This window comes from Listeria grandensis FSL F6-0971, from assembly GCF_000525835.1.
GTDB classification, from domain to species: Bacteria; Bacillota; Bacilli; order Lactobacillales; family Listeriaceae; genus Listeria_A; species Listeria_A grandensis.
Genome location: NZ_AODD01000002.1, coordinates 576,715 through 634,385 on the forward strand (window position 1 = coordinate 576,715; position 57,671 = coordinate 634,385).

Sequence of the window (57,671 nt, forward strand, 5' to 3'; positions counted from 1 at the left end):
ACTTTGTCCATGCGCTCGTTCGTCGTCACATCAACTAGAAATGCATCATAAAAGATATTCGCACCGGAAAAGCCAATAAGTGAGAGCATATAAAACAGCAATAGCAGCATCCATTGATCGTTTGGTACGAATACAAAAGCAACCGTAAAGGCGATACCCAACCATGTAAATAAACTAAAAAATCGTTTCTTAAAAAACTGATAATCCGCAATCGTTCCGAGTATTGGTGCTAACAATGAAATAAATAGTGTCCCTAGCGAGTTAGCATAACCCCAGTACGCCGTCGAAACATGATCAGCAATTCCCGCGTTACTCGCCACCCCTTTAAAATAAATCGGTAAAATCGCTGTCGTGATCATAATCGAGTAAACGGAATTACCCCAATCTTGGAAAACCCAACTCTTCTCTTGCTTTGTTAGTTTCATCTAGACGTATCTCCTTTTCCTATTCAAAAATGCCTTTGATTACGGAACCTGCAGTGTTGCGCAATTCCAAATCTAAAATAGTTGCAAATGTTGGCGCTTCATCGATAAGTCGTGCTTGTGGAACAACGGCACCCTTCTTTATCCCCTTACCGAATGCGATCATCGTAGTTGCATAATCTGGCTTTCGTGGGGAATAACCGTGCACGGCACGATAGAAATCAGGATTTCCAATGTCTTGTGCGGCGACTTCTTGAACGGTCATTCCAACACCTTCATCTTTGAAATAATAACCGGATTTTGCTTCAATCATCAACAAGCATGTGGGGTCTGCTCCGAAGGCTTCGGCTTCCTCTTGCGTATAGATTTTTTCAATCCCTTCTACACCCTCGATCGCTTTTCGAATCACTAGCGCTTGCTCTGTATTTTTTGCATAGATGTAGCAAGAACCATCACAACTTTTAGCGTAGACATCCCATTCTGTAATCTCACCATGCTGTATATTTAACCAGCCCTGCGTAGCGAACAATACGTTGAGTCGAATAACGGAATGGACATCGATCTGATAATGATCGCCTAGTACGATGAACGTTGTATCATCATATGTACCTGCTTGTTTCGTCGCCTCCATAATCCGTCCCATTCTAGCATCATGGCGAACAAGTGCATCTCTCGCCTCTTGTGACCTTACACCGTGCGCGTGCCGCATACTATCCATATCGACAAAATGCGCCAACGTTAAATTTGGCTTTTTTCGCAAAAGGGTATCTTCCACTGCAGCAATCAAAAAATCATCTAATTCCGGCTGTGCAATACCGCGTCGCAGTTTTCCAAACCGATGATTCATGTCCATCAAAAATGCTGTAGAACTGCCCCAGAGAGAGACCATCACTTGATTCAGCCAAAAGCGGTTCGGAAAAATTTCTGCAATATTATAATCGATCTGACTTCGCGCAGCCACTGGCCAAAGAAAAGCCGCTGTCGTAAGTCCAGCTTCTTTTGCCACATCATAAAGCGTCGGCACCTTAATTGCCTGACGATACCAAAACCAATCTGGTGATCCTTTTTCAGGCTGGATTTTCGTATTATTTATAATACCGTGTGTTTTCGGGTAATGCCCCGTTACGATCGTTGTGTGCGCTGGATAAGTTAGCGATGGATAGATTGTTTCCATGCGCTGCACATGCGCCCCATTTGACTTCAAGAAAGCAAGCGTTGGCAAATTAGCGAAATCAGTCACATCCGCCGCCCCCAACGCATCTAATGAAATAACTACTAAATAGCGACTCATACTCCGTTTCCTCCCATTAAAAAAACTGAGAAAATTGCTTAACAACCCTCTCAGCTTCGACTTACTTCTGCTCTGTTTTTTTGTCTGGATGAACCATTACTTCATCTTTGTTAATGACGCCCAACACGTCCAAGAAGAACATGAAGACTGGTATTCCTACGATCAGTCCCCAGATTCCGAAGAAATGTTCAGAGAAAATAAGGACGATAAATGTGTAGAAAACTGGTAAATCTGTTTTGGCGGACATTAGTTTTGGATTCAAGACATACGATTCCAATGCATGAATGATCACGACCAAAACAAGAATAATTAAGACATAGTTTACGCCGCCGATAGTGTAGGCAATAATCGTCAATGGAATCATCGAGATAATAACCCCAGCGACTGGGATTAGCCCGAGTAAAAATACCATAATAGCTAGCGAAAATAGTTGCGGAAAGCCCATAATCCATAGCGCGATTGTCGTTAAAACACCGTTGACAAGAGCGATCATGAATTGTGCCTCAATCACTTTCCCGAATGTTTCATTGAACTTAGAACCGAAGTATTTCACTTCATCATAAATGAAGGCAATTTTACTTTGACCAAATTTACTCGTAAACAAGATGAGTTGTTCTTTTCCAAGGGAGAAGAAGAGACTTAGAATCAGTGCGATAAAAATGTTCATCGCCACCACACCGATGTTTGCTAAATAAGCGAATAGGAATTGAATACCGTCGTTGGCATATTTCGTAATTTCGAACTCTTTGGCGAGCGACATGATATAATTAACCGTTTCGTTGTTTCCTGGTTTTGCGTAAAATTTATTGATCGACTGAATGAGTTGATCTAGTTGCTCAATTAACATCGGGATATATTTAACAATAAGCAACGTAATACCCAGTGCAATAAATGCATACAGGATAATGACGATAATTTTTCGATAAATAGAAATGCGTTTTAAAATAAAATTCTCCAACCTGTTGATTAGGAAAGAAAAAATGAATGTTAGCAAGATAATGTCTATCATGCTTCTAAGTAAGTACAGCACAAACGCGATTAAAATAAAGACGAGTACGCGCCTGAAGCTACGATTTTGAAATAGTTTTATAAAAGCATCCAAGTGAAATCCTCCTAGTATCTGTGACTCCTTCCATTGTAACAAAAAAAAACGCGCGTGTGCATGCCTAAACTTACAAAGAAAACAACTCTTTAAAAAGCACTAAACGCTTTCTAAAGAGTTGTTTCGTTACTTATCTTCACCAATAATCTTGACTTCAGTTTCTAGCATGATACCAGACGCTTCGAAAACCGTTTTTTGGACGTGTTCAATAAGCGTCATGTAGTCGGTTGCCGTGGCCTTGTCAATATTTACAATGAAACCGGCATGCTTCCTAGAGACCTGCGCCCCACCTATTTGATAACCTTGCAAACCAGCTTCTTGAATGAGCTTTCCTGCAAAATGACCTGGTGGACGTTTGAAAACACTGCCGCACGATGGATATTCAAGTGGTTGCTTGGATTCACGCGCTTCGGTCAATTCGTCCATTTTCAGACGGATGACTTGTTTATCACCGAGCGCTAGTTCAAACACCGCTTCCAGTACAATATAGTGTTTATCTGCGATGGAGCTTCTGCGATATCTGGCTTCTAATTGATCTTTTTGCAAGTGCTTTAGCTCACCAGTGCTAGTGAGGACAGTTGCTTCTGTAAGGACGTCTGAGATTTCGCCACCGTACGCACCTGCGTTCATATAAAGCGCTCCACCGACTGAACCAGGAATACCGCAAGCAAACTCAAGCCCGCTCAGCGAAGCATCCAAAGCAAAGCGTGACACATCGATAATTTTTGCACCACAACCGGCAATTATCTTTGCACCTTCTCGCTTGATTACGTTTAGTGCATCCAAATACATGACAATGCCTCGGATACCTCCGTCTTTAATAATTAAATTCGAGCCATTTCCAAGTACCGTGAGTGGAATTTGATTGGTATTCGCAAAAGTAATCGTCTTTGCAGCTAAATCATGACTCGTTGGCATCGCAAATATATCAGCCTGCCCACCTGTTTTTGTGAATGTATAAGTCGCTAAATCTTCCTTCTGCTTCACAATAAGTGCGGGAATCTCTTGTTTTAATTGTTCTATAATTTGAGTTGTATACATACGCCTAACCTTTCTTATTTCGAATTAAAGGAAGAATTTTGTCCATCGGTGGCTCGTAAACGCGACAATAAGCTTCATATAATTTGCCGTATTCTTTCACACGCGCGTGGATTTCCTGATGACGATTCAAATGCAAGCCATTTTCAAGCATCGGAATCAGTGAAATAATCTGATCGAAAATATGGCCTGCTTGGGCTTCACTCAGAGCAAAAGCCAACTTAGACAAGGTACGTCTTGGCTCTGGAGCTAGCATTTTGCCATGTAGTTGCGTCCATTTTAGCATTTTTTTACGCGTCTCACGTGTTTTTTCTAAATACAGACTCTGTCCATAAGCCGCAATAGCATAGGCAAGTGATAAATCTTCCGCATGATTCCAATCTTCCTCAAGGATTTCCTGTTGCGATTCAATCTTTTCATTAAGAAGCGTGATATCCTCCTGATAAATATCTAGTTTACGTTGCTGTTGTTTGTAAACTTCAAGCGCCAAATTCAGCTGATCAATCTCAGGTTGCATCTTCTCACCAAATAAGCCCTTCTCATTCAAAATTCGCTGCACACCTTCAATACGTTCTGCAGTGATGCTGTCGCGCTCTTTCACAATTTGGGCACGCTTTTTCAAGTAATCAAAGTAAAAACTATATTTCTGTACTTCGATAATGACTTTCTTCGCTGTTTCAAGATCTACGGTGAGCCCATTTGGATCCGCCACAATAACGCCTGCAATTTTTCCAAGCATGGAATAGACAATCACCTCGAAAAGCTGGCCGTCAACGCGAACTTTATATGGCAATGTATGATTACTCTCTAACATTTTTTTATATACTTTGGGATTCTTATTTACCATCCATATCACCTTCACTCAGCATTTCTGTTTCTATCTTCTATTATAAATGAAAATGGTGAAAATGTCAGGGGAAAGTTTTCACGAATCTCATTTAGTTTACATAATTATATTATCGTATATTTAAATGCAATAGTGGCGGCTTGCATAACTGCCCCCTTTTAGCTATACTTGCTCTTGTAAGGAGTTGGGACAGAACATGCCTAAAAATGAAAAATGGAAAGCGTTCGTCGATGTTAATATTTTATTTATCTTGTTTGGTTACATATGTTTATACGTGATGTACAACGGCAACTGGCCGGAAAGTTTGCTGTTTATCGTAGCGATTTTAATGGCAGCTTCAGGGTGTCTCGGGTTTTACTTAAGCATTAAGGGCATGCAGATGAAACGCAAGCCGATGTATCAAATTTTCCTGATGATGGCTTCTATTATTCCTGCTGTGATCGGCGCTATATATGTGATTGTTTATTTTATTACGCTGTTTTAGAATGACGTACTAAAAGCTATGCCTCTTCTTTATGGTTATGGCTTTTTTATGTTGTTCGGATATGTATCTTTATTACTTTGGAACGGATATCAAAGCTTGTCTAATATAAGCATTATAATCTCTTCTTCCGACTGCTTTTCGGTGAGTATGATTTCATTTTCCACGCCTAATTTGTCATTTATAAGCCACCAAGCTTTCAATTTCTCTATGCCAAATTCGTGTGCCTTATCTTTTGTTTGATGTCTTTTTACAGTTTCAGCAAATGGTAAGTCGAAATAATAGACATCCGCTTGGTTATCGAAAAATTGAATCAGATCCTGAAGCATGCCCTGATAAATTTCTCTACCAAGTATGCCCTCTACAATGACGTAAGGACATATATTTTTCCCGTAAGAGGCGATGTTTTGAATAAGATTGATGCTTAGATTTCCACGACGGTCTCTCACATGAAGCATGTCACGGCGCACGATATCTTGTGACACGAGCAATGTCCCATCACCGAGCGTTTCTTGTAATTTTTTCGCGATGGTTGTTTTGCCACTTCCTGAATTTCCACGGAGGATGATTAGTTTTGATTTCATTCGGAAGCCTCCCTCTATTCCCGAACCCATTTATATTTCCACTAATAAAATACATGATTTACGATGTAAAAACGAACTATCTAGCCCAAAATGACATGATAGTTCGTTTTTTAAGTTATAGTACTTCTACAAATTTTTTCTTTTTGTTTTTCACTGGATTAAGTTTTCGTTCCACCCAGCCAAGTAATACGTCCGCCATGACAGCCATGAGCGCTGTTGGAATTGCGCCTGCTAATATAATTGCGGTTCCGTTTGTGGCGTTCGTTCCACGTACGATGATGTCCCCAAGTCCACCAGCACCAACGAATGTTCCGATTGCTGCAACACCGATTGCGATAACAAGAGCATTTCTAATTCCCGCCATAATAACCGATAGCGCTAATGGAATTTCAATCATGCGCAGTACTTGCCATTTCGTCATTCCCATCGCTTTTCCTGATTCGAGTAACGCTCCATCGACATTTTGAATGCCGGTATACGTATTTTTTAGAATCGGTAAGATCGAATAGAGGAATAAAGAGAGAACTACTGTGTTTGTTCCAAGCCCCATCACAAGCATAAGCATTGCAAGTAAGGCTAAGGCTGGAATCGTTTGGATAACGTTTGCGGTTTGAATGACCCAGCCTGCTAATCTTTTCTTGCGTGCAATATAAATGCCTAGCGGAATCGCCACAATTGCCGCGAAAATAACGCCGTAAGCACTCATCAAGAAATGCCGCCAGAATGCTTCCATAACATATGTTGCGTTGGTTTGATAATAGTCAATGAGTTGTGAAAATGTATCCATTTTGTCGGGCACCTCCTTATTTGTCTTCAAAGTAATTATTGTTTTTTCAAGAAGTCTTCTGCAACGATAGACGGTTCTTTTAATTCCCCATCTGCTTGGTAGTTCAGCTTTTGCATTTCTTCCGTTGAAATCGTGCCTACCAATTTGTTTATCGTCGTTTTTAGTTCAGGATGTTCTTTTAGAATAGCATCTGTAGCCATCGGTGAAGCGTCATACGGTGGGAAAAAGTGCTTATCGTCTTCTAGTACGGCCAGGTTATATGTCGGAATACGGCCGTCTGTCGAGTAACCTAGCGCAACATCCATTTGATTATTTTTTAGGGCCGTATAGATCAAACCTATCTGCATCGGGAAAATTTTCTTGAATGTGATGTCATAGTCTTTGGAAAATGCTTTGTAACCGTCGCCGGCACGCTCCATCCATGAGTTATCGACACCTGCAACAAGTTGATCTTCCACGGCACGCATATCGCTAATCGTCTTCAAATTGTATTTCTTCGCGGTATCTTGACGTACCATGAAGGCATACGTATTCGCAAAACCATAAGAATCGAACCAATATTGGTCAAAACGCTCAGAAAAACCTTTTTGCACAGCTTTTAGTGCTTTTTCAGGGTCTTTTAAGGGCTCTTCGCCGAGTGGTCCAACTAAATCCGTCCCTGTATAGCGTGTCGCCGAAATATCAATATCACCGTTCACCATCGCTTGATGTTGCACAACGGAAGAACCGAGATTGTTTACCATCTCTACTTTTAAATCTGTATCATGTTCAATCATTTGTTTCACAATATTGCCGACTATTTGTGACTCTGTCGTGGACATTGTCCCAATTTTAATCGTGCCATCCGTGCTACCGCCAAGCCCTGGCAATGCACACGCCGATAAAAGAGATACGCCAAGCAGGATGACAGCGGCAAGTGTTATTTTTTTCTTCATTTTACTGTCCCTCCTTACATATTCTCTTTCGCAGCCCGGATTGCTTTTGGTGTGATTTTCACTTCTAATTTGCCTAGGAAAAATTCAACCAATAGCGCCAAAATCGTAACAGGAATCGCACCGCCGAGTATTAAATCTGGTCGATAGAGGTTCAGCCCATTAAAGATAAAGTCTCCGAGTCCTCCGGCGCCAATGTATGAGGCAAGTGTTGCCCAAGCGATGATGTATACGGCAGATAAGCGAATTCCAGCCATGATGACCGAAATGGAATTCGGGAGCTCGATGTTTTTGACCAATTGCCAAGACGTCATTCCCATACCGCGTCCCGACTCAATTAGATTTTTGTCGACACCGCGCACCCCGATAAACGTATTTCGCATAATCGGTAGTACGGAGTAAATAAATAGAGCTACAATCGCCGGTATTTTACCAACGCCTAGAATTGGAATAATAAAAGCCAAGATTGCAAGTGACGGCACTGTTTGCAGTACACTAACAATCCCAATCACAAAATTTGCGATTTTTGGCGAGCGTGTCAAAAGAATTCCCACAGGCACAGCCACAACGATCCCTAAAATTACCGCCGAAAGCGAAATATAGAGATGTTCCCACGTTTTTACTAGCAGGTCATGGCCGTTGTCTTGAAAAAATTGCGTAATCGCGTCCATTAAAAATAACCCCCTATTTTATTCGTGCACTTCTTCTTTTTCGAGTTCTTTTGTGGCTTCGGCTTGCTCTGCGGCAACCTCTTCTAAATCACCCCAAATAGAGTCATAAACAATATCAACAAGGCTGGCACGCGTGACAATCCCAACCAGGCGATTCTTCTCGTCCACAACCGGCACATATTTAAAGCCACGTTTTAAAATCCGTTGCATCGTGTCGCGCAACAACGCATCTTTGCGCACATAGAATACATTCTTATCCAAAATATCAACAACTGATGTCGCAGTTCGGCGATTATGCTCGATCGCTTCCACATCGATGATCCCTTTCAACACATTCTGATCATCTGTCACAAGTAGCGTATCCACCCGACGTTCCTTCATCAATTGAATCGCCGCTTGCAGTGATTTATCCGCCGTAATCGAAACAGGTGTATTATTCATGATTTGCTCCACATTCGTCACATTTGGACGCGCCTCAATTAAGCGGTCTTTCCCAATAAAGTCCTCAACGAATTTATCGGCAGGATTGCGTAAAATTTCGTCTGGTGTATCAAATTGGACAACCTCGCCACCTCGCATAATCACGATCCGATCCGCAAGCTTGATAGCCTCATCCATGTCATGCGTTACAAAAATAATCGTCTTCCCAAGTTCCCGTTGTAAATTCTTGAATTCCTCTTGCAAAGAGTCACGCGTAATTGGATCAAGCGCACCAAACGGTTCATCCATCAAAATCAAATTCTGTTCCGCAGCTAGTGCACGAAGCACACCAATCCGCTGTTGTTGTCCACCACTTAGTTCATATGGATAGCGATCCAAGTACTCCTCTGGCAAATCCACGAGCTTAATTAGTTCCAGTGCCCGCTCATTCTTCTTTTCTTCTGACCATTTCAAAAGCTTCGGAACAAGCACGATATTTTCACGAATCGTCATATGCGGCATCAACCCAATTTGTTGAATAACATACCCAATCGAACGGCGCAATTTCACCGGATCTTCCTTCATAATATCTTTGTCGTTAATAAAAATTTGGCCACTGCTTGGCTCAATTAAGCGGTTAATCATTTTCATCGTTGTTGTCTTCCCGCAACCACTTGGCCCGATAAAACAAATAAATTCGCCACGATCAATATCCAAGTTCAGATCATTGACCGCCGTTTTACCGCCCTTGTAAATTTTTGAAACATGCTCAAATCTTAGCAATCTAGACACCTCCGAGTTATTTTAGAGTACAGAGCATCCTGCATTATTTTCAGGTCTGCCCATCACTCACCCTAGCTTTGAATCAAATACCCCTTTGACCCACGACGTATGTATTCCCACCTTTATTCATAATAAAACACAATAAAACACAAAAATAAGATGGAAAAACTTATCAGTAAAAAGAAATAAAAGTTGGGAAATTGGTGCTTCTCAACTTTTAACTGGTTGTATGATTGAAAACGCAGTTATAGATGAGTAGGAAATCAAACAGTCGATTCTATTCCAACAACACAGCCCTTTCTTAATAAGCATTATAACGTAACTAAAATTAAAAAGCGAACCAATCCACCTTATATATGCCTATTTAAGCAAAAAAAAGCTCCACCAAATGCACTACTCATAGGCACTTAGGGAACTTTTGAAATTTCTTCATTTATTTATTTGACTAGCCACTGTTTTAGGCTGAAAGACAATTGTATCTATAAATTTTTTCTAATAAACTCGGTCTTTAAGGGTTAATCTTGTACGCATTTTTCGCAAAATAATGTAGCCAAGGATTGCCGTATAAAGCCATTTTTTTAAATACATGATTATTTAGGCAAAAATAGTTTTGGCGTTGTCTTCATCAATATGGTTACAACAATTCCTGCCACAACAACGGTCGCGATACAACTAGCCCCATTCATCACAATCGAGAAAATTTGTGCGGACCAGCCTTTAAAAGCATAAGCGCCCCAGAATAGCACGCCAGCAAGATAATGCCAGAAATACCTCGCAACACCACCAATAATCATCGTTCCCCATGCCCAGCCAATCGCCTTACCAAGCTGTCCCTCTTTTAAATACCCACGCACTTGTAGCGCAAAAACACCTGCAAACGCGATGAATAGGAAAGCAACAATATACTCGATAAAACCTTGTAGCGGACTCAAAATATAGGCTTTTCCAGTTACAAAATGAAGCAACCCCCACAGTAAACCTGAAAAACCAGCAGCCCAAAAGCCGCGTCTAATTGCAACGATATACATTGGAATCATGCCAAGCGAAATCGAAAAAGAACTTCCAACATCGAGCGGAATAAAACTGAGCACCATTGCCAATGCTGCAAAAATAGCACATTCTAACAACGTCAATAATCGCGTATTACGCATAAAAAATACCCCTCTCTTTTTTTGGTAAAAAACGTACCGCAGAAGAAAGGAGTCATATCATCTAACTATGTATCAGATACCACTTCATTCGCCACAATCCCTACGCTCGTATTAACGAACAGGTTCAAAGGGTCAGATCTAAAAAAAAGATCAATCTCAGCTAAAAGCCCCCCCTGTGGTAACGTCTTATTCATGAATAGATTATACTCTAGGTAAATTGGCCACAAACGCTCGCATTTCACTAGTTTTGCGGTCTATCGTTCAAAGAATACTTTCTAATCATGGACATCCAAATAAACGAGCCTAAATTTGTAGTCTAGGCGACTTATTTGTTTATCTGATTTTTATTATAACAGCATTTTTTAGAAAGTCCAGTTCCCTGCTCTTTCCATACATGCTCATTCGTGATAGAATAGGAGTAATTGCGTTTTTAGCATTCAATATGAAAATTTCAGCTGAATACGCGCGAATTTGGGAGGACGAAAATGTTAACTGTAAATAATGTATCTTTACGTTTTGGCGATAAAAAATTATTTGAAGATGTTTCAATTAAATTCACACCGGGGAACTGCTACGGCTTAATCGGTGCGAATGGTGCTGGTAAATCTACGTTCCTAAAAGTACTATCTGGTGAGCTCGATTCACAGAGCGGAAATGTCCATATTCCAGCTGGCGAACGCCTAACTGTTTTGAAACAAGATCATTTCCAATATGATGAGGAAGTTGTTCTAAAAACCGTTATTCGTGGCCACGATCAGTTGTTCAAAATCATGGAAGAGAAAGATGCCATTTACTCTAAAGAAGATTTCAGTGATGCGGACGGTATTCGTGCTGCGGAACTTGAGGGTGAATTCGCAGAGCTCGACGGTTGGGACGCTGAACCAGAAGCTGCTGTTTTACTTAGCGGCCTTGGTATTACGACAGATCTACACGATAAATTAATGAAAGACCTTACAGGTGGCGACAAAGTGAAAGTTTTGCTAGCACAAGCGCTGTTTGGTAAACCTGATATCTTGCTTCTCGATGAGCCTACCAACCATCTGGACATCAAAGCGATTCACTGGTTAGAAGAGTTCTTGATCAACTTTGAAAATACAGTTATCGTTGTTTCCCATGATCGTCACTTCCTGAATAAAGTATGTACGCATATTGCCGATCTTGATTTCAGCAAAATTAAGCTATACGTCGGTAACTATGATTTCTGGTATGAGTCTAGTCAATTGGCACAAACAATGATGGGCGATCGCAATAAGAAGAAAGAAGAGAAAATCAAGGAATTAGAAGCCTTTATCGCACGTTTCTCGGCCAACGCTTCGAAATCAAAACAAGCGACCAGCCGTAAAAAAATGCTCGATAAAATCACGCTTGAGGATATCCAACCTTCTAGCCGTCGTTATCCATTCGTACAGTTCAACCCTGACCGCGAAGTTGGGAACGATCTACTCACGGTTACAAACCTATCAAAAACTATTGATGGCGTGAAAGTTCTGGATAACGTGAGCTTCATTATCAATCGTAATGACAAAGTTGCCCTTGTTGGTGACGATGAAGTTGCAAAAACGGTATTCTTCCAAATCCTTGCTGGCGAAATGGAACCAGATGAAGGTGAATATAAATGGGGCGTAACAACAACACAAAGCTACTTCCCGAAAGATAACTCGGAATTCTTCGAGGAAAACGATTTGAACCTTGTAGAATGGTTGCGTCAATATTCCCCACAAGACGATAGTGAAGCATTCTTACGCGGTTTCTTAGGCCGCATGCTTTTCAGTGGCGACGAAGTATTGAAGAAAGTTCGCGTGCTTTCCGGTGGTGAGAAAGTTCGTTGTATGCTATCGAAAAACATGCTTTCCGGTGCGAACGTACTGTTGATGGACGAACCTACCAATCACTTAGACCTAGAATCCATTACGGCTTTAAATAACGGTATGATTCAGTTCAAAGGCGCGATGATTTTCGCATCACACGATCACCAATTCCTACAAAGTGTGGCGACTCGCATTATCAACCTTTCGAAAGAGCAATTCTATAATAAAGAAGTTACGTATGATGAATATCTTGCAGAAGCATTGCATGTAACAGAATAAATAATTGAAGCCGTGGAACAGTCCCGATGAATGGGTATTCCACGGCTTTTTATGTCTTTCTGCTCATATGCTATACATAATCTGCTCCCTTCTTCTATCAAACAAAAAGCACTTTCCATTCGATGTACCGAATAAGAAAGCGCTATTTGTCATTTCTTTAAATCAAGCCGTCCTGTGTCACTCTTGATTAACTTATCTTTATTATACGTCGACCATGAAAATTGGAACCATTTGATATCCGTTACTTTATCGAGTTTATCGAGCGGGAACACGATGGTACCCTTGATCGTTGCTCCAGGTTTCATTTTACCATCGACAAGGTCCGATAAAATAATGTCTGCTGCTAGTTGTTGTCCATTTTCCGTGACTAATTCGCCTTGTAGTGGATAAGATAACAGTTCGTTTTTTGTATTATTTTTGATCTCAATTGCGATTTTCAGCGTGCCAGGCATGTCTTTATCTTCCATCGTGGAGTGGACCACTTTTTTCTCGACGGTAACGGTAGAAATTTTCTTATCCATTCCGTCTGCGTTATTATGCCAATTCACGTTATACGTCTCTTTTCCTTCTGATACCGTTTTTCCTGTTTTGCTATCAGTGGAATAGCTTGCGACACGTTCTTGCAACTTGTTATAGTTGTGAAATGAGACAAATACACCGATGATGGAAGCGATAATTAGAATACTAGCGCTACTTACGATATAAATACCGATTTTTCGTTTGGATTGGGCGAATAGCATGATAATACCTACGATAAATCCTAGGAAAGCTATACCCATTAGTGTGAACCAGATAGCCATATTTCAAACTCCTTTTGTTGTGGATCTTCAACAGCTTAGTGTGCTGATTTAAATCCTCAATATGCGTAGGAACGAAATGAAGTATGTAATCCTTCCGCGTTTAATCCACGAAAAATCACAAAGTAAAACTTACAATTCCTAGCTATTTGATTTTAAATGTTACTATGTTTTATGATAACACATGTTTGGGTTCTAAGGAAGTGGAAAAATTAACGCAAAAAACATCACTAGATCCGCCTTGTTGAAAGGAAGCTTAGTGATGTTTTTTGTTGTGGCATTACTTTTCGATTTAGAAGCTCGATATGCATAAAAATACAGCCTTCGTATCCAGAACTTCACGCTCTTTTCCACAAATTTTGCGGCGGCTAGTTCAACATTTCTTTATACTTCCATTATTATCGGTAGTATCATTGGTCTGCGTTTTGTTTGTTCAAACAGGTACCTGTTCAGTTGGTCGCGGACGTCTTGTTTTAGTTTAGCCCACTCGAATTCTTTTTCTTGTAGGTTTTTCTCTACAATCTTCGTCACTACTTCGGATGACTTCTCAATTAGATGCTCGGATTCGCGGACGTAGACAAAACCGCGGGAAATGATTTCTGGTCCGGATATGATCGCCTTTGTTTTGCGGTTTAGCGTGATAACAACGATGAAGATACCATCTTCGGATAGCAATTTGCGATCGCGCAATACGATGTTTCCTACGTCGCCAACGCCTAGACCATCAATTAAGGTATTACCCGCAAACACACGATTACCAGCACTCATACGGCCATTTTTATATTCGATTACTTCGCCTTTTCCAGCTACAAATACGTTGGATTTCGGCATACCAACTTGATAAGCGAGCTTGGCATGGGCAATCAACATCCGGTATTCACCGTGAACTGGGATGAAGTATTTTGGTTTCATCAGGTTTAACATTAATTTTAAATCGTCTTGACTACCATGACCAGACACGAACAGATCACGATTCATCGTTAGGACTGTCGCATCAGCTTTGTACAACATGTCAATCGTTTTCGCCAAAATTGTTTCGGACGATGGTGATGGTGTCGATGTAATATAGATCGTATCGCCTTTTTGAACGTTTACTTTTGGATGTTTGCCCTGTGTCATCAGTTGTAGTGATTGGATTGGTTCTCCAAGATTCCCTGTTTCGATAATCACTAGCTGGTCATCGTTCAATTTCTTCGCTTCTTTTAGCGGGATAACGAGGTCCTCGGTTTGTAATTGAATTTTGTTTAATTTCACGGAGATATCAAATACGCGCTCCAATTCTTTACCAACGATAGCTACTTTACGATTTGTGGCAGAAGAAGCGTCAAGAACTTGTTGTAAGCGAACGAGATTGGACGCCACGCAGGCAACAATAACGCGGCCTGGGGAGGAGCGAAACGCGTGACGGATTTCTTCATCGATTAAACTATCGCTCGATGTTGTCCCTGGATGTTCTGCCTCAGAACTATCGGAAAGCAAGGCAAGAACGCCTTTTTCGCCGATTTCAGCAATGTGGCCAAGGCTCGTTTCATACCCTACTTTTGCAGATTGGTCGAATTTAAAATCACCGGTGTAAACGATCGCGCCTTCGCTTGTATTGATTACAATCCCCACGGAATCAGGAATAGAATGCGTTGTACGGAAAAATTCTACATCCACATTCGGGAATGATAGGCCGGTTGCTTCATCGATGACATGGAAATCATTAAAACGTACTTTTTTATGCTCCTTGAGTGCCGCTTTTGCAAGGGCGATTGTGAGTTCAGTTCCATAAACTGGGGCTTTAAGTTTGGCAAGGACGTATGGCAAAGCTCCGATTGCGTCTTCATGACCGTGCGTTAGAAAAATAGCCTCGATCCGTTCTTTATTGTCTTCTAAGTATTTAATATCGGGAATAACAACGTCAATGCCCAGCAATTCATCTTCTGGGAACTTTAGACCAGCATCCATAATATAAATAGACTCATCTACCTCTACTACGTATAAATTCTTTCCACTTTCGTCTACTCCGCCAAGTGGGATAATCTTGATTTGTTTTGCTTTTTTAACTGTCAAAGGTTATTCCTCCTTCCTCTTATTTTAAATAATTTTTGTATGCTGCTTCGATTGTTGCTTCTTCTTCTTTTGTTAGCGGCGCGAGTGGCAAACGTAGATGCCCAACATCAACGCCGAGTTTGTTTAACATATGCTTCACAGGAGCTGGGTTTGGTGCGATGAATAACGTATTCATAAGTGGTACAAGTTTACCATGAATTTCTGCCGCTTGCTTCGTATCACCTTCGTCAAAAGCCTGCAGCATCGTTTGCATTTCTGCTCCAATCACGTGACTCGCAACAGAGATTACACCATTTCCACCAAGCGCATAAATCGGCAAAGTAAAACTGTCATCTCCACTATAAACCGCGAAATCATCACTCGTTTCAGCAATAATTTTCGTGATATTATCAAAATTACCACTGGATTCTTTGACCCCAACGATGTTATCTATTTTGGAAAGTTCAATGATCGTCTCTGGTTCAATATTCACAACCGAACGACTCGGAATGTTATAAATGACAATTGGTAACGTGATCGCCTCTGCAATCGCCGCAAAATGAGCATAAAGCCCAGCTTGATTTGGTTTGTTGTAATATGGCGCTACGATTAAAACAGCGTCGATTCCACCGATTTCTTCTATTTCTTTCGTGAAGCTAATCGTTTCAGCAGTATTATTCGACCCAGTTCCCGCAATGATTTTCACGCGGCCTTGGTTGGTTTCCACGACTTGTTTAAAGAGTTTGATTTTCTCTTCATGCGAAATGGTTGGTGACTCTCCGGTGGTTCCCGCCACAACAAGGCCATCCGAGCCGTTTTCAATGAGGTAATTGACTAGGCGATGAATCCTTTTTTTACAAACTTTATCTTTCTCGGGATTATATGGCGTTACCATTGCTGTAACTACTTTTCCAAAATCCATAGTGCTATTCCTCCTCGAACTCATTTTCAATGCAAAATTCGTCATGAAGCGCGTTGACCGCTGCGATTAGATCCGCTTCTTCGACTAAAATCCACACGGTTGTATGGCTATCTGCTGATTGCAAGATAGCGATATTTTTCGCGGATAAGGCGGACACAATTTTGGCGGTAACACCTGGCACGCCTGCGATTCCAGCTCCGACAATAGAAACTTTTGCGCAATCTTCGGTCGTATGTGCATCATATGAGGCTTCTTTCAAAAGTGTCAACACGTGTTCGCGCTTTCGTTCCGGCACAGTAAACACGATCTCGTCCGTCGAAATATTGATAAAATCAAGACTGATAGCCGCTTCGGCAAGAATCGCGAATGCTTGCTGCTGCGTATGAACACTCGTTGTTTTGACGCGAATCTGCGTTAAATTGGTGACATGCGCGATTCCCGTTACGAGGCGTTCTTTCACATCAAAACGGCCGCTAACCTCCGTTTGCGAAGTCACGAGCGTGCCTTCTCCTTCTAAGTATGTCGAGCGAATCCGAAGCGGAATCTTGGCCTGCATCGCAATCTCAACGGCACGCGGATGGATAACCTTAGCGCCTTGATAAGCCATATTGCTTACTTCATTATAGCTCACCGTTGGCAACGAGCGCGCGTTTTTAACAATACGCGGATCAGCGGTAAACATCCCATCCACATCGGTAAAAATATCCACACGTTCAGCAGCAAGTGCAACACCAAGTGCTGCGGCAGAGGTATCGCTACCACCCCGGCCAAGCGTTGTGATATCGCCATTTGGAGCACTACCTTGGAAACCAGCAACAACGACAATGTCCACCGTCTCTAATGTCTCACGTAAACGCGTCACATCGACTTCTAAAATTTTGCCAGCGGTGTATTCATCGTTCGTTCGGATACCGGCTTGTGCGCCTGAAAATGCGGCTGCTTTAATACCCGCTTCGAGAAGCATATTCGTAAACACCGCTGTCGAAATCGTTTCACCGACAGAAAGCAACATATCTTGCTCGCGTAACGATAACCGGGTTTCTTTCGCGCCAATGAGTTCCAGCAATGTATCCGTTGCATACGGATCACCTATTCGCCCGATCGCCGACACAACAACGACAACTTTATATCCCTTATGGATCGAATTTCGTAAATGATTAAATGCAAGCTGGCGGGATTCAGCGTTTTGCACGGAAGTCCCACCAAATTTTTGCACGATAATTTTCATTGTAACACCTCAATTATTTCGCGTTTTTTCAGATGATTTCCTGTTCAATCAGCGACTCAGCAATTTGGATCGAATTCCAAGCAGCGCCTTTTAGCAAATTATCCGAGACGATCCACATGTGGAATCCTTTCGTATCATCCAAGTCGTGGCGAACGCGCCCAACGAAGACTTCCTTTTTGCCAGCAGAACTTGCCGCGTGCGGATATACTTGGTTTGCCGTGTCATCTTCTAAGACAACACCTGGCGCTGTCCGGAGCGCTTCTTGAATCTCAGAAACCTTCACATTATCCTGCTCGACCTCGATGTACACCGACTCCGAGTGACCCGTAATAACTGGAATGCGCACACACGTCGCCGCAACCTTGATCGACTCGTCTCCCATGATCTTCTTCGTTTCATTGACCATCTTCATCTCTTCGTATGTATAGTCATTATCCGTGAAAACATCGATCTGAGGCAAGGCATTAAACGCGATTTGGAAATGCTTCTTATCACCTTTCACAGGCATCACAGCAGGCGTAAAATCTTCCCCATTCAAAATAGCTTGAGACTGCGTTTGGAGTTCACCAATCGCTTGAATTCCAGAACCAGAAACGGCTTGGTATGTCGAAACAATAATCCGGTTTAAGCCGTAAGCCGCACGAATCGGTTGAAGTGCTGCCACCATTTGGATGGTCGAACAGTTCGGATTTGCGATAATGCCCTTATGATCACGCAAAGCCTCAGGATTCACCTCAGGAACAACAAGCGGCACATCTGGATGCATTCGGAATGCACTCGTATTATCGATGACAATCGCGCCATGCGCCACAGCATCTTTGGCAAAACGCTCAGAAATAGAACCGCCAGCACTAAATAAAGCAATATCTACACCCGCGAAACTTTCAGGTGTTGCCTCTTTAATCACAACTTCTTCCCCGCGGAACGTCAATTTCTTACCGGCCGAACGCGCCGAAGATAAAAATGAAACTTCCTTTATTGGAAACGTCACATCTTCCAGTAATTGAATCATTTGAGTCCCAACCGCGCCAGTCGCACCAACAACGGCTACATGATAACTTTTTGTCATTCTATTTCCCCCTTGGATTAGCTATATTTTGTCGAAAAAGGAAAACAGAGCTCCTTCCTCGGACTTCGTTTTTTCATATTTAACTTATCATACCATAATATCCGCCATTTATCAGGTTTTTGCATGGGATTTTGAGGAGAAATTGAAATTTTTTCATTTGTGAGGGATCGTACTAAAAGCATGATGTAATTTTGGTAGCCATTTCATTGTGAATTTCCAAGATTAAAATAAGCTTATTTTACATGGACCGATAAAAACATCCCGAAATTAGAAAATTGCTCTAACTTCGAGATGTTCATCCTTTTATTAATCATTTAATTTAGATTGTGCCGCCGCAGCTGCTGCTTTGTTGTTGATCGGTTGATCTACCTTGGATGTGTCTTTACCTGCTTTTGCTCGCTCTTCTTTCAAATCATAATAAGCTTTAAATACTTCCTCAGAAATCTTCAAATTAATTTTTGAGTCACTACCGCCATATTTACGATAGCCCCAAGGAACTACTACGGCAATTGAAATTTCAGGTTTTTCCGCTGGAGCGTATCCAACAAAAGTTGTATTCCAAACTTCTGTCATGGCTTCACCTTTCTTAGGACCATCGTAGAAAGCTTCCGCAGTTCCGGTCTTACCTGCAACTTCTACACCTAAGTCATTAAAATAGGCCCGACCTGTACCACTACTGCCGTGAGTTACCTCATAAAATCCTTTTTGGACTTCTTTAATCGCAGAACTTGGTGCACCGATACGATTCAGAATTTTAGGTTCAATTTCAGTTGCTACTTTACCAACCGTATCACCTGTTGTACTTGGATCACGTATTTCTTTTAGCATGGTTGGTTCGATCCGATAACCACCATTCGCAATAGTTCCACCATACTGAGCTAATTGTAAAGGCGTATAAGAGTCATATTGTCCAATTGCGAAATCCAGTATTTTACCAACCGTGTCATCGGGACCTTTATAACCGATTTGTTCTCCAGGTAAATCTATTCCTGTTCTCACGCCTAAACCAAATTGATTGTAGTAATAGCGCATAGTATCAAAGGTTTCGGGTGAAGCTCGGAATGGACCATCATAAACATACTTTGCTCCAGCCATTTTCATGGAAACTTGATACATGAATGAGTTGGAAGATATCTCTAAAGCTCCGACTGGATCTAGAGTACGTCCACCCTCACCGCTTCTATTAAACCACGAGCTTTTTGCTTTTGTGCCTTTAAATTTAATTGGTTGATCAAAGAAAGTTTGGTTTTCTGAGATAGCACCATCCATGATTCCACCTAATACCGTCGCACCTTTAACCGCTGATCCCATGTTATAAGCTGTTGTGAAGTTACCTAGCGAGTAATCTTCAAATCCACCTTTATCATCGAATTTTTGCCCGGCAAGTGCAAGAACTTGGCCTGAATAAGGATCTGTTGCGACTACAAATGCACGGTCAAACAAATCTGTACCACTGTAGCCTTTATTAATCTGCATGTTTTTCCTTATTATCTCTTCAATTCGCTTCTGCAATTCAACATCCACAGACAAGACTAAATCCTTACCTTTAGAACCTTCATATTTCTCAACCGTCTCAATAATATTCCCATTACTATCTAGAACACTATTCGACTTCGATTTTTGGCCGGCCAGCACAGATTCATACTGCGCCTCCAAATAACTACGACCAACACGGTCATTCCGGCTATATCCTTGTGCTAAGTAATAATCCACTTTATCACTTGGTATACCTTGTTTTTCCGTCGATACGCTGCCTAAAATCGAACGCAATGTTTCATCATACGTATAAAAACGATTCCAGTCTGTCGTCGTATCCACACCCGGCAGGCTTTCCAAGTTTTCGCTTACTTTTGCGATTTCTTCGTCCGTCACGCCTTTACTCTTAACCGCAACTTGTGATAACGCATAGCCTGTCGTCATTTTCTTGTAAATTGTCGCGATACGTTTATCGTCCTCGGTCAAACTGTCCAAATCATCTTTTGTCACGCCTGCAATTTGCTTCTTATATACTTTACCGCCATCTAAATTTTTGTCAGCTTTGCTAAGTCGTGCCATTGATTCTTTCTCGTTTGTCAAAATCCAATAATCTTGTAAATCGCGTTCTGTCAGCTTCTCTGGTGTAATTGCGATCAGTTTATCCAACTTCTTCGCAACAGAAATCATCTCGGATGGTGGTGTCTTCTCGCTACGAGCATACGTGATTGATTTTACTGCCGAATTCCCTACCAAGAGGTTGTAATTTCGGTCGTAAATAACACCACGCGGCACGTTCTTCGTTACACTGACATCGTCTGTTTCCTCTAATTGTCGTTTATATGTTTCTCCTTGAACGATCTGTACCACTCCTAAGCGCAAAATCAAGGCGGAGAATAATATAAATATCACGAAAAATAGGATGTTCAAACGCAACGGAATGACTTGCCTTTTCTTCTTTGGTTTGTCTGTTTTCTTAATAAATCTATTTTTCACTCGTCACAATCCTTCCTTTTTCAGCACTCATCTACTTCTATTGTAGCTGAATTTTGGTAAGATTACCACTAGAGTTTGATGAGAAATTTATTAAGAAAAGTTAAAGGCCTCTTTAAAAATGCTGAATTTCAATTCCAAGCAAAATAAAACCGCATGCACACATGGCATACGGCTCGATTTTTTTTTAAATTATTTCGCTGCGTCGAAGTATTCGCCAGCTTTGTTCCAGTCTACTACGTTCCAGAAAGTTTTGATATAGTCTGGACGAACGTTTTGGAATTTCAAGTAGTACGCGTGCTCCCAAACGTCAAGACCGATAACTGGTGTGTAACCATCTGTAATCGGTGAATCTTGGTTTGGTGTAGAAATAATCGACAATTTGCCGTCTTTCAATACAAGCCACGCCCAACCAGAACCGAAACGTGCCACGCCTGAATCAGCGAATTTCGTTTTGAACTCTTCGAAGCTACCAAATGTAGCATTGATTGCATCTGCTAAAGCACCGGATGGTTCGCCGCCACCTTGAGGACTAAGAATGGTCCAGAAGAATGAATGGTTCGCATGTCCGCCACCGTTGTTACGAACAGCAGTGCGAATGTTTTCAGGGACACTATTTAAATCAGCAACCAAGTCCTCGATAGATTTAGCAGCTAAATCGTCATGTCCTTTAAGTGCATCATTTAATTTCGTTACATAAGTATTGTGGTGCTTCGAGTAGTGAATCTCCATTGTTTCTTTATCGAAATTCGGCTCCAAAGCATCGTATGTGTAAGCTAATTTTGGTAATTCGTATGTCATAATAAAAACTCCTCCTTGATATATATTTGAAAAAGCAAACACTCCTAAATAGCTACCCGATCCAAGTCGAGCAATCCATTTAGAAAATCTAACTTCTTCCTACAACTATAAGATTATCACTAGGCGGCAGGGTAATGCAATTTAAATGCTTACATGGAAAGCAGAAATAGGCCATTCCCGCAGAGAATCTAGGACATTGCTACTATTGGATTTTAATTGCATCCCATCTTCTCCTATCCTTGCAATCCTCCCAATTTCAAGCTATTATATAGAAAGAAAACCAATCTTATACAGAAACGGAAGATTTGCGTTTCCTCTCTGTATAAATAAACCAAGAATGAGGTGCATCACAATCAAATGAATATTTTCAAACGCTTTGCAAAAAGTATTTACTCTCCAGAAGATATCGCGACATTCCGTGCGGACAAAATATGGAAATCGATCCTTTACATAATTTTAATTTCGATTCTAATCTTTTTACCAATCGGCTATCACACTGCCACTGCCGCGAACGATGCGATGAAAGTTGGCGCGGACACAATTAAAAATGACATCCCTGATTTCACTGTGGAAGATGGGAAGCTCGTCTCGAAAGCGGATAAACCTATCACGATCGATCAAGGAAGCGTCTTTTTCTACTTTGACTCGACCGACAGTCTAACTACGGACAAAATCGACAATCAACTTGGTTCAGCAGATAGCGCTATCGCCTTTTTATCTGATAAAATTTACATCAAAGCTCCCGGCGTAGATCAATCTGTGAGCTATGCGACAGCGGGAATTGAATCAAAAGCTGATCTCGTGAGCTTTTACCAGTCGATGGAGGACATGTCGAAATACTTTATTCCGATATTGCTCGGCATCATTTTAGTCGCGATGATCCTTATCACCTTCTTCAAAGTAGCGCTATATGCCCTATTTGGTTACATTATGAGCGGTTTTGGCCGTATGGGTATTAGTTATTTCAATAACTGGAACATTGCGGCGTACAGTATGACACTTGCTGCGGTCTTCACCATGATTATGTATTGGTTCCAAATTACGGTGCCATATCTTTCAACAATCAACATGGCCGTTAGCTTCATCATCATTTTCCTAGTTATTCGACAAATTCCACCTACGGATCAAAAACAGCCTGTAAAATAGTTCAATCGGAAAAGACTGTATCTTGCGCAATGCTAAGCGACTGGATATAGTCTTTCCATTTGATATAGCTATACAATAAGTTGGTGCTAAAAATTCCTTTTTTAGCCTTTTCAAATTCTTATAATGGTGACACAATGCCATTTTCTCACCAATTTCTAATAAACAAGATGGATGATTTTTCACACGAATAGTGGTATCATTAGTAATGCATTAATAATAACAAATCCTACACGTTAGGATTATAAGGAGCGAATCGCTTTGACAGAAAGAACACATCGATCAAATACACGACCTGTAAAGGTTGGTAATTTGACTATAGGCGGTAGTAATGAATTATTTATCCAGAGTATGGCTACAACGAAAACGCATGACGTGGAAGCGACTGTTGCTGAAATTCATCGTCTTGAAGAAGCTGGGTGCCAGATCGTTCGTGTTGCCGTCCCTGATGAGCGCGCGGCGGATGCCCTTGCAGAAATAAAAAGTAGAATCTCTATTCCTCTTGTTGCTGACATTCATTTCGATTATCGTTTGGCATTAAAAGCAATCGATGCGGGTGTTGATAAAATCCGGATTAATCCAGGTAATATCGGTCGTCGTGATCGTGTTGTGAAAGTAGTGAACGCAGCCAAAGCAAAAGGTATTCCGATTCGTATCGGTGTTAACGCCGGTAGTCTTGAGAAGAAATTTATCGAGAAATACGGGTATCCGACGGCGGAAGGTATGGTGGAAAGCGCACTTGACCATATCAAAATTCTTGAGGATCTTGATTTCCATGACATCATCGTGTCGCTTAAGGCTTCTGATGTTAACTTAGCAATCGAAGCATACGATCTAGCATCTAAAGCATTCGATTACCCACTTCATTTAGGTATTACAGAATCAGGTACCCAATTTGCCGGTGGTATCAAAAGTGCTGTCGGGCTTGGTGCGATTCTAAGTAAAGGTATCGGGAATACGCTTCGTGTCTCCCTATCTGCTGATCCTGTGGAAGAAATCAAGGTAGCGCGTGAAGTGCTGAAATCATTCGGTTTATCATCGAACGCAGCGACACTTATTTCGTGTCCAACATGTGGTCGTATCGAAATTGATTTGATCAGCATCGCAAATGAAGTAGAAGAATACATTTCCACAATCAAAGCTCCGATCAAAGTAGCTGTGCTTGGCTGTGCCGTAAATGGACCAGGAGAAGCGCGTGAAGCGGACATCGGTATCGCTGGAGCCCGCGGAGAAGGACTTCTTTTCCGTCACGGTAAAATCGTTCGTAAAGTACCAGAAGAAACCATGGTTGAGGAATTGAAGAAAGAAATCGATATCCTTGCCGAAGAACATTTCGCGAAAAAAGCTGCCGAGGAAGCCGAAGCTGCAAAATAATTCAAATAAACGTCGATGCTGATTGTTGCGCATCGACGTTTTTCTGACGTTTTATTCCTTACCAGATTTCAACTTTTTGAAAATGAAGTATTTCAATGTCCACGATGCTGCAACCAATAAAACAAGACATAGAAATTGTAATTCAAAAGTGAATTTTATCCAAATTTTAAAGGAAATTAAAATAACGACAATAATAAATCCTACCATAAAACCATTTTCCTTCTTCATGTCATTTCCCTCCGTGTATTTCCTAGTTAGACGCGCGATACGTCGTTACGTAACTTTATCCCAGATTCCATCATTGAAACATCTTTTCAATATATAATAGATCTGACAGCACTCCAAGTTGTAGCTCATTTGCTTTCACCGCCAATCTTTGTTACCATAGTTAAGGTCAACTATTATACAAACCTGAAAGGAACGGATTCGCCGTTTCCTTCTTGTTTGCTTGCTAGACGCTACACAGAAACTTATCTAGCAATGAAAGTGAGGAATTATGGGAACAAAAAAGGAAACTTCGCACAAAATTACAAATGTCTTTTGGATCACGCTTGCCATCACATTGGTCTTCGTGACAATTGGAATTTTAACACCGAAAGGCCTTGCTAGCGTCACAGCAAACATTCAAAATTTTATTACGACAACATTCGGCTGGTATTATTTGATATTCGTATCAGTCCTCGTTATTTTCTGCTTCTATTTGATTTTTAGTCCGATCGGTTCGATTAAACTTGGGAAGGCTGGGGAAAAACCGAAATATTCAACTATTTCCTGGTTTGGCATGTTATTCAGCGCCGGAATGGGCGTAGGGCTCGTCTTTTGGGGTGCAACAGAACCACTATCACATTATGCGATTTCAAGCCCGGAAGCATCACCTGGATCGAATCAAGCATTGATGGACGCATTTCGCTTCTCCTTTTTTCATTGGGGCATTCATGCGTGGGCCATCTATGCATTTGTTGGCTTAACACTAGCCTACTTCCAGTTTCGCCATGACAAGCCGGGACTAATTAGCGCAACACTTGATCCGCTTCTTGGAAAATGGATGAAGCCTTCTGTCCGCGTTACCATTGATGTTATCGCTGTTTTTGCAACGATTGTCGGTGTCGCAACAACGCTTGGCTTCGGCGCCACACAAATCAACGGCGGGCTTTCGTTCTTATTCGATATTCCAGTCGATTTTAAAGTACAAATCATCATTATTGCCATCGTAACTGTACTCTTTCTAACATCAGCAATGAGTGGTTTGGGACGCGGCATGAAGTGGCTTAGTAACACAAATATGGTTTTAGCAGTACTGCTGATGATCATCGTGATTGTCGTTGGTCCAACCTTACTTACGCTCAACATGCTCACCGACGCAACCGGCGCTTACATGCAAAATTTTATCGGCATGAGCTTCCGTACGGATCCTGTGAATGCAGCTGGTCGTGAATGGATTAATAGCTGGACGATTTTCTATTGGGCCTGGTTCATCTCTTGGTCCCCATTTGTCGGTATTTTTATCGCGCGGGTTTCCAAAGGCCGTCGGATTCGTGAGTTTCTAGCTGGTGTTATCCTGTTACCAACGCTACTGAGTGTTATCTGGTTCGCTGTTTTTGGAACGGCTTCTACATCTGTTCAGCGCGCTGGTTTTGATTTAACACAATTGAAAACAGAAGAGGTCCTATTCGGGACATTCAATCATATGCCACTTGGTTCTATTCTCTCTGTTATCGCGATTTTCCTAATCGGTGTCTTCTTCATCACTTCTGCAGATTCAGCCACGTACGTGCTCGGTATGCAGACGATGAACGGTGTCATGAACCCTGCAAATCGCGTGAAATTTATTTGGGGTATTATCCAGTCACTGATTGCCTCGATTCTACTTTTCAGCGGTGGTTTAGAAGGGTTACAAAACATGCTTATCATCGTCGCCTTACCGTTTTCATTTATCATGCTACTGATGATGCTCTCCCTGTCCAAGGCCTTGCGAAAAGAACGTCGCGATCTTGGTCTCTACATCAAACCAAAATCCTTGCGCAAGTCAAATTCGTAGAGGTATGATGGTGAGTGAAGGAGTGAAAACTAGATGAAAAATTTGAACTATGTCGTCCTTGATTTCGAAACAGCCAATGGTTCGCGTACAAGCCCCTGTTCGATCGGGATGGTCAAATATGTGAACGGCGAAAAGCACTCGGAATACTATCAACTCATCAATCCTGAAGAAGACTTCTACCCTTCCAATATTCGCGTCCATGGCATTTATCCAGAAGATGTGTGGGAATCACCAAATTGGTTAGAAGTATATCCAAGCATTATGCAATTTATCGGTGATCTTCCGGTTGCGGCTCACTTTGCCACATTCGATATCAACGTTTTTCGCGCCACGACAGAAAAATATGGGCTTCCCTTACCGGAAAATCTCTATTTCTGCTCCTGTGTGTTATCTCAGAAAATTTTACCGCTTCGTTCGCATAAATTGAACCTGGTAGCTGATTACTTCGGTATCTCATTTGAGCACCATCATGCGCTAGAAGATTCTGAGGTCGCTGCCGATATCGTGCGCGAACTGGCGAATATTCAACAAGTCGACACGATTGCTGAACTGGTGGATTCTATCGGTTATCAATTTGGTCGAATAAATGGCACGAATTTCGTTATGAAAAAGAAAACGCGGTCCCGTTGATGGGGTCGCGTTTTTTATGCATCTATCGTACTCTAAGGGCGCGAGGAAAAGTCTATCCTACTTTAGCAAGACATTCCGGACATTTACCGTATACTTCGAACTTATGGCCTTCCACTTGGTATCCCGGCAAGGCTTCTTCTAAAAAATCCATAGGGCACATGCGAATTTCACGCGTTTTTCCACATTCCATGCAGATGAAATGGTGATGATGCTCCTCATGCGCACAGGACAATCGGAAATGTTTCTCACTCGACAGCTCCGTTTCTTCAAACAATTCTAATTCGACAAACAAAGATAAATTACGGTAAATCGTATCGAAACTAATGCCAGGGAAATCTGCTTTCATGCATTCTAAAACTTCTTTTGCCGTCATATAACGATTTTTCCGAGCAAATAAATGGATGAGGAATTCTCGCTTATCTGTATGTTTGTAGCCTTTTCGTTTCATTAATTGTAACGCTTCGTTAGCTGTTAGAGACATTCGATTCACTCCTTTTTTCCGCAATCGCCATTTTTTGCTTCATTTTTTGAACGCTGATAGTTGTGACTAAAATAATGACGGAGATGATAACAATGGAACCACCTGGCGCTAAATCGAGATAAAAAGCACTGATAAGACCACCGATTACGGAGATTTCACCGAACAGAATCGAGTAACCAATCGTTTGCTTGAACCCTTTAGCAATCCGGATCGCCGCTGCCACTGGTAAAGTCATCAATGAGGAGACAAGCAGAATCCCCACAATGCGCATGCTAGACGCGATCACAAGTGCCACGAGCAACATGAAAATCACATCGACTATCTTCGCAGGAATTCCTGATGCTTTGGCATACTCTTCGTCAAATGATAACAAAAATAGTTCTTTATATAAGAAAAATACGGTGAATAAAACAATACATGCCGTTGCCAAAATCGTCCACATGTCCGACCGGCTCACTGCGCTGACGCTCCCGAACAGGTAACTAAATAAATCGGTGTTAAAACCGTTAGCCAACGAAATAAAAATAACACTGAAACCCATACCGGCTGACATAATGATCGGAATCGCCAATTCCTGAAACTGCTTATAAACATTGCGTAATTTTTCCATCAAAAGCGAGCCACCAACTGCAAAGCCAAAGCCTAGATAGAGCGGGTTTAGTGCCACGAGTGGGAGATACATCTTGCTTAAATAAAGGCTCACTGCAATGCCCGCCAGACTAACGTGACTCAGCGCATCCGCCATTAAAGACAGGCGTCGTACAACAATAAAACTTCCTAAAAGCGGTGCAACAATGCCAATCACAATTCCAACAATAAACGTATTTCTAATAAAATCATATTCAAACAGGTTCGCAATCACAGTACGTCACCCCCATCCGACTCACTTCTAGTGCCTCAAGCTCACGTTCTTCTAAGTATAATTGATAATCCACCGCGGTACCATCAAATAACACTTTTGTATTCATGTTAACAATATGATCCACATAGGAGTTCACTGCCAAAATATCATGCGTCACAAGGAGCATCGTGATATCTTCTTTTGCATTTAGATCCTTCAACAACTCATAAAAAGACGTCACACTCTGCGCATCAATCCCAACCGTCGGCTCATCCAAAATCAGCATCTCAGGCTTGCTCACGAGCGCTCTGGCGATGAAAACACGCTGTTGCTGTCCACCAGAAAGCTCCCCAATATTCCGCGTCGCAAACCGCCTCATATCCACGGTTTCGAGTGCTTCGTATACCGCGTCAAAATCGCGACGATTCAATCGGTGGAATAAACCTTTCTTTTTAACTAAGCCGCTCGACACGACTTCCTTGACAGTAGCTGGGAAAGCACCGTTAAACGCGTTTGATTTTTGTGAAACGAAGCCGACTTTAGACCAATCTTTGAACTGGGCTTGTGGCTTACCAAATAAAGTAATCTCTCCTTGTTGTGTTTTTAGGAGGCCTAGAATCAATTTCAACAGTGTAGATTTTCCAGAGCCATTTGGGCCGATTATTCCTGTGAAACTACCTTTTTTGATCGATAAGTTAATCTGTTGGAGCACTTCTTCTTTATCATAATGGTAGGAAATGTTCGCTACCTTCAATATTTCATCCATACCTCAAAAAACTCCTTCTACACTTAAAAAATCTTTACTTGCTCTAGTATACATAAAAAATCGCCCCTTGTAAATCGTAATGAATCTTATTTATAGGAAACTTAAAAAAATCGGAGAAACCGTAATGGCTTATCCGATTCACTACATTATTTCTCCATCCAAAATAACTTTTCGCATTTGAATTTGTTTGGCTACCTCAGTAAAACCATTTTGCAACAATATCGGGATAAACGCTTTGTCCGTTTCCTGATTACTTATCATACAAGGAAGTGCCCCATACCGGTTAAAGAATGCTTGTAACCCATCTAAGATTTGGCTGCTATCATCCAAGTTTATTTGCAGCAAAGTAATGCTCTTATCAGAAACCCTATAAATAATATCTCCCAACAATTGACGATTGCGCCATATAGAGGCAGCTTGCGTTTGTTCGGAAATCAAGTTTTGCCATGGTGTTTCATTCTTTTCGAAAAGAGATTCGCTTACCCTCTTTTTAAGTTGGATACCTGCCTTGCCATAATCCTGCAAATTCCCATTCAAAAAGATAAGATCCGTCGTTTTTTGGTAGCCAAGCGACTCATACAAACGAATAGCTGCATGATTATTTGAGATAACCTCCAACCATGATTCTGTGACATTCTCCTTACTATAAGTGGTAATTAGTGCTTCCATAAGTTGGCGAGCCAAACCTTGTTTTCTGAACCTTGGAATGATGGCGATACCACCAATCCACGCAATCTTTCGCGATTGAAATATACGTGTCCCCGTGAGTGCAAACCCTGCAAACTCGCCATCTATTTCAACTACTAATGAGTCGTCTGCTGATAAATACAGACTCGCCATTCGTGCTTCAAAACTAGCTTCTGTCAATGTAGCTGGAACAAGATAATCTGCAAAGGCTTCATTCCAAAGTGCGACTTGTTGCGATTTTGCGAGTTCTGCTAAACGCAATAGTTTCATAATTTCCCTCCTCTAGATAGAAGAAACAGCCCCTATGAATAGAAGCTGCTTCTCGTTACATGTTATTTTGAAAATATGTCTGTTAAAATCGGCACGACTTGCTTCTTGCGAGAAACAACACCAGCAAGCGGTGCAACATTTGCGGCAAAAGTGATACCATAGGCAGCTTCAACTTTGTCCGTCTTGCTTCCAAGCGCGATACCTACAGAATCGTTTGTTAAGATATTCGTCACCACAAACAGATATAAATCTAAGCCTTTATCAGCAATACGCTGGTTCATCAATGCTTCAATCTCTGCTTGACGCACCAACACGTCTTGCTCGTCTACTACATTGATTTGTGCAATCTCTACTTTAGAACCGCCCATTTCAAACTCTTTGGCATCAAGTAATAATTCTTCGACTGTTTTGGTGGAAACATCAGCACCTGCTTTTAACATATCTAAGCCATATGTAGCCGTCTCAATACCTGCAATCACAGCAAGTTTTTCTGCAACTTCTTTGTCCTCTGGCGTGCATGTCGGTGATTGATACAAAAGCGTATCGGAAATGATTGCCGAAAGCATCAATCCAGCCGTCGTGTTGGAGATTTCAATGCCTTTTTCCTGGAACATTTTATAAAGAATGGTTGCCGTGCATCCAACTGGCTCTGCGCGGTAATACAAAGGATCTGCCGTTTCAAAATTCGCGATACGGTGGTGATCAATGACTTCCAAAACGGTAACATCAGCAATATCATCTGCGCTTTGTTGCTTCTCATTATGATCTACAAGGCTAACCGTTGTTACTTCATTTGCCACCGTCGCAACAAGGCGCGGCGCTTCTACTTTAAAATATGCAAGCACGAATGCTGTCTCACTATTCATTTCGCCAAGACGAACCGCTTCGATATCTTGACCTTGCGCTTTCTTTAGCTCCGCATACGCAATCGCAGAACAAATCGTATCTGTATCTGGGTTCTTATGTCCAAAAACGAGTGATTTTGTCATGTTTTTATCTCCTTTATTAGCGCCTTATTCAGCTGCCATGATTTTCGTTAAAAGCTCTGGATCAAATGTCTGACTGCGAAGCATCGCAATTTCATGTTTATACGGCGGTTTCTTATTTTTCTTATCTTCACCCACGTAAGGCGTTTCAAGAATTTTCGAAATGTCATCTAAATGCGGATGATGCACGATATAGTTGAGCGCATCAAAACCAATATGACCAAAACCGATATTGGCATGCCGATCTTTATGAGCACCTCGTTTCGTTTTTACTGTCATTGATATGGAGCACTTTTAAGCGATCCAACCCAATAATCTTATCAAAATCGTTCAGTACACCATCAAAATCATTGACAATATCATAACCTGCATCATGCACATGGCAAGTGTCAAACGTTACCGACAAAAGCTCATTATGGGTGACACCGTCCATAATCGCGGCAATTTCTTCAAACGTCCGTCCGATTTCGGTCCCTTTTCCCGCCATTGTTTCTAGCGCAACTTGTACGTTTTGATCCGGTTTCAAAGACTCATTCAAGCCTTTAATAATTTGCTTGATGCCTGTTTCTGCACCTTCGCCAACATGTGCACCTGGATGAAGTACAATCTGCTTCGCACCGAGCGCCGCCGTCCGTTCTATCTCTGATTGCAAAAAGGTCACGCCGATTTCAAATGTCTCTGGTTTCACAGCATTTCCGATATTAATAATGTACGGCGCATGAACCACGATATCCGTGATCGTATGCTCCTTCATATGAGCAAGTCCTGCTTCAATATTCAAATCTTCAATCGGCTTGCGTCGTGTATTTTGCGGCGCTCCCGTGTAAATCATAAATGTATTCGAACCATAAGATGCAGCTTCCTGACTCGCAGCAAGCATCATCTCCTTACCACTCATCGAAACATGTGAACCTAATCTTAGTACCATAGTTACCTCCCGCGTTTGTTCATTTTACGTTCGCGACGCTTAATTTCGTTCATTTTGTAGTTTAGTTTCTTTTTATAATTTGGTTTCCCTTTTTGTTTCGCTTTTTTACGCATCCCAATTTCGCGTGGATCCGCGGCTTCGCGTTTAGGCTCTCGCTTTTGACGACGATTGCGGTCATCCGTATCGACAAATTCGCCATTCTTAAGATCAACGTGCTTGAATTCGATGTTCATTTTTTCAAGTTGGTTTAGCGCATCCTCATCCGATGGTTCGTAAATTGTTAACGCAACACCAGAATGCCCTGCGCGTCCTGTACGCCCCGTTCTATGGATATAAAAATCAAGATCGCTTGGCAACTCGTAATTGATGATGTGACTGATTCCTTGAATATCGATACCACGCGCGGCTAAATCTGTCGCGACCACGTATTGAAATTCCAAGTTCTCCAGCTGCTTCATCGTACGCTTACGTTCACGAGCCTCTACACCACCATGGATTTTTGCAACTTTCAAACCGCGTTCCGTTAAACCTTTTGCAACTTCATCAGCCATTGCTTTCGTATTTGTGAAAACGACCGCCAAATATGGTTGATAGGCTACAAGCGCATTTTTAAGAATATCTACCTTGTCCTTACTGCGACGCGCAATCAACTGATGCTTCACATCTGTATTGGCCAGTGCTTGCGGTTGAATATGTTCATAACGCGGATTTTCCATATATTTCTTCAAGAAGGGTTTTAATTTTTGCGGAATTGTTGCTGAGAAAACAAGCATTTGCAGATTTTCTGGCATTTTACTCGCAATTTGATCGACATCCATCAAGAATCCCATGTCTAGCGTCATATCAGCTTCATCGACAACAAAAACTTGCGTCGTATGCACAAGTAAAGCCGTTTCGCGAATAAGATCATTGATTCGACCTGGCGTACCAACAACGATATGCGGTTGTTGCTTCTTCAAGCGATCGATTGTTCGTTGTTTATCCGTACCACCAATAACGAGTAGCGAGCGAATCTCATCATCGCTATATTTGATAATTTTTTTAATCTCGTTATGGATCTGCGTCGCAAGTTCGCGGCTAGGTGCTGTAATAACTGCCTGCACACTGTCTTTGTCCGCTTTAATTTTGTTGATGATTGGCAGAAGGAAAGTATGTGTCTTCCCAGTACCCGTTTGGGATTGTCCCACAACGCTTTCGCCCTTCATAATCGCCGGTATTAATTTCTGTTGTACTTCTGTTGGTTCATAAAAACCTAATTTATCAATGGCAAGCTGAATAAAAGGTTGAAAATGAAATTGATCAAACCTTGTTTTTTTGTTCATTTTTCCACTCCGTTCTGTTCCTAAACGTTATTATATCATAGTTTCTAGGTCAGGTCAGCAAGAAAAGCTAACCGTTTTTCACTTTAGCAAAATTCAGCCAGTTGAAACCCTGCCAAATCTGGCTTATAATAGAAAAGTAGACGGCATTTTTAGTTGTGTTGCCCAGCTACTGCTACACCTTGAGAAATTTAGGAGGTTTAACATTGGAAATTATTAAGATTGCCCCTCGTGGTTATTGTTACGGTGTGGTGGATGCGATGGTGATTGCGCGTAACGCATCACTTGATCCGAATCTCCCCGCCCAATTCATATACTCGGCATGATCGTTCATAATCAACATGTCACAGAAGCCTTTGAAGACGTTGGGATTGTTACACTTGACGGCCCTAATCGAGAAGCTATTTTGGACCAAATTGAGAGCGGTACTGTCATTTTCACAGCACACGGTGTTTCACCCGCCGTGAAAGAACGTGCCAAAGCGAAAGGCCTGACAACGCTTGATGCTACATGCCCCGACGTCACGCGCACCTACGATTTAATTTTAGAAAAGAAGCATGAAGGTTTTCATGTCATTTATATCGGCAAAAAAGGCCACCCAGAGCCAGAAGGTGCAGTTGGCGTAGCGCCTGACATCGTGCATCTCGTAGAAAATATGGAAGATGTAGATGCGCTTGGCCTTACTAATGAGAAAATTTTTGTGACGAATCAGACAACGATGAGTCAATGGGACGTGATGGATCTAATGGACTACATCCAGTCTGTTTATCCACAAGCAGAACAGCATCAGGAAATTTGCATGGCTACCCAAGTTCGCCAAGAAGCCGTTGCAAAACAAGCGGTTGGCGCAGATGTGACGATTGTTGTCGGTGATCCTAGAAGTAACAACAGCAACCGTCTTGCCCAAGTATCGGAAGAAAAAGCCGGTGTTCCCGCCCATCGCATCGCCAATATTGAAGAGCTTAATCTCGATTGGATTAAAGACGCGAAGAAAGTCGCAGTAACAGCTGGTGCCAGTACGCCGACACAAATTATTCGTGAAGTCCTTGTTTTTCTAGACGATTATGATCCGGAGAATCCAGCAACTTGGGAGCGTAAGCACGATGTTGATCCAGTCAGCATTTTGCCGCGTGCCCGCAAAAAAAATATCGAAAAACAACGCGCCGCTCGTTTGGAGCACTTGAAGAACGGCGGTAAATAATAAAGAGGATTGGAGCATATTCTGCGCTCTAATCCTCTTTTTCTAGTTCATATATATTGCTTCCAACTCCTTAATAAAACGTAAATGGATTCGTGTTTTGCTCGGATATAATAAGCTCAATCTCATAATTTTGCGCTTGCGTCGTCTCCTCGAATTGCTTTCGAAGGCTTGCTTTCATCACTTTTTCAATGTAATGGCCAGCATCAATCGTCGGCAGATCCAGCGCTAATAAATCATGTCCTGTATGGTAATAAATATCACCTGTAATATACACATCCGCGCCTGCCCGCTTGACATCATGGATGAATTTATTCCCATCGCCGCCAATAATAGCCACCTTACGAACAGAACGATTGGTATTACCAATAACACGCACATTCTCCATCGATAATTTCTCTTTTACTAATCCAATAAAACCTTGAAGTTCCATAGCTTTCGGCAAATTACCGATTCTTCCAAGCCCCATAGCAGATTCTACATTTTCAATTGGATAAATATCGATCACTGGAGCCTCATATGGATGCGATAATTTCACCGCCTTAATAATTCGATCCATTTGGGAATGTGGAAAAATAGCCTCTATCTTCACCTCTTGAACAGCCTCAAGATCTCCGGGTTTACCGATCGTTGGATTTGCTTCATCCCCTGGAAGAAAACGCCCCGTACCATCTACAGAAAATGTACATTCCGAGTACAGATCTGAAAATTTTCCAGCCCCGTTATTGACTAGTGCCAAGCGAATGGATTCCTCAGCAAAATCGGGCGTATATACTGCAATTTTGCTATAGCTTTCTTTGTATGTAGGCACAATTATTTTCGTATCCGTCAAGCCGAGTAGCTCACTTAATGCATCATTGACGCCACCATCAGCAATGTCTAAATTTGTGTGCGCCGCATAAACGATAATATCATGCTTAATTAATTTTTTCACAATTCGTCCTTCTGGTGTCGAAAAATCGATTTTCTTTAGCGGTCTGAAAAGTAATGGATGATGTGCAATAATCATATCTACGCCTTTAGAGATTGCTTCATCGACCACATTCTCAAGCACGTCTAATGTAAACATAATCTTGCGTACTTTACGCGCCAAATCCCCAATCTGTAAACCAATAGGATCACCGTCCATAGCATATTTTTTCGGTGCAATACCTTCCAAAATCGCTACATATTCGTAACCATTCGCTACTTTCATCGTAACACATCCTCTATTATCTTTATTTTCATCGCTAACTCTACCAATTTCGCTTCATTTTTCGCATTACTAGCATCAATTTGGGTCTGAATTTCTTTCCAATTAGCCAATTCATGCTCCCATTTCGCTTGAAAAACAGCAGATTTTTCTTGCATCAAAAATGGTCCAAGCAAGCGTTCGCTATCTGAATAAGATACTTTCTGTTCACTCGGCTCCAAAACCAGGATTTCATAAATCTTATTATCTTCACGTAAAATGCTTTCCGAGACCAGCGCCCATTGGTTCGCTTCTCCCCATTCACGCAGTTGATGTGCCGCAATATTTGGTTGCAATATCAGATGCGTGACACCCGTTAGTTTGTTCGAGTCTGCTTCCAAAATGGAGCGAATCAACGCACCGCCCATGCCAGCAATGACAATTGTATCGACCCGATCTGCCATCTCGATAACCGCTAAACCATTTCCTTTACGGACCGCTATTTCCCCTGTCAATCCAAGGCTTCGGACTTGCTTTGTCGCTGATTGAAATGGACCATCCACAACTTCCCCGGCTATAGCAAACTCAATTTGGCCTTTTTGAATCGCATGACAAGGTAAATAAGCATGGTCACTGCCTATATCCGCAATCCGTGCACCTTTTGGTATATAAGAAACTACTTTTTCTAATCGTTCTGATAATTGTTGTTCGTTCAAAAAAACCATCCTTTGTAAAAAAGAGAGCGCGACTGTTACGCACTCTCCTCTGAAATTTTTATTCTAAGAAATCTTTAAGCTGTTTACTGCGACTCGGGTGCCTTAACTTACGTAACGCTTTTGCTTCGATTTGACGAATACGCTCGCGTGTGACACCAAATACACGGCCAACTTCTTCAAGCGTGCGCGTACGACCATCATCTAGACCAAAACGTAAGCGAAGTACATTTTCTTCACGGTCGGTTAAAGTATCAAGGACATCTTCTAGCTGCTCCTTTAATAGCTCATATGCCGCATGATCTGATGGCGACGTTGCTTCTTGATCTTCAATAAAGTCCCCTAGGTGTGAATCATCCTCTTCACCGATTGGCGTTTCCAAAGAAACTGGTTCTTGAGCAATTTTTAGAATCTCACGCACTTTCTCTGTTGGTAGATCCATTTCTTCACCAATCTCTTCTGGAGACGGATCACGACCTAAATCTTGTAACAAGGAACGCTGCACACGAATTAATTTGTTGATCGTTTCAACCATGTGGACAGGGATACGAATGGTACGCGCTTGGTCGGCAATCGCTCGGGTAATCGCTTGGCGAATCCACCATGTTGCATACGTACTAAATTTGAACCCTTTATTAAAATCAAATTTCTCAACAGCCTTCATGAGCCCCATATTACCTTCTTGAATTAAATCAAGAAACAGCATCCCGCGTCCGACGTAACGCTTAGCGATACTGACAACAAGACGTAAATTCGCTTCTGCCAAACGGCCTTTTGCTTCTTCATCACCTTGCTCAATACGTTTGGCAAGCGCGATTTCTTCGTCAGCAGAAAGTAGATTGACACGACCGATTTCTTTCAAATACATTCGAACAGGGTCATTAATTTTGACACCTGGGGGCACACTCAAATCGTTTAAATCAATTTCTGCCGTCTCTTCTTTAATCAATTCAGCTTCATTCGGATCTGCGTCTTCCTCTTCGTCTGCCACCTCAATGGATAATTCCGTTAATAGCTCTAAAAAGTCATCCATTTGATCGCTATCTAAAGTAAATGGAGCTAGTTTTGCGGCAATCTCAGCGTACGTTAGAGACCCCTTCTTTTTGCCATCTACAATTAATAATTCTTTTGCTTTGTCTAAATTTAAATCTTCTGGTTTCGATTCTTGCGGTTTTTTAGCCATAGTCTGCATGTCCTCCTTCCAAAATAACCGTCATAGGTCTTTACCTCTTTGTCCGGTTTTAAAACACCTGGCCTGCGGACGAGCATAGCTCATCTCCGTCGTTAAAGTCTGCGTTACGGTGCTCATGTACATAAGTACACTCCGCTCCGGTACTGGACTTCGCCTAGGATCTAAGCCATGCTCGTCCGCAGGTAGTTTGGTAATACTTTCTTGCCTGAGGCGAGGTCGCTTTGTTTAGAAAATCCGTCGTTAAAGTCTGTGTTACGGTGCTCATGTACATAAGTACACTCCGCTCCAGTACTCGACATTGCCTAGGATCTAAGCTATGCTCGTCCGCAGGTAGTTTGGTAGTACTTTCTTGCCTGAGGCGAGGTCGCTTTGTTTGGAAAATCCGTCGTTAAAGTCTGTGTTACGGTGCTCCTGTACATAAGTACACTCCGCTCCGGTACTCGACTTTACCTAGGATCTAAGCTATGCTCGTCCGCAGGTAGTTTGGTGGGTACTTCTTTGTATGCGGGGTTGCTTCGTTTGAAAAAGGGTTTCATAAAAATGGAACCGTTGAACAAAAATGGTTTCTCCGCTTATTTTGACTGTATTTTAGGTACGCGTTTTTGTAGTGTAGTATGAATTAGGTGTTATTTTTTAGGTTTGCTCGCATTGTTGTGATCGTTCTGGCAAGTTCTAAAGCCAACGTCATCTCCCCTTGCTGCGAGGCTATCTGTAACTGTTGTTCTTTTTCTTTGATGTCGCGTTCAATGCTGGCTTTCTTTAGGCTAAAAACGTAATCTTGATATTCTTCTGTCGAGACGTCTGTATTTAAGATCATCATTTCCAGTTCGCTGACCAAATTTCGCGACATATCATCGGGAAGTTGATCCATTAAAACTAATGGATTAGCGTCGTTTCCTGAGGCATAAAAACCAATGAGGTGGGTATATAAAGCCTTATAATTATCATGATAAAAGTCGATCTCCTGCTCCTGCATCATATTACGTATTTGGATAAAGGCATCACGATCTTCTACCATGTATTTCAACAGGCGTTTCTCAGAGGTCAGACCTGCAGATGGCGCTTGGCTCGGCGGCTGAAAACTAAATTCTTCATAAACCGGTCCACCGCCACCATCAAACACTGGATAATCACCATACTCTTCTGGTGGAGGTCCGCCATAATCGCGCGGTTTCGCCCTTGATGTAGAGGCCACCGTTTGTTGCAATTGCTGTTTCAATGCATCCATCGACAACTCGAACTCAGAACCTAACTGTTTCAAATAAAGTTCGCGTTCCACCGCCTGATCTAATTTACCAATTTCAGCCAACGCTTCACCGAGGTAAGCAATTTTTTCTGTCTCATTCTGAAGATTGCGGTTTCGTCTCAAAAATTGCAGTTTGAATGCTGTCCATGTCAACCGTTGATGCGCATAGACTTCCGCAAATTTCTCCACACCTTCCGAGCGGATAAAATCATCTGGATCTTTTCCATTTGGTAATTGCAAAACGAAGACTTCCAAACGATGTTGCTCTGCGAGTAATGTTCCAGCTTTAAAACTAGCCTCAATACCTGCTCGGTCACCATCGTAACAAATAATCGCCCGGTTTGTCACGCGTCGTATCATCTGCACATGTTCTTCTGTTAAGGACGTTCCCATCGAAGCGACACCATTGTTAAAATTTGCCAAAACACTAGAAATAACATCCATGTATCCTTCCAGCAACAGGATTTCTTCTTTCTTACGAATTTCTTGTCGCGCATCAGAAAAATGGTATAAAATATTTCGCTTATTAAAAATGGGCGTTTCTGGACTGTTTAAATATTTCGGACCGTCCTCTTGGTTAAAAAGGCGTCCCGAAAAACCGACTAATTGTCCGCGATCATTCTTAATCGGAAACATAATCCGATTACGGAACCGATCTACTATATTACCATCATCACGCTCCGTAAGCAACCCGCATTCTACCGCAAGTGGCAAGTCTACCTCTCGCTTTTGCAAAAATGTTGTCACCGTTGAAGCATGTGCCGGCGCAAATCCAATCTCGAAAAGATCCAATTCCTGTTCTGACATTCCCCGATCCAGCAAGTATTGTAACGCCTCTTGCCCTTCTTCTGTTTCCATCAATAAGTAATGGTATAGTTTACTCGTCAGCTGGTGAATCTCGATCATCTTGCCTTCTTGGCTATCTGGTCGAACGCTTGCACTGCCATCTCCAGAAGAAATTTCAACATCCAGTGGAATGTGCGCCATATCGGCTACTTTCTTCACAGACTCTACAAAAGACAACCCATCAATCTGCATTAGGAATGAAAAAACATTGCCTCCCTTACCACATCCGAAACAATGGAAAATCTGCTTCTCCGGTGATACAGAAAAGGAGGGTGTTTTTTCGCCATGAAAAGGACAAAGCCCCGTGTAATTGCGCCCTTGCTTCTTCAGCTGGACATAGCTACCAACCACGTCCACGATATCTGCCTGGGAGCGTATCTCATCAATTTTTTCTTCTGGAATCCGTTGCATCTTTTAATATAACCTCACTTCAATAAACGTATCCAGCCTCTGTAAAAAATTCTCGTTATCTTGAAAACTCATTGCTCGTGGACCTTTACTATACTTGCCTTGCCTGCGCTCTTTCGCATGTAAGTAGCGCATATCAAGCATCATCGCCATCTCACTCTCATGGTACTCTTCTCCACGATTAGAGAACGCTGCGACATCCTTTGCAATCAGCATGCTTGCAAGCCCAATATCTTGCGTGACCACAATATCTCCGCTCTTTGCCAAATTAAGAATACGTATATCTGCAGACTCTTTATCTGTGTCCACAAAAATCCACTCCTCACCCGGCGGTAAGTTTATAGAAAAATGGTTATATGACGCAACAAAGGTTAGAGAAAGATCGTACTTCTTCGCAAGCTTCCGCAATTCATCTTTCACTGGGCAGGCATCCGCATCAATAAATAACTTCATTTATCTCCTACCTCCTCACATCCGAGAACAAAAGCAGTTCACATACAAAAATATATTATAGGCGATTAAAACGCAAAACTCTAACGTTTTAATCGCTATAATATATATATTCGCCACAAAATCTGTTTTTCCTTCTATAATTCTAAATTTTCATCAACAATTTCTCCGATATGCATTAAAATATCATTTGCTGTCTCTTCAATCGCTTTATTAGTCACATCTAACACATAACAACCGAGCTTATTCGTTAGCTTCGTAAAGATCTCCAATTCCTCATCTATCCGGTCATGGCTCGCGTAATTTCCCACACCACTAAGTCCAATCGAAGCCAAACGTTTTTCACGAATTTGGTTTAATTTTTCCTTGCTAATTTTCAGGCCGATGATTTTATTTGGGTCAATTTCAAATAGCTCGTCTGGAACTTGTGCTTCAGGAACGATCGGTACATTGGCCACTTTTAAACCTTTTAGTGCCAAATATTGCGACAGTGGCGTTTTCGATGTTCTGGAAATACCTATCAGCACGTAGTCGGCTTGCAATAAACCGCGCGGATTCCGCCCATCATCGTTTTCCACGGCAAACTCGATTGCTGCCACTTTGCGGAAGTAAGCTTCATCAAGCGATCGCACCATTCCTGGTTCTGAAAGTGGCTTAATTTGGTAAGTCTCCTCCAGCTGAGCTAAAAGCGGCCCGAATATGTCAATGATTGGAACGCCAAAACTTTTCGCCGTTTTATTTAATTCATTGCGAACTTCCTCGACAACGATGGTGTGGACGATGATGCCGTTGTTTACCGCGACTAGATCCACAATCTCCTCGATCATATCCGGTGTATCCACATGATGGAACCGATGAATGAACTGCGGACTTTTACCAAATTGCATTAAAGCTGCTCGGGTTACTAGTTCTGCGGTTTCTCCCGTTGAATCTGAAACGACATATACTGCTGGTTGTGTCATAAGTAATAGCTCCTTTAACTCCAAAAATTTCTTATGCTTATTTCACGTTTATTTCTTCAATTTGGGCAAATTCCTTAATAAAACTCGCAAGTTCAAACAATAATGCCAGACGATTATTGCGAACCGCCTCATCGTCACTCATGACTAATGTATTATCAAAATAAGCATCAATCGCTGTACGCAAGGCAGCAAAAGCTCGTAATCTATCCACGATGACCAATGTCGGATAATCTTGTTTCAACTTCTGAACGGCATCAAATAATTGCTGCTCTGACTCATTTTCAAAAAGAGCTGGATCAATCGTCACATCACCTTGATGCTTTTTAGAAATATTGACAACACGTGCAAGAGCTTCCATTGTTGGACGGAACCACTCGGCATCGCGATTTTTGTTGAGTAGCTCCGCTCGCTCGATAAGCTCCGGGACAATATTGCTACCAGCGCTCACCACCGCATCGATAATATCATGACGAATTTGTTGATCAGAAAGAATAGCCCGTAAGCGATTTTGCAAGAATAATTCTACCTGTTCGAAAACTTCTTCACTCGGAATTGTGTTCAGGCCTTCTGCTCGCTCGATGTCTATCGTATCCGCTAATACGCTAAGCAGACGAATATCCCAGTTTTTCGCTTGAATAATGCGCATAATTCCCAGTGCGCTACGGCGTAAACTAAATGGATCCGCTGAACCGGTCGGCACGATGTTCACACAGAAAAATCCAGTCAACGTTTCTAATTTATCCGCAACTGCTAGAAGTGCTCCGATATCGCTTTGTGGTAGTTCGCCATCCGCTGATGTTGGCATGTAATGCTCTCGAATCGCCGTTGCTACTTCTGCATCTTCGCCTTGTAAAAGCGCATATTTTTCACCCATAATACCTTGTAATTCAGGAAATTCACCGACTAAATTCGTCACTAAATCAAATTTATAAATATCCGCAGCACGCGCTATTTTCACTTTTTGCGCCTCTGTCATTTGTAGTTGTTCCGCAATGATTAGCGCTACTTTTTTCACCCGAATCATTTTTTCCGTTAATGTGCCTAGTTTTTCGTGGAAAACAATATTTCCAAGCTTAGCTACCGCCTCATCAATCGTAATTTTTAAATCTTCCTGGTAGAAGAAATCTCCATCAGATAAGCGCGCTCGCAACACTTTTTCATTTCCTTTTGCAACGGTTTCAAGATGTTCGTGATTTCCGTTACGGACAGTAATAAAATATGGCCGCAAGTTGCCAGCCTCGTCAACCACTGGGAAATACCGCTGATGCTCCTTCATCGTCGTAACCAGCACTTCCTCAGGCAATTTCAAGTACGCCTCATCAAAAGTACCATGCAGTACGGTCGGATACTCCACCAAATTCGTTACTTCTTCCAACAGGTCCTCATCGATTGGAATCGTCCAATTTTGCATGCCTTCGATCTCTTTGATTTGGCTTACAATCGCGGCTTTCCGTTTCGTTGCATCTGCAACAACAAACTGGCTGAGCAAAGTCTCTTCATAATCAGCAGGGCTTGCAACCAAAGCCGAGCCACCAAGAAAGCGATGCCCGCGCGTTTCGTTGGATGTCGACACGTTCGTTATTTCAAACGGAATTACGCTATCTCCAAACAGTGCAATCAGCCATTTAATTGGACGAATATATTTCATATCATAGTCAGCCCAGTGCATACTAACTGGAAAAGTCATCGAAGTAATGATTTGGCGCATCTCTGGCAATAAATCTATCGTTGCCGCACCTTTCACTTCTTTCGTTAAATAAATATATTCTACGCCGTTGATTTCGCGGAATTCGAGCGTTTCAGGATCAACACCTTGCCCTCTTGCAAAACCTTGCGCCGCTTTGGACCAATTGCCATCTGCGTCCTTCGCAATTTTTTTCGCTGGGCCTTTTGACTCTTCCACACGATCTGCTTGTTTTTCAGCTAACGCTTTCACAATAACCGATAAACGGCGCGGGCTCGAATAAACTTCCGTTGCTTTATATTCCAAATCATTTTCTGCAAGCCATTTTTCAATCCGTTCTTGTAGTTGTTTCACAGACGCAGTAATGTATTTCGCTGGCATTTCTTCTAAACCAATCTCTAATAGAAAATCTTTACTCATGATCTGCGCCCTCCTTTTTTTTCAGCAGTGGGAATCCCAATTTTTCACGCTCATTGTAGAATGTCTTGGCAATGCGACGCGCCAAATTACGAATTCTAGCGATATACTGCGCGCGTTCCGTCACAGACACGACGCCTTTTGCATCCAATAAGTTAAACGTGTGCGAACATTTCAACACATAATCATACGCCGGAAAAACAAGCCCTTCCTCCATTTGGCGACCTGCTTCACGCTCGTACGTATCAAAAAGAGACAACAACATATCACCACTTGACGTTTCAAAGGCATACTTCGAGTTCTCATATTCCGCTTGATAGAAAATATCACGATATGAAATCCCTTCTGTCCATTCCAAATCAAACACGTTTTCTTTTTCCTGAATATAAGAAGCCAAGCGCTCCAAACCATACGTGATTTCCGAAGTCACTGGCGAACACTCGAGTCCACCAACTTGCTGGAAATACGTGAATTGTGTGATTTCCATCCCATCAAGCCAAACTTCCCAACCAAGCCCTGCGCAACCGAGCGATGGATTTTCCCAGTTATCCTCAACAAAGCGAATATCGTGCTCTAACGCGTTAATACCAAGCTTTTCAAGTGATCCTAAATATAGCTCTTGAATGTTATCCGGTGACGGTTTCATCACAACTTGAAATTGGTGATGCTGGAATAACCGGTTTGGATTTTCCCCATATCGGCCATCAGCAGGACGACGCGAAGGCTCCACATAACCCGCTTTCCACGGTTCAGGGCCAATCGCCTTTAAAAAGGTATACGGGCTCATCGTCCCCGCACCTTTTTCCACATCGTACGACTGCAACATAATACAACCTTGCTCGGACCAGTAATCTTGCAGCGTTCGAATCATCGTTTGTAAATTCATTCAATCCACCTCCATAAAATTAGGCATATAAAAACCCTCGTCTCTATGCCTCCTTAAAAAAGAAAACATAGGGACGAGAGTCTTGCTCACGCGGTTCCACCCTATTTGGATAGAGCATACCCGATGTAAATCGGCGGCAAACTCACATACCACCAATTCTGTTCGATCTGTGTAAAGCAGCTTCTACCGCTTACCCATTTTTAAAACAAAAACAGGCTTAGCGTTGCTTTACAGTTTACGAAAGGGCATTCTCAAATCCCACCTTGATTTCGATCGTGCTCAGGAAGGCCTTCTTAAAAAGATTTACGCTCGGCTTGCACCATCTCCGAACTCGCTTAGAAAAGAGCTTTTTAATACTAGTTTTCCGTCATCACACCTACTCGATTATATCTTAAAATTTACCTCATTTTCACGCAAAAGTCAATCGCCATCTTCTTTCTCTGGCTTATTTTTCAATAGTTCATCCCAGTTTTTCATATTGTTGAGGAACTTCTTGCTTTTCAAATAGAGACCCGAATACTGTTCATAATACGTGTCAATCGCGCGCTGTACCTCTTCTTTCGTCTCCTGCTTCACGTTTATATTTCCCAGTCGATCCAATTGGAAAATATAAAATAGACGCAGTAGCTTCACTGATTTTTCCGTCATATGAAGCCGGTATTTATCTCGTTCAAAACAGCGGTGGCATACAATCCCATTCGCATACGCTGAAAAATCAAAACGCCCTTCTGTTTGGCCACAAATCGCACACCGATCCATCGTCGGATATAACCCCAACACCGAGAGCATCTTCATCTCAAAAATTTGCGTCAAAACCTGCGGATCATACCCTTCATCAATATGATGGATAATTTGGTAAAACAAGTTGTAAAGCGGACCATTGGCTTGCTGTTCCTCTGTCGCCTTATCAAGTAACTCGCACGCATATGTCGCATACGCTGTTAGAAAAATATCCGTCTGAATCGATGCAAAAGAGGTTATCGCTTCGCCTTGCTGCAACGTGCCCAACCCACGATTTGGATAAAACGTGAAAACACCATTTGTGAATAACTGAGTCACTGCAGACAGTCTGCTCTTCGTTTTTTTTGCACCACGAGCGACCAGACCGATTTTGCCGTATTCTCTAGAATAGATGACCACGATTTTATCAGATTCACGGTAATTAGTCGTTCGAATGACAATTCCTTCACATTTTTCCATCTCGTTTCACTCCTTAACTTCCATTATACAACACCATTTTGAAAAAAAGATAAATTTTCGTTTATTTAATGCCATGACTATTGTACAATGGTGATAATAACTAAAAAAGGGAGCGTTTTTACATGATAACAGCAATGATTTTATTTGTATGTTTTTTCTTATTCTTATGCTTAGCTGGTTTGATTGTCGGTATCATATTACTAATCGTTAGGAAAAATAAGTTACCTGGAGCAATTATGACCTCTGCTTCGATGTTTCTAGGCATTATTTTTAGCGGTGTTTTAGTGAGTGGTCTTATTTTTGGTGGTGTTGCCTCGGATGTCTCCGTGGATCGTTCGATGATGCATGATAATTTAATGGACGGCTCTACATATGACGACACTGGTGGTGAAGATGAGCCTTATGACGAGTACAATAATGATGACGAAGGCGACTATGACTATTTTTCCGATGATTATACCCAGTATAAAGTAGGCCAAGTTGCTGAATTCGAAGACAACGTTTGGGTCAATGTAACGAAAATCGAAAAATGGGCAGGCGACAAAGAATTAAATAGCCCCATGGCTGGATACTATGTGAAAGCAACAGTGACTATTGAGAATAAAGGAGTACGATCTGTCACCTATTATGCCGATGATTTCTTAATTTATGATAAAGATGGGCTGGAAGGCGACAATGCCTATAAAGAAGATTGGCGCGCGATTGTAAAACCTGCCACCAAGGTAACGAAAACCGTTTATTTTGACGTTTATGGGGATGGTCCGTTTCATATAGCACTCTATGACGTATCATGGAGCGGCGCAGCGAAATAATACAATAGAACGCAAAAACAGAACTGACTTGTTTGGAGTTAGTTCTGTTTTTGCGTTCTATGATTAATACTCGTCGTGATCAAATCCATAATCATGAAGATAATGTTCCTTATCACGCCAGCCTTTTTGAACCTTTACCCAGATTTCTAAGTAAACTTTTGATCCTAGCAAAAGCTCGATTTCTTTACGCGCACGCATCCCGATTTGTTTTAACATTTGACCTTGTTTCCCGATCAAAATACCTTTTTGCGTACTGCGTTCAACAATAATCTGAGCCATGATGTGCAGTTTTTGCGTCTCCGGATTAGTTTCGATACCCTCAATCACAACTGCAACCGAATGCGGAACTTCTTCGTGTGTAAATTTTAATACTTGCTCACGAATCAATTCGCCAATGATAAACCGTTCTGGGTGATCGGTAATCTGATCTTCCGGATAGTACATCGGTCCTTCTTGTAAATACTTTGTCGTTTCTTCAAGCAATGTCGAAACATTATTTCCTTGAAGCGCCGAAATCGGAACAATCTCCTCAAAATCAAGCATCTCGCTATATTTTGCAATTAAATCCAACAATGCTTCTGGTTGCACCAAATCAATTTTATTAATCAATAGAAAAATCGGTGTTTCCTCTACTCTTTTCAACTTCTCAATAATAAATTCATCACCGCGACCAAATCCTGCTTCTGCATCAATCACAAAAAAGATCATATCAACTTCACGGAACGTATTAAGCGCGATTTTGACCATGAAATCGCCTAATTTATGCTTTGGTTTGTGAATCCCTGGTGTATCGATGAATACAACTTGTGCTTCATTTGTCGTATAAACACCCTGGATTTTATTGCGTGTTGTTTGGGCTTTATCACTCATAATCGCGATTTTTTGCCCAATAATTTGATTTAACAATGTCGATTTACCAACATTTGGACGGCCGACAATCGCCACGAAACCTGATTTGAAAACATCACTCATTTATTTAAATCCCCCGGTGTAAAGGCGCCTGGAAGCAATTCGGAAACGGTAACTTCCGCGATATCACCTTTCATATTTGTTAAAACTACTGGCATTTCGGGTGCACAAAACTCGCTAATGACTTGACGGCACGCGCCACATGGAGCCACTGGTCCTTCTGTATCCGCCACAATGACCAATTTCTTGAAATCGTGTTTTCCTTCTGAAACAGCTTTAAAAATCGCCGTTCTCTCAGCACAATTCGTCAGACCATAGGAAGCATTTTCGATATTACAACCCAGCACAACTTCGTCTTCTGTCGTTACCAAAGCCGCACCAACTTTAAATTTAGAATAAGGCACGTAGCATTTTCGCGCGCCTGCTTTGCCAAGTCAATTAAATTATTTTCTTTCATCAAAAAAAGCTCCTTTTAAAATAATTTTGGTATGAAAATAAACAGTCCTACTACTGCCGAGCAAATCGAAGCTAGTAAAACTGCGCCAGCCGCCACATCTTTCGCTTTCTTCGCGTAAGGATGGAAGTCTTCTGTCGCCACGTCTACCGCGCGCTCGATCGCCGTATTAATCATTTCAAACGTCAACACATTAAAAATCGAGAAGATCAGAAATAACCATTCAATCTTCGTCACTTTGAAAAAAACGCCACAGATAATCACAATCATTCCAGCAGTAATATGGACACGCATGTGGCGCTCTTCCAAAATCGCTGTTTTAACACCTGTCACGGCATGGATAAATGATTTTCGAAAGCGCCGATTGCTCGTTGCCTTCACTCTATCTTTCGAGTCCATAAGCATTCAACACTTCTCTTTGTAATGAAAACATCTCGTCTTCATCCTCGGGTTCGATATGATCATAGCCTAGAAGGTGTAGGAGGCCATGTAACGCTAAGAAGCCTAGTTCGCGATCGAATCCATGCCCGTACTCGTTCGCCTGCTCTAGCGCGCTCTCTGTGGAAATAACAATATCTCCAAGAATTCGCGGTGCTTCCATATCTTCTTCCCACACAATTTCAGTTTCATCTTCACCCATTTCTTCTAAGGCAAACGAAATCACGTCTGTCGGCTGGTCTTTATCACGATATTCGCGGTTAATCTCTTGAATCCGCGCGTTATCCACAAACGTTACCACTAATTCGCTGTCGTTTTGAATCTCTAATTTTTGGGCGGCAAACTGTAGCAAATCCTCGACTAAATCCAGTGCATCAGGGGCTAATTCTTCTGTTTCATCTATCATATCAAGCTCTAAAGTCATTGTCTTCCTCCTTGCTTATCATCAGGATATTGAATGCGTTGATGATAAATCCCATTTAGCGTTGCACATAGCGTCGCTCGCACAATCTCTATTTCTTGAAACGTAATATCACATTCGACAAACTGTTTATCCTGCATGCGATCCTCAATAATACTGTCCACGATCGCCTTAATCTTCTCTTTTGTTGGTGCATCACAAGATCTTACCGCTGCTTCTACACTATCTGAGATATTAATAATCGCAATCTCCCGTGTATGCGGCTTCGGACCAGGATAGCGAAAATCCGCTTCTGTGACATCTGGATTTTTTTCCTTCGCCTTATAGTAAAAATATTTCACAAGCGTGGTCCCGTGATGCTCTAGCGCAATGTCAATGATTGGTTGAGGGAAATGATTATCACGCAAAATGGCCGCACCATCCGTCGTATGCGCAATAATAATATCGCGACTCTGTTCTGGCGTCAATCGATCATGCGGATTAATCCCGTGTAACTGATTCTCCACAAAATAGGGTGGTCGTAATGTTTTACCAATATCATGATAAAAACAGCCAACTCGAACGAGTAAACTATTTCCGCCAATTGCATCCGCACAAGCCTCCGCCAGATTGGCAACCATCAAGCTATGGTGATACGTTCCTGGTGCTTTCATCATAATTTTCTTCAACAATGGATGATTCGGATTAGCGAGTTCCACCAAACGGCTCGTCGTAAGCATCCCAAACATGGTTTCAAACAATGGAATTACACCAATGCCAAGTACAAAGGAGCCGATCCCACCTAGAAAAGCATACCCAACCGGCACCCAAAACGCAAGCGTGAGTAGCCCTGAATTACTGATGAGTAACAGCAAGAAGACAAACGCCATGTTCGCGAGCCCAACAATAAAGCCTGCCAATAAAATCGCGGAACGTCGGCTATAATCACGCAACACCACAATACTTGCGAGCCCACTAAGCAAAATAAAAGTGGAAACAGTAACATTGACAGCAGCCGTAGCATCCCCTTGAAAAACGAAGAAACTCGTGACCGATGTAAAAATCGTGATCATAAACGCAAACTTCTCATTCAGTAATATTTTAATAATCATCGGGCCAAATGCCGCGGGAAATAAGAAGGAAATATTACTAATATCCACGCCTTCTAAAAAGCGGATAATCATCAACATCAGCAAAATCCCGATGTAAACGGAAGAGAAGACAAGCGCGTATTGATTTTTCTTTTGCCGATCTAGCGACTTCTGCTTATTTGTGAAAAAATATAGCATCGTGCCAAGCGATAACAATAAAAGTGCGAATCCAGCATACTGTTTAATTGGCATTTTTTGATCCAACAAGTGAAGTAGCGCCAGCTGTCGATAAATTTCTCGATCAATAATCTGCCCTTCCTGCACAATAACTTGTCCTTGTAATATTTTCACAGGAATTACATTAGCTGCTGCTTCCTTACGTCTATCTTCTGTTTGCGCCGCACTGTACACTTCATTTGGAACAATCGCATAAGATAGTATGGCCTTCGCAACCCCCTTATAATTCGCAGGTATGCTAGAAAGCTCGATCGTGTCGCGCGCACTTACCTTTACATCCGTCATATTATCTTTACGAACGCTCTGATCCATCGCCACTTCAAGCGCACCGGTGACTTCTCTTTCAACGGCTTGCAAATCTTTCGCATTCATTTGAAGCAGCGTCGTCAACATAGCGCTGTTCACGCCGTCCATAATATTTTCCGATACGTCTTTGGAAAGCTTTTCTTTCAAAGATGCCAACTTTTGATCAAGAGAGGTCGACCTTGGCAATGGTTTATCCGCATCTGCCGCCGCTTTCTTCGTTTTCGCATCATTTTCTGCCGCCGCTTGATTGACCTCAGCCACGTAGGCAAACAGCGATCTAACAAGCGATTCCCGATTCTGTGCCGTTTCGCGGTTGAAAACATACACATCATCAACATCTGTTGCCGCTTTTGTCTGTTCTTCTGTTGTTTTCTGCGTATCTTCAATCGTTTGCGGCGAACGAATCGTCTTTTCAGCCACTTCAAATAACTTTACATTGTAGGATTCTGGCTTGACCATCTGGCAAATAAGTACGAAGGCAATGATGAAAAAGCAAATCAGAATGACTGGAGTTACATACTTTTTTCCCGTTTTGTAATACCAAGCCGTCCATTTTTTCGTATACTTCATATGTGCCCCCTTTGATCAAGATTTTTGAAATACCAATTACTTCAACTTACCTTCATAAGCTTTAATAATCTCGGCAACAAGTGGATGACGAACCACATCAAAATGCTCAAAATACACAAAACCAATATTTTTAACATCTCGGAGTACTGTTTCCGCATTCACAAGTCCACTCGTAGCCCCCTTTGGCAAATCGATCTGAGTCGTATCACCATTTACAATCATCTTGGATTCAAAACCGAGCCGCGTCAAAAACATTTTCATCTGTGCAACCGTCGTATTTTGTGCCTCATCCAAAATGACAAAAGCATTATCGAGCGTTCGCCCACGCATATAAGCAAGCGGCGCAATTTCAATCACACCGCGATCCATCAATCGCGTTGTATGCTCCACACCAAAAATATCATAAAGCGCGTCGTATACAGGTCGCAAGTAAGGATCTACCTTCTCTTTCAAATCCCCCGGTAAAAAGCCAAGGCTTTCTCCAGCCTCTACCGCCGGACGTGTCAAAATAATTTTGTTCACAGTGCCCTTCTTCCAAGCAGCCACTGCCTTCACGACAGCTAGGTAAGTTTTTCCCGTTCCCGCAGGACCTATCCCAAAAACAACATCATATTTATCGATCGTACGAACATATTTACGCTGTCCAAATGTTTTCGGCCGAATCATTTTACCTTTTGCATTTACCGTAATTTCCTCATCATAGAGACTTGAAAAATAAGCTACAGTACCGTTTTGTTCCATTTTTATTGCTTGGGTTACATCGCGTTCATCGACATGAATTCCCTTTAATATCACGTTGATTAGCGCTTCCAAAACCGCTGCTCCATGCGCTTCATTTACTTCTAATCCTTGCAAAGTAATCGATTCCCCGCGAGTGATGATTTGTAATTCGAACGCTTCTTCAATTAAGTTTATATGTGCATCGTTATTTCCAAACAGTTCCCTAGCATCAAACCCCTCTGCTAGAGCAATCTTTCTATTATCATGATCTGTTGGCATCCAAATAACCCCTTCACTCTAAAATTAACTTCGTGTGACTACATTATACACGAAAGCGCGTAATTTTGGTATTATTCGGCGCGTCTATGTAGATGAATGTTCCTCTGTGGTTTATTCTACTCTTTTAAATGATTCACCGCTCACCTTATTCGCACCTATACTCGAGTGTAACGGAACCATTCCAGCAAAAAAAGAGCCAGTTTCCCAGCTCTTTTGATTTTGTTTATGAAAGATATTGCTTCACGAATTTGTTTACTGCGTTTCCGTCTGCTTTACCTTTTACTTTCGGCATTACAGCGGTCATCACCTTACCAAAATCGGCTGGAGATGTTGCACCAACTTCTTCGATCGTAACTTTTACAATTTCAGCGATTTCTTCCTCGGAAAGTTGCTTCGGCAAATAGCTCTCCACAATCACGATTTCCTCTTGTAACTTCTCAACAAGGTCAGAGCGATCTGCCTTCTCAAATTCGTTCAAAGAGTCGCGACGTTGTTTCATTTCACGGGAAAGAATAGTCACTTCGTCGTCAGGAGATATATCATCTGTACCTAGACGAATGGCTTCATTTTGCAAAGCCGCTTTCAACATGCGGATAACGGAAAGTTTATCTTTCTCTTTCGCGCGCATCGCTTGTTTCATATCCTCATTCAGTTGGTCAAGGAGACTCATGCTTTATTTCGTCCCTTCGATTAGAATTTGCGTTTTCTTGCTGCTTCTGATTTCTTTTTTACGTTTTACGCTTGGTTTTTCATAAAATTCGCGCTTTCTAACTTCTTGCATTGTACCTGTTTTGGAAACAGTACGTTTAAAGCGACGAAGAGCATCTTCAAGCGATTCGTTTTTACGAACTACTGTTTTTGACATCTCTCTTTCCCTCCCTCCGACACTTAAATGGACAAGGATGTCCTAAGCTATTTGAACACCTCGCACAAGACTAGCCTGTGAATGAGTCCAAAGTAATGCACATACTATTTGCATTCACTCACTAAAAATTATAAACCAAACGGCTAGGCGAGTCAATATGCAATCGTTAACTTTTGCTGATTTATTTTCGAAAGATGCTAACAATCTACTTCCCTTTTACCCATTTTTGGAAAGTTCAAACGCATACGAAGCCGCTCCTAAAAAATAAAGTGGCGCCGTTTCTGTACGCAAGATACGAGGTCCTAGCCCCACTTGCACGGCTTGATGTGCTGCTAATTTATCCACCTCATCCGTTGCAAAACCACCTTCTGGACCGAAAATCGCGAGCACAGATTCTCCAGGCTTCACCTTGCCAAAAAGTGTGGCTAATGCGGATTCCTCACCCGATTTGGCACTTTCTTCATAGGCAACAACGACGTGATCGTAATTCGCACTTTCCTCTACCAGCGCTTGAAACGACTCTAAATGTCGGAAATGCGGTACAAAATGACGATGTGATTGTTCAGCAGCTTCTAACGCAATTTTGTCTAAGCGCTCTACTTTTTTCTTCACTTTTTTGCCGTCCCACTTGGAAATAGAACGCTTTGCCGGGAAAGATAAAAATTGCTTTGCACCAAGTTCTGTCCCTTTTTGAGTAATCCATTCTAACTTATCACCTTTAGGCAGACCACTCGCGATGGTGATAGCGATAGGAAGCTCAGAAGACTCGTTCTTCCATGATAAGACGGTTAAGCGTATAAAATCCTCACCTAGCTCTTTAATACTAGCAATCGCCGTACGTTCGTCTGGAGTGACAAGATATACTTGATCCTCCAGTTTCATTCGCATAACCCGAACAATATGATGAAAATTATCTCCCGTTATTATCGCGGTATCATCCTTGATTTCATCAATAAAATATCGTTGCATCTTTATTCACCTCGCTTGGCGTAAATAGCTACCCAATCTGTTATTTGTTCCACATGATACACCGTTAAACCTGCTTCAATCAAGGCTTCTGTCACAATTTCACGTTTCGGTTCAATAATACCAGACGCAATAAAAATTCCATTCGGTTTTAGCGCTGCATGCACATCTTTTGGAAACAGTAAAATGACTTCTGCTAAAATATTGGCTACAATAATATCCGCCTTTTGATCAATACCTTTTAACAAATCATTTTGCTGGATAGTGACGATGTCTTCACAATGGTTCTGCGCGATATTTTCGCGAGCCGCACGAACAGCCACCTCATCAAGATCCGTAGCTAAAACACTTTTCGCTCCAAGTTTTGCACTAGCAATACTCAAAACGCCGGAACCTGTACCGACATCAATGATTTCATCGCCAGGCTTCACGATTTTCTCGAGCGCTTGTACACAGAGTTGTGTCGTCGGGTGCGTCCCTGTTCCAAATGCCATACCCGGATCGAGCTCAATAATCATTTCATCCGCATTTTCCGGCGTGTAGTCCTCCCAAGTCGGAACAACGGTAATTTGATCCGTAATTTTAACCGGATGATAGTATTTTTTCCAAGCTGTTGCCCATTCTTCATCATTGACCTCATTTACCTGAAAAGTAAGGTCTCCAAGCGGTATATCAAACTGGGCCAAACCGCGGATACGAGCCTCGATCTGTGGAACCCTCTCTAAAAAATCTTCCGTCGTTAAAAAGTAAGCCTTGATAATCACACCCTCTGCTGGATAATCGGCAGCTTGCAAATCATAAATTTCACCGAAACGATCCTCATGCTCGCGTGTCAAATCTGCGGAATCCTCAATGGAAACCCCGCTGGCTCCTGAATCATTTAATGCATATGTAATTGGCTCTACCGCATCGTTTACAGAGTGAATCTCAATCTCTGACCATTTCATTTTGAATGCCTCATTTCTAAGTTAAAAGGCTCGGCATTACTGAATACGCAATATCCGAGCCTTCTCATCTATTTATTCACCTTTAAAAGCTTTTTTCATCTTATCGAAGAAACCTTCGCTGTTTTCGTCTACTTTATCACCTGTCGTTGTCGCAAATTCACGTAAAATGTCTTTTTGCTTCTCATCCAGTTTTTTCGGAACGATCACTTTGACGATGACGTGTTGGTCACCAGTTCCGTTACCGCGAAGATGCGGAACACCTTTGTTGCGTAAGCGGAAAGTCGTACCCGTTTGCGTACCAGCAGGGATTTTCAGACGAATTTTGCCATGAACGGTTGGGACATCGATTTCATCGCCGAGTGCGGCTTGAACGAACGTCAGTGGAACCTCCACATAAATATCGCTTCCTTCGCGTTCAAAGAATTCATCATGTGCTACGACGAAGACAACGTAAAGATCACCGTTTGGTCCGCCGTTAACGCCACCTTCACCTTCGCCAGCAACGCGCATTTGTTGCCCGTCATCCACACCAGCAGGCACTTTTAGTTTGATTTTCTTCTTCTTCGTTACCCGACCAGAGCCATGACATGTATCACATTTTTCTTTGATCTCTTTCCCAGTACCATTACAATATTGGCAAGTCCGTTTGTTGACGATTCTACCGAATGGCGTGTTTTGCTCGACGTTAACCGAACCTTTTCCGCCACAATGAGAACATTTTTCAGGATGTGTGCCTGGTTTCGCACCACTTCCATCACACGTATCACAGCTTTCTTCCCGCGGTACTTCAATCTCCACTTCTTTACCAAAAATCGCTTCTTTGAATTTCAAACGCATCGTGTACTGCATGTCACTCCCTTGACGAGGTGCATTCGGGTCTTGCCGAGAGGAACCACCACCAAAGAATGTATCAAAAATATCTTCAAATCCACCGAAACCTTGACCGCCAAAGCCGCCGCCTCCGTATGAACCGCCACCACCAAATCCTTGGTTCGGGTCAACATGCCCATATTGGTCATACTGCGAACGCTTAGATGCGTCAATTAAAACTTCGTATGCTTCGGATATTTCTTTAAATTTCTCATCAGCGCCAGTTTCTTTGTTAATATCTGGGTGGTATTGCTTCGATAGCTTACGATAAGCTTTTTTTATCTCATCTGCCGAGGCGCCTTTGGAAACGCCAAGCACTTCATAATAATCACGTTTTGCCATTTTTTGCGTCTCACTCCTTGTCCTTCTCGTATTTCTCTTAACGTATTGTAACATATGTTTTAGCGAAGTAAAACAATGATTTCCCGAAAAAATCGGGAAAAAGCCAAAGCCAGTTAGACTTTGACTCTTCGTCCCCACTATTTCTTAATACTTATTTTTTCTCTGCGTCGTCATCTTTTACTTCTTCAAACTCAGCGTCTACAACATCGTCGTTTGCAGCAGCTTCAGGATTTTCACCTTGTGCTGCTTGTTGCTCTGCCGCTGCTTGCTCGTACAACTTAACAGATAGCGCTTGGACAATCTCGTTTAACGCATCTGTTTTCTCTTTGATTGCGTCGAAATCTTCGCCTGTAAGGGCTTCAGACAATTCATCACGAGCCGCTTCTGCTTTCTTCACTTCTTCTTCGTCTACTTTGCCTTCTAATTCTTTCAATGTTTTATCAACAGTGAACACTAATTGATCGGCGTTGTTACGAAGTTCTGCGTTTTCTTTGTTTTTCTTATCTTCTTCTGCATTTAATTCTGCGTCTTTCACCATTTTTTCAATCTCTTCGTCTGTTAAACCTGAAGAAGATTTGATCACAATATTTTGCTCTTTACCAGTTCCAAGGTCTTTCGCACGAACTGTTACGATACCGTTTTTATCGATGTCAAAAGAAACTTCGATTTGCGGGATACCGCGTGGTGCTGGTGGTAAATCTGTTAATTGGAAGCGACCAAGTGTTTTGTTATCTTTCGACATTGGGCGCTCACCTTGCAATACGTGAATGTCTACTGCTGGTTGATTGTCAGCCGCTGTCGAGAATGTTTGTGATTTCGATGTTGGAATCGTTGTGTTACGTTCGATAAGTGGAGTCATTACGCCACCCATTGTTTCAATTCCTAGAGAAAGTGGTGTTACGTCTAGAAGTACTACGTCTTTCACGTCACCCGTGATGACGCCACCTTGAATCGCCGCACCCATCGCTACAACTTCATCTGGATTTACACCTTTATGCGGCTCTTTGCCTAGTTCTTTTTTGATTGCTTCTTGTACTGCTGGAATACGAGTCGAACCACCAACAAGGATAACTTCATCAATATCGCTTGCAGAAAGTCCAGCATCTTTAAGCGCTTGACGCGTCGGTGCAATCGTACGGTCTACTAAATCATGTGTTAATTCGTCAAATTTAGCGCGAGTAAGCGTTACTTCTAAGTGAAGTGGGCCAGCTTCTCCAGCCGTAATAAATGGTAGTGAAATTTGCGTGCTAGTCACACCAGAAAGGTCTTTTTTCGCTTTTTCAGCAGCATCTTTCAAGCGTTGTAATGCCATTTTGTCTTTAGAAAGGTCAATGCCATTATCGCGTTTGAATTCAGCGACTAGGAAATCAATAATTTTTTGGTCAAAGTCGTCCCCACCAAGCAAGTTATCGCCGGCTGTTGAGTGAACTTCGAATACGCCATCGCCAAGTTCTAGAATAGATACGTCAAAAGTACCGCCACCTAAGTCAAAAACAAGGATTGTTTGGTCTTTATCGATTTTGTCCATACCGTAAGCAAGTGCTGCTGCAGTAGGCTCGTTGATAATACGCTCTACTTCAAGACCTGCGATTTTACCAGCATCTTTTGTTGCTTGGCGTTGTGCATCATTGAAATATGCTGGAACTGTGATAACCGCTTTGTCTACTGTTTCACCAAGATAGTCTTCCGCGTAACCTTTTAAGTATTGCAAAATAA

At 42.0% G+C, this 57,671-nt stretch carries 49 protein-coding genes, 6 pseudogenes and 1 riboswitch (2 of these 56 only partly in view); of the genes and pseudogenes, 8 read left to right on the forward strand and 47 right to left on the reverse strand.

Annotation, left to right across the window (positions count from 1 at the left end; translation table 11 throughout):
- The 5 genes and pseudogenes from PGRAN_RS03390 to PGRAN_RS03410 form a co-directional block, all read right to left on the reverse strand.
- Window positions 1–425, reverse strand: a pseudogene (locus PGRAN_RS03390) (MFS transporter); it reaches 828 nt to the left of the window's first position.
- A gap of 19 nt (window positions 426–444) precedes the next feature.
- Window positions 445–1,713 carry an alkaline phosphatase family protein gene (locus tag PGRAN_RS03395; protein WP_036065041.1) on the reverse strand — a complete coding sequence of 423 codons (1,269 nt, stop codon included), beginning with the start codon at window positions 1,711–1,713 and terminating at the stop codon, window positions 445–447.
- A gap of 61 nt (window positions 1,714–1,774) precedes the next feature.
- Window positions 1,775–2,815, reverse strand: coding sequence for an AI-2E family transporter (locus tag PGRAN_RS03400; protein ID WP_036065042.1), 1,041 nt, complete (start codon window positions 2,813–2,815; stop codon window positions 1,775–1,777).
- A 126-nt stretch (window positions 2,816–2,941) separates the two neighbouring features.
- Entirely contained in the window at window positions 2,942–3,838 is an 897-nt protein-coding gene (murB, locus tag PGRAN_RS03405) for a UDP-N-acetylmuramate dehydrogenase (protein ID WP_149023979.1), read from the reverse strand.
- A 22-nt stretch (window positions 3,839–3,860) separates the two neighbouring features.
- Window positions 3,861–4,700 carry a hypothetical protein gene (locus PGRAN_RS03410; RefSeq protein WP_036065046.1) on the reverse strand — a complete coding sequence of 280 codons (840 nt, stop codon included), beginning with the start codon at window positions 4,698–4,700 and terminating at the stop codon, window positions 3,861–3,863.
- Between the two features lie 196 nt (window positions 4,701–4,896).
- Between PGRAN_RS03410 and PGRAN_RS03415 the strand changes: the two genes are divergently transcribed.
- The gene (locus tag PGRAN_RS03415) at window positions 4,897–5,184 is read left to right on the forward strand and encodes a hypothetical protein (protein WP_036065048.1); all 288 of its coding nucleotides are present in this window, start codon (window positions 4,897–4,899) and stop codon (window positions 5,182–5,184) included.
- An 89-nt stretch (window positions 5,185–5,273) separates the two neighbouring features.
- Here PGRAN_RS03415 and PGRAN_RS03420 read toward each other — a convergent pair whose 3' ends face one another.
- The 6 genes and pseudogenes from PGRAN_RS03420 to thiT all read right to left on the reverse strand — a co-directional run bounded on the left by PGRAN_RS03420 (window position 5,274) and on the right by thiT (window position 10,509).
- Complete coding sequence (locus tag PGRAN_RS03420) at window positions 5,274–5,765, reverse strand: kinase (protein WP_036065050.1); 492 nt, start codon at window positions 5,763–5,765, stop codon at window positions 5,274–5,276.
- 115 nt (window positions 5,766–5,880) lie between these two features.
- A complete protein-coding gene (locus PGRAN_RS03425; protein ID WP_036065052.1) occupies window positions 5,881–6,552 on the reverse strand; it encodes an ABC transporter permease in 672 nt (223 codons plus the stop codon).
- A 16-nt stretch (window positions 6,553–6,568) separates the two neighbouring features.
- A pseudogene (locus PGRAN_RS03430) lies at window positions 6,569–7,487 on the reverse strand (osmoprotectant ABC transporter substrate-binding protein).
- A 14-nt stretch (window positions 7,488–7,501) separates the two neighbouring features.
- Window positions 7,502–8,155 (reverse strand): ABC transporter permease, encoded by a 654-nt coding sequence (locus PGRAN_RS03435; protein ID WP_036065054.1) that lies wholly within the window; start codon window positions 8,153–8,155, stop codon window positions 7,502–7,504.
- 18 nt (window positions 8,156–8,173) lie between these two features.
- On the reverse strand, window positions 8,174–9,358 hold the full coding sequence (locus PGRAN_RS03440) for a betaine/proline/choline family ABC transporter ATP-binding protein (protein WP_036065056.1): 1,185 nt from the start codon (window positions 9,356–9,358) through the stop codon (window positions 8,174–8,176).
- A 590-nt stretch (window positions 9,359–9,948) separates the two neighbouring features.
- Window positions 9,949–10,509, reverse strand: a complete 561-nt coding sequence (thiT, locus tag PGRAN_RS03445) for an energy-coupled thiamine transporter ThiT (RefSeq protein WP_036065058.1) — start codon at window positions 10,507–10,509, stop codon at window positions 9,949–9,951.
- A 79-nt stretch (window positions 10,510–10,588) separates the two neighbouring features.
- Window positions 10,589–10,693, reverse strand: a riboswitch (TPP riboswitch).
- Window positions 10,694–10,994: 301 nt separating this feature from the next.
- On the opposite strand from thiT, the gene PGRAN_RS03450 reads away from it, so the two are divergent.
- Window positions 10,995–12,596, forward strand: coding sequence for an ABC-F family ATP-binding cassette domain-containing protein (locus PGRAN_RS03450; RefSeq protein ID WP_036065060.1), 1,602 nt, complete (start codon window positions 10,995–10,997; stop codon window positions 12,594–12,596).
- A 149-nt stretch (window positions 12,597–12,745) separates the two neighbouring features.
- Here PGRAN_RS03450 and PGRAN_RS03455 read toward each other — a convergent pair whose 3' ends face one another.
- From PGRAN_RS03455 to PGRAN_RS03485, 7 genes are all read right to left on the reverse strand, one after another.
- Window positions 12,746–13,396: a DUF4352 domain-containing protein gene (locus PGRAN_RS03455; protein WP_036065062.1), complete on the reverse strand. Its 651-nt coding sequence runs from the start codon at window positions 13,394–13,396 to the stop codon at window positions 12,746–12,748.
- A 381-nt stretch (window positions 13,397–13,777) separates the two neighbouring features.
- The gene (locus PGRAN_RS03460; protein WP_036065064.1) at window positions 13,778–15,448 is read right to left on the reverse strand and encodes a ribonuclease J; all 1,671 of its coding nucleotides are present in this window, start codon (window positions 15,446–15,448) and stop codon (window positions 13,778–13,780) included.
- A 19-nt stretch (window positions 15,449–15,467) separates the two neighbouring features.
- Window positions 15,468–16,349, reverse strand: a complete 882-nt coding sequence (dapA, locus tag PGRAN_RS03465) for a 4-hydroxy-tetrahydrodipicolinate synthase (protein ID WP_036065066.1) — start codon at window positions 16,347–16,349, stop codon at window positions 15,468–15,470.
- 4 nt (window positions 16,350–16,353) lie between these two features.
- Window positions 16,354–17,577 carry an aspartate kinase gene (dapG, locus tag PGRAN_RS03470; protein WP_036065068.1) on the reverse strand — a complete coding sequence of 408 codons (1,224 nt, stop codon included), beginning with the start codon at window positions 17,575–17,577 and terminating at the stop codon, window positions 16,354–16,356.
- Window positions 17,578–17,605: 28 nt separating this feature from the next.
- The gene (locus PGRAN_RS03475; RefSeq protein ID WP_036065070.1) at window positions 17,606–18,646 is read right to left on the reverse strand and encodes an aspartate-semialdehyde dehydrogenase; all 1,041 of its coding nucleotides are present in this window, start codon (window positions 18,644–18,646) and stop codon (window positions 17,606–17,608) included.
- A 306-nt stretch (window positions 18,647–18,952) separates the two neighbouring features.
- Window positions 18,953–21,115 (reverse strand): peptidoglycan D,D-transpeptidase FtsI family protein, encoded by a 2,163-nt coding sequence (locus PGRAN_RS03480; RefSeq protein ID WP_036065072.1) that lies wholly within the window; start codon window positions 21,113–21,115, stop codon window positions 18,953–18,955.
- A 189-nt stretch (window positions 21,116–21,304) separates the two neighbouring features.
- Window positions 21,305–21,913, reverse strand: coding sequence for a superoxide dismutase (locus PGRAN_RS03485; protein ID WP_036065074.1), 609 nt, complete (start codon window positions 21,911–21,913; stop codon window positions 21,305–21,307).
- 357 nt (window positions 21,914–22,270) lie between these two features.
- Here PGRAN_RS03485 and PGRAN_RS03490 point away from each other — a divergent pair, with 357 nt between their 5' ends.
- Both PGRAN_RS03490 and ispG read left to right on the forward strand, forming a co-directional pair.
- Window positions 22,271–23,059, forward strand: coding sequence for a DUF1189 domain-containing protein (locus PGRAN_RS03490; RefSeq protein WP_036065076.1), 789 nt, complete (start codon window positions 22,271–22,273; stop codon window positions 23,057–23,059).
- A gap of 258 nt (window positions 23,060–23,317) precedes the next feature.
- Window positions 23,318–24,430 (forward strand): flavodoxin-dependent (E)-4-hydroxy-3-methylbut-2-enyl-diphosphate synthase, encoded by a 1,113-nt coding sequence (gene ispG, locus PGRAN_RS03495; protein ID WP_036065078.1) that lies wholly within the window; start codon window positions 23,318–23,320, stop codon window positions 24,428–24,430.
- A 51-nt stretch (window positions 24,431–24,481) separates the two neighbouring features.
- Here the strand turns inward: ispG and PGRAN_RS16715 are convergent, their stop codons facing one another.
- Window positions 24,482–24,658 carry a hypothetical protein gene (locus PGRAN_RS16715; RefSeq protein WP_159101108.1) on the reverse strand — a complete coding sequence of 59 codons (177 nt, stop codon included), beginning with the start codon at window positions 24,656–24,658 and terminating at the stop codon, window positions 24,482–24,484.
- 268 nt (window positions 24,659–24,926) lie between these two features.
- Between PGRAN_RS16715 and PGRAN_RS03500 the strand changes: the two genes are divergently transcribed.
- Window positions 24,927–26,468 (forward strand): glycine betaine uptake BCCT transporter, encoded by a 1,542-nt coding sequence (locus tag PGRAN_RS03500; protein ID WP_036065080.1) that lies wholly within the window; start codon window positions 24,927–24,929, stop codon window positions 26,466–26,468.
- 33 nt (window positions 26,469–26,501) lie between these two features.
- Entirely contained in the window at window positions 26,502–27,098 is a 597-nt protein-coding gene (locus PGRAN_RS03505) for a 3'-5' exonuclease (RefSeq protein ID WP_036065082.1), read from the forward strand.
- A gap of 52 nt (window positions 27,099–27,150) precedes the next feature.
- On the opposite strand, the gene PGRAN_RS03510 is transcribed toward PGRAN_RS03505, so the two are convergent.
- The 7 genes and pseudogenes from PGRAN_RS03510 to PGRAN_RS03540 form a co-directional block, all read right to left on the reverse strand.
- On the reverse strand, window positions 27,151–27,579 hold the full coding sequence (locus tag PGRAN_RS03510; protein ID WP_036065085.1) for a Fur family transcriptional regulator: 429 nt from the start codon (window positions 27,577–27,579) through the stop codon (window positions 27,151–27,153).
- A complete protein-coding gene (locus PGRAN_RS03515) occupies window positions 27,563–28,441 on the reverse strand; it encodes a metal ABC transporter permease (protein WP_036065087.1) in 879 nt (292 codons plus the stop codon). Before PGRAN_RS03515 ends, PGRAN_RS03510 begins: the two co-directional genes overlap by 17 nt.
- On the reverse strand, window positions 28,422–29,186 hold the full coding sequence (locus tag PGRAN_RS03520) for a metal ABC transporter ATP-binding protein (protein WP_036065089.1): 765 nt from the start codon (window positions 29,184–29,186) through the stop codon (window positions 28,422–28,424). The genes PGRAN_RS03515 and PGRAN_RS03520 overlap by 20 nt, the downstream gene beginning before the upstream one ends.
- A gap of 141 nt (window positions 29,187–29,327) precedes the next feature.
- Complete coding sequence (locus tag PGRAN_RS15505; protein WP_051998402.1) at window positions 29,328–30,143, reverse strand: GNAT family N-acetyltransferase; 816 nt, start codon at window positions 30,141–30,143, stop codon at window positions 29,328–29,330.
- 62 nt (window positions 30,144–30,205) lie between these two features.
- Window positions 30,206–31,132: a manganese-dependent inorganic pyrophosphatase gene (locus PGRAN_RS03530; RefSeq protein WP_036065090.1), complete on the reverse strand. Its 927-nt coding sequence runs from the start codon at window positions 31,130–31,132 to the stop codon at window positions 30,206–30,208.
- A 24-nt stretch (window positions 31,133–31,156) separates the two neighbouring features.
- Window positions 31,157–32,057: pseudogene (locus PGRAN_RS03535) on the reverse strand (deoxyribonuclease IV).
- A 2-nt stretch (window positions 32,058–32,059) separates the two neighbouring features.
- On the reverse strand, window positions 32,060–33,379 hold the full coding sequence (locus tag PGRAN_RS03540) for a DEAD/DEAH box helicase (protein WP_036065092.1): 1,320 nt from the start codon (window positions 33,377–33,379) through the stop codon (window positions 32,060–32,062).
- A gap of 203 nt (window positions 33,380–33,582) precedes the next feature.
- Here PGRAN_RS03540 and PGRAN_RS03545 point away from each other — a divergent pair.
- Window positions 33,583–34,577 (forward strand): annotated as a pseudogene (locus PGRAN_RS03545) (4-hydroxy-3-methylbut-2-enyl diphosphate reductase).
- A gap of 70 nt (window positions 34,578–34,647) precedes the next feature.
- Here the strand turns inward: PGRAN_RS03545 and PGRAN_RS03550 are convergent.
- The 9 genes from PGRAN_RS03550 to recO all read right to left on the reverse strand — a co-directional run bounded on the left by PGRAN_RS03550 (window position 34,648) and on the right by recO (window position 45,749).
- A complete protein-coding gene (locus PGRAN_RS03550) occupies window positions 34,648–35,769 on the reverse strand; it encodes a Nif3-like dinuclear metal center hexameric protein (protein WP_036065094.1) in 1,122 nt (373 codons plus the stop codon).
- Window positions 35,766–36,461, reverse strand: a complete 696-nt coding sequence (locus PGRAN_RS03555) for a tRNA (adenine(22)-N(1))-methyltransferase (protein WP_036065295.1) — start codon at window positions 36,459–36,461, stop codon at window positions 35,766–35,768. The genes PGRAN_RS03550 and PGRAN_RS03555 overlap by 4 nt, the downstream gene beginning before the upstream one ends.
- Before the next feature lie 58 nt (window positions 36,462–36,519).
- Entirely contained in the window at window positions 36,520–37,641 is a 1,122-nt protein-coding gene (rpoD, locus tag PGRAN_RS03560) for an RNA polymerase sigma factor RpoD (protein WP_036065096.1), read from the reverse strand.
- A 628-nt stretch (window positions 37,642–38,269) separates the two neighbouring features.
- Entirely contained in the window at window positions 38,270–40,153 is a 1,884-nt protein-coding gene (gene dnaG, locus PGRAN_RS03565; protein ID WP_036065098.1) for a DNA primase, read from the reverse strand.
- 3 nt (window positions 40,154–40,156) lie between these two features.
- Window positions 40,157–40,603 carry a YaiI/YqxD family protein gene (locus tag PGRAN_RS03570; RefSeq protein WP_036065100.1) on the reverse strand — a complete coding sequence of 149 codons (447 nt, stop codon included), beginning with the start codon at window positions 40,601–40,603 and terminating at the stop codon, window positions 40,157–40,159.
- A gap of 134 nt (window positions 40,604–40,737) precedes the next feature.
- Window positions 40,738–41,562 (reverse strand): pyruvate, water dikinase regulatory protein, encoded by an 825-nt coding sequence (locus PGRAN_RS03575; protein WP_036065101.1) that lies wholly within the window; start codon window positions 41,560–41,562, stop codon window positions 40,738–40,740.
- A 37-nt stretch (window positions 41,563–41,599) separates the two neighbouring features.
- Window positions 41,600–43,666, reverse strand: coding sequence for a glycine--tRNA ligase subunit beta (gene glyS, locus PGRAN_RS03580; protein ID WP_036065102.1), 2,067 nt, complete (start codon window positions 43,664–43,666; stop codon window positions 41,600–41,602).
- A complete protein-coding gene (glyQ, locus tag PGRAN_RS03585) occupies window positions 43,659–44,549 on the reverse strand; it encodes a glycine--tRNA ligase subunit alpha (RefSeq protein WP_036065103.1) in 891 nt (296 codons plus the stop codon). Before glyQ ends, glyS begins: the two co-directional genes overlap by 8 nt.
- A 420-nt stretch (window positions 44,550–44,969) precedes the next feature.
- Window positions 44,970–45,749, reverse strand: a complete 780-nt coding sequence (gene recO / locus PGRAN_RS03590; protein WP_036065104.1) for a DNA repair protein RecO — start codon at window positions 45,747–45,749, stop codon at window positions 44,970–44,972.
- A 122-nt stretch (window positions 45,750–45,871) separates the two neighbouring features.
- On the opposite strand from recO, the gene PGRAN_RS03595 reads away from it, so the two are divergent.
- On the forward strand, window positions 45,872–46,561 hold the full coding sequence (locus PGRAN_RS03595) for a DUF4352 domain-containing protein (protein WP_036065106.1): 690 nt from the start codon (window positions 45,872–45,874) through the stop codon (window positions 46,559–46,561).
- Between the two features lie 63 nt (window positions 46,562–46,624).
- Here PGRAN_RS03595 and era read toward each other — a convergent pair whose 3' ends face one another.
- The 12 genes and pseudogenes from era to dnaK form a co-directional block, all read right to left on the reverse strand.
- Window positions 46,625–47,533, reverse strand: a complete 909-nt coding sequence (gene era, locus PGRAN_RS03600) for a GTPase Era (RefSeq protein WP_036065107.1) — start codon at window positions 47,531–47,533, stop codon at window positions 46,625–46,627.
- Window positions 47,530–47,927 (reverse strand): annotated as a pseudogene (locus PGRAN_RS03605) (cytidine deaminase). The gene era and the pseudogene PGRAN_RS03605 overlap by 4 nt, the downstream one beginning before the upstream one ends.
- Window positions 47,928–47,942: 15 nt before the next feature.
- On the reverse strand, window positions 47,943–48,329 hold the full coding sequence (locus PGRAN_RS03610) for a diacylglycerol kinase family protein (protein WP_036065109.1): 387 nt from the start codon (window positions 48,327–48,329) through the stop codon (window positions 47,943–47,945).
- Complete coding sequence (gene ybeY, locus PGRAN_RS03615) at window positions 48,307–48,786, reverse strand: rRNA maturation RNase YbeY (protein WP_036065110.1); 480 nt, start codon at window positions 48,784–48,786, stop codon at window positions 48,307–48,309. Before ybeY ends, PGRAN_RS03610 begins: the two co-directional genes overlap by 23 nt.
- On the reverse strand, window positions 48,783–50,966 hold the full coding sequence (locus PGRAN_RS03620) for an HD family phosphohydrolase (protein WP_036065111.1): 2,184 nt from the start codon (window positions 50,964–50,966) through the stop codon (window positions 48,783–48,785). Before PGRAN_RS03620 ends, ybeY begins: the two co-directional genes overlap by 4 nt.
- Window positions 50,967–51,002: 36 nt before the next feature.
- Window positions 51,003–51,965 (reverse strand): PhoH family protein, encoded by a 963-nt coding sequence (locus PGRAN_RS03625; RefSeq protein WP_036065112.1) that lies wholly within the window; start codon window positions 51,963–51,965, stop codon window positions 51,003–51,005.
- 223 nt (window positions 51,966–52,188) lie between these two features.
- A complete protein-coding gene (locus PGRAN_RS03630; protein ID WP_036065113.1) occupies window positions 52,189–52,635 on the reverse strand; it encodes a GatB/YqeY domain-containing protein in 447 nt (148 codons plus the stop codon).
- Between the two features lie 20 nt (window positions 52,636–52,655).
- Window positions 52,656–52,830, reverse strand: a pseudogene (gene rpsU, locus PGRAN_RS03635) (30S ribosomal protein S21).
- Window positions 52,831–53,046: 216 nt separating this feature from the next.
- Entirely contained in the window at window positions 53,047–53,799 is a 753-nt protein-coding gene (locus tag PGRAN_RS03640) for a 16S rRNA (uracil(1498)-N(3))-methyltransferase (RefSeq protein WP_036065116.1), read from the reverse strand.
- 2 nt (window positions 53,800–53,801) lie between these two features.
- Entirely contained in the window at window positions 53,802–54,743 is a 942-nt protein-coding gene (prmA, locus tag PGRAN_RS03645; RefSeq protein ID WP_036065118.1) for a 50S ribosomal protein L11 methyltransferase, read from the reverse strand.
- A 72-nt stretch (window positions 54,744–54,815) separates the two neighbouring features.
- Window positions 54,816–55,955 carry a molecular chaperone DnaJ gene (gene dnaJ / locus PGRAN_RS03650; RefSeq protein ID WP_036065120.1) on the reverse strand — a complete coding sequence of 380 codons (1,140 nt, stop codon included), beginning with the start codon at window positions 55,953–55,955 and terminating at the stop codon, window positions 54,816–54,818.
- A 151-nt stretch (window positions 55,956–56,106) separates the two neighbouring features.
- Window positions 56,107–57,671, reverse strand: the 3' portion of a protein-coding gene (gene dnaK, locus PGRAN_RS03655) for a molecular chaperone DnaK (protein ID WP_036065122.1). The gene runs 274 nt beyond the window's last position; 1,565 of the gene's 1,839 nt are visible here — the last part of the coding sequence; the start codon falls outside the window, past its right edge; its stop codon occupies window positions 56,107–56,109.

Bases quoted from the DNA above. Each gene is read 5' to 3' on its own strand.
- PGRAN_RS03420 (WP_036065050.1), bottom strand. From the start codon at position 5,765: ATGAAATCAAAACTAATCATCCTCCGTGGAAATTCAGGAAGTGGCAAA.
- PGRAN_RS03640 (WP_036065116.1), bottom strand. From the start codon at position 53,799: ATGCAACGATATTTTATTGATGAAATCAAGGATGATACCGCGATAATA.
- PGRAN_RS03490 (WP_036065076.1), top strand. From the start codon at position 22,271: ATGAATATTTTCAAACGCTTTGCAAAAAGTATTTACTCTCCAGAAGAT.
- dapG (WP_036065068.1), bottom strand. From the start codon at position 17,577: ATGAAAATTATCGTGCAAAAATTTGGTGGGACTTCCGTGCAAAACGCT.
- PGRAN_RS03530 (WP_036065090.1), bottom strand. From the start codon at position 31,132: ATGACAAAATCACTCGTTTTTGGACATAAGAACCCAGATACAGATACG.
- PGRAN_RS03410 (WP_036065046.1), bottom strand. From the start codon at position 4,700: ATGGTAAATAAGAATCCCAAAGTATATAAAAAAATGTTAGAGAGTAAT.
- era (WP_036065107.1), bottom strand. From the start codon at position 47,533: ATGAGTGATGTTTTCAAATCAGGTTTCGTGGCGATTGTCGGCCGTCCA.
- PGRAN_RS03435 (WP_036065054.1), bottom strand. From the start codon at position 8,155: ATGGACGCGATTACGCAATTTTTTCAAGACAACGGCCATGACCTGCTA.
- thiT (WP_036065058.1), bottom strand. From the start codon at position 10,509: ATGCGTAATACGCGATTATTGACGTTGTTAGAATGTGCTATTTTTGCA.
- recO (WP_036065104.1), bottom strand. From the start codon at position 45,749: ATGGAAAAATGTGAAGGAATTGTCATTCGAACGACTAATTACCGTGAA.
- PGRAN_RS03415 (WP_036065048.1), top strand. From the start codon at position 4,897: ATGCCTAAAAATGAAAAATGGAAAGCGTTCGTCGATGTTAATATTTTA.
- dapA (WP_036065066.1), bottom strand. From the start codon at position 16,349: ATGGATTTTGGAAAAGTAGTTACAGCAATGGTAACGCCATATAATCCC.
- PGRAN_RS03540 (WP_036065092.1), bottom strand. From the start codon at position 33,379: ATGAACAAAAAAACAAGGTTTGATCAATTTCATTTTCAACCTTTTATT.
- PGRAN_RS03570 (WP_036065100.1), bottom strand. From the start codon at position 40,603: ATGAAGTTATTTATTGATGCGGATGCCTGCCCAGTGAAAGATGAATTG.
- PGRAN_RS03475 (WP_036065070.1), bottom strand. From the start codon at position 18,646: ATGACAAAAAGTTATCATGTAGCCGTTGTTGGTGCGACTGGCGCGGTT.
- PGRAN_RS03450 (WP_036065060.1), top strand. From the start codon at position 10,995: ATGTTAACTGTAAATAATGTATCTTTACGTTTTGGCGATAAAAAATTA.
- PGRAN_RS03485 (WP_036065074.1), bottom strand. From the start codon at position 21,913: ATGACATACGAATTACCAAAATTAGCTTACACATACGATGCTTTGGAG.
- PGRAN_RS03500 (WP_036065080.1), top strand. From the start codon at position 24,927: ATGGGAACAAAAAAGGAAACTTCGCACAAAATTACAAATGTCTTTTGG.
- PGRAN_RS03510 (WP_036065085.1), bottom strand. From the start codon at position 27,579: ATGTCTCTAACAGCTAACGAAGCGTTACAATTAATGAAACGAAAAGGC.
- glyS (WP_036065102.1), bottom strand. From the start codon at position 43,666: ATGAGTAAAGATTTTCTATTAGAGATTGGTTTAGAAGAAATGCCAGCG.
- PGRAN_RS03505 (WP_036065082.1), top strand. From the start codon at position 26,502: ATGAAAAATTTGAACTATGTCGTCCTTGATTTCGAAACAGCCAATGGT.
- PGRAN_RS03610 (WP_036065109.1), bottom strand. From the start codon at position 48,329: ATGCTTATGGACTCGAAAGATAGAGTGAAGGCAACGAGCAATCGGCGC.
- prmA (WP_036065118.1), bottom strand. From the start codon at position 54,743: ATGAAATGGTCAGAGATTGAGATTCACTCTGTAAACGATGCGGTAGAG.
- glyQ (WP_036065103.1), bottom strand. From the start codon at position 44,549: ATGAATTTACAAACGATGATTCGAACGCTGCAAGATTACTGGTCCGAG.
- ybeY (WP_036065110.1), bottom strand. From the start codon at position 48,786: ATGACTTTAGAGCTTGATATGATAGATGAAACAGAAGAATTAGCCCCT.
- PGRAN_RS03395 (WP_036065041.1), bottom strand. From the start codon at position 1,713: ATGAGTCGCTATTTAGTAGTTATTTCATTAGATGCGTTGGGGGCGGCG.
- PGRAN_RS03625 (WP_036065112.1), bottom strand. From the start codon at position 51,965: ATGCCAACAGATCATGATAATAGAAAGATTGCTCTAGCAGAGGGGTTT.
- PGRAN_RS03595 (WP_036065106.1), top strand. From the start codon at position 45,872: ATGATAACAGCAATGATTTTATTTGTATGTTTTTTCTTATTCTTATGC.
- PGRAN_RS03455 (WP_036065062.1), bottom strand. From the start codon at position 13,396: ATGGCTATCTGGTTCACACTAATGGGTATAGCTTTCCTAGGATTTATC.
- dnaG (WP_036065098.1), bottom strand. From the start codon at position 40,153: ATGCAACGGATTCCAGAAGAAAAAATTGATGAGATACGCTCCCAGGCA.
- PGRAN_RS03630 (WP_036065113.1), bottom strand. From the start codon at position 52,635: ATGAGTCTCCTTGACCAACTGAATGAGGATATGAAACAAGCGATGCGC.
- PGRAN_RS03520 (WP_036065089.1), bottom strand. From the start codon at position 29,186: ATGGATGAAATATTGAAGGTAGCGAACATTTCCTACCATTATGATAAA.
- PGRAN_RS03425 (WP_036065052.1), bottom strand. From the start codon at position 6,552: ATGGATACATTTTCACAACTCATTGACTATTATCAAACCAACGCAACA.
- PGRAN_RS03620 (WP_036065111.1), bottom strand. From the start codon at position 50,966: ATGAAGTATACGAAAAAATGGACGGCTTGGTATTACAAAACGGGAAAA.
- PGRAN_RS03575 (WP_036065101.1), bottom strand. From the start codon at position 41,562: ATGACACAACCAGCAGTATATGTCGTTTCAGATTCAACGGGAGAAACC.
- PGRAN_RS03550 (WP_036065094.1), bottom strand. From the start codon at position 35,769: ATGAAAGTAGCGAATGGTTACGAATATGTAGCGATTTTGGAAGGTATT.
- dnaJ (WP_036065120.1), bottom strand. From the start codon at position 55,955: ATGGCAAAACGTGATTATTATGAAGTGCTTGGCGTTTCCAAAGGCGCC.
- rpoD (WP_036065096.1), bottom strand. From the start codon at position 37,641: ATGGCTAAAAAACCGCAAGAATCGAAACCAGAAGATTTAAATTTAGAC.
- PGRAN_RS15505 (WP_051998402.1), bottom strand. From the start codon at position 30,143: ATGAAACTATTGCGTTTAGCAGAACTCGCAAAATCGCAACAAGTCGCA.
- PGRAN_RS16715 (WP_159101108.1), bottom strand. From the start codon at position 24,658: ATGAAGAAGGAAAATGGTTTTATGGTAGGATTTATTATTGTCGTTATT.